General features: G+C 68.7%; 50 protein-coding genes and 1 pseudogene (1 of these 51 only partly in view). 26 read left to right on the plus strand and 25 right to left on the minus strand.

Annotated elements, in window-relative coordinates; translation table 11 throughout:
• Positions 1 to 127: 127 nt before the first annotated feature.
• The 7 genes from AC3FMM_RS08170 to AC3FMM_RS08200 form a co-directional block, all read right to left on the minus strand.
• Positions 128 to 1465: an aspartate aminotransferase family protein gene (locus AC3FMM_RS08170; RefSeq protein WP_488686411.1), complete on the minus strand. Its 1338-nt coding sequence runs from the start codon at positions 1463 to 1465 to the stop codon at positions 128 to 130.
• The gene (locus tag AC3FMM_RS08175; RefSeq protein WP_488686412.1) at positions 1462 to 2973 is read right to left on the minus strand and encodes an N-acyl-D-amino-acid deacylase family protein; all 1512 of its coding nucleotides are present in this window, start codon (positions 2971 to 2973) and stop codon (positions 1462 to 1464) included. Before AC3FMM_RS08175 ends, AC3FMM_RS08170 begins: the two co-directional genes overlap by 4 nt.
• 27 nt (positions 2974 to 3000) lie before the next feature.
• Positions 3001 to 3990 (minus strand): Bug family tripartite tricarboxylate transporter substrate binding protein, encoded by a 990-nt coding sequence (locus AC3FMM_RS08180; protein WP_488686413.1) that lies wholly within the window; start codon positions 3988 to 3990, stop codon positions 3001 to 3003.
• A gap of 174 nt (positions 3991 to 4164) precedes the next feature.
• A complete protein-coding gene (locus tag AC3FMM_RS08185) occupies positions 4165 to 5520 on the minus strand; it encodes an AtzE family amidohydrolase (protein ID WP_488686414.1) in 1356 nt (451 codons plus the stop codon).
• Positions 5517 to 5690 (minus strand): hypothetical protein, encoded by a 174-nt coding sequence (locus tag AC3FMM_RS08190; protein ID WP_172581849.1) that lies wholly within the window; start codon positions 5688 to 5690, stop codon positions 5517 to 5519. Before AC3FMM_RS08190 ends, AC3FMM_RS08185 begins: the two co-directional genes overlap by 4 nt.
• Positions 5691 to 5693: 3 nt before the next feature.
• Entirely contained in the window at positions 5694 to 7019 is a 1326-nt protein-coding gene (locus AC3FMM_RS08195; RefSeq protein ID WP_115713767.1) for an MFS transporter, read from the minus strand.
• Between the two features lie 210 nt (positions 7020 to 7229).
• Positions 7230 to 8246: a helix-turn-helix domain-containing protein gene (locus tag AC3FMM_RS08200; protein ID WP_488686415.1), complete on the minus strand. Its 1017-nt coding sequence runs from the start codon at positions 8244 to 8246 to the stop codon at positions 7230 to 7232.
• Positions 8247 to 8481: 235 nt separating this feature from the next.
• On the opposite strand from AC3FMM_RS08200, the gene AC3FMM_RS08205 reads away from it, so the two are divergent.
• From AC3FMM_RS08205 to AC3FMM_RS08235, 7 genes are all read left to right on the plus strand, one after another.
• Positions 8482 to 9603, plus strand: coding sequence for an aromatic ring-hydroxylating oxygenase subunit alpha (locus AC3FMM_RS08205; protein WP_326346512.1), 1122 nt, complete (start codon positions 8482 to 8484; stop codon positions 9601 to 9603).
• A 28-nt stretch (positions 9604 to 9631) separates the two neighbouring features.
• Positions 9632 to 11098 (plus strand): aldehyde dehydrogenase family protein, encoded by a 1467-nt coding sequence (locus AC3FMM_RS08210; protein WP_326346511.1) that lies wholly within the window; start codon positions 9632 to 9634, stop codon positions 11096 to 11098.
• An 86-nt stretch (positions 11099 to 11184) separates the two neighbouring features.
• Positions 11185 to 12915 (plus strand): choline dehydrogenase, encoded by a 1731-nt coding sequence (gene betA, locus AC3FMM_RS08215; RefSeq protein ID WP_488686416.1) that lies wholly within the window; start codon positions 11185 to 11187, stop codon positions 12913 to 12915.
• A gap of 176 nt (positions 12916 to 13091) precedes the next feature.
• On the plus strand, positions 13092 to 13979 hold the full coding sequence (locus AC3FMM_RS08220) for a TorF family putative porin (protein WP_488686417.1): 888 nt from the start codon (positions 13092 to 13094) through the stop codon (positions 13977 to 13979).
• A 46-nt stretch (positions 13980 to 14025) separates the two neighbouring features.
• Positions 14026 to 14337 (plus strand): CBU_0592 family membrane protein, encoded by a 312-nt coding sequence (locus AC3FMM_RS08225; RefSeq protein WP_326346508.1) that lies wholly within the window; start codon positions 14026 to 14028, stop codon positions 14335 to 14337.
• Between the two features lie 337 nt (positions 14338 to 14674).
• Complete coding sequence (locus AC3FMM_RS08230; protein ID WP_488686418.1) at positions 14675 to 16333, plus strand: trimethylamine N-oxide permease; 1659 nt, start codon at positions 14675 to 14677, stop codon at positions 16331 to 16333.
• 89 nt (positions 16334 to 16422) lie between these two features.
• Positions 16423 to 17376 carry a PDR/VanB family oxidoreductase gene (locus AC3FMM_RS08235; protein WP_473704821.1) on the plus strand — a complete coding sequence of 318 codons (954 nt, stop codon included), beginning with the start codon at positions 16423 to 16425 and terminating at the stop codon, positions 17374 to 17376.
• Positions 17377 to 17389: 13 nt separating this feature from the next.
• Here the strand turns inward: AC3FMM_RS08235 and AC3FMM_RS08240 are convergent.
• The 10 genes and pseudogenes from AC3FMM_RS08240 to AC3FMM_RS08285 form a co-directional block, all read right to left on the minus strand.
• A pseudogene (locus AC3FMM_RS08240) lies at positions 17390 to 18413 on the minus strand (NAD(P)H-dependent flavin oxidoreductase).
• Positions 18414 to 18417: 4 nt separating this feature from the next.
• On the minus strand, positions 18418 to 19395 hold the full coding sequence (locus tag AC3FMM_RS08245; RefSeq protein ID WP_198036034.1) for an NAD(P)H-dependent flavin oxidoreductase: 978 nt from the start codon (positions 19393 to 19395) through the stop codon (positions 18418 to 18420).
• Between the two features lie 20 nt (positions 19396 to 19415).
• Positions 19416 to 20168, minus strand: coding sequence for a TetR/AcrR family transcriptional regulator (locus tag AC3FMM_RS08250; RefSeq protein WP_326346506.1), 753 nt, complete (start codon positions 20166 to 20168; stop codon positions 19416 to 19418).
• Positions 20169 to 20204: 36 nt separating this feature from the next.
• Positions 20205 to 21206, minus strand: coding sequence for an ABC transporter ATP-binding protein (locus AC3FMM_RS08255; RefSeq protein WP_240987789.1), 1002 nt, complete (start codon positions 21204 to 21206; stop codon positions 20205 to 20207).
• Positions 21203 to 22222, minus strand: coding sequence for an ABC transporter ATP-binding protein (locus AC3FMM_RS08260; RefSeq protein ID WP_488686419.1), 1020 nt, complete (start codon positions 22220 to 22222; stop codon positions 21203 to 21205). Before AC3FMM_RS08260 ends, AC3FMM_RS08255 begins: the two co-directional genes overlap by 4 nt.
• Positions 22219 to 23034, minus strand: coding sequence for an ABC transporter permease (locus AC3FMM_RS08265; protein WP_115683506.1), 816 nt, complete (start codon positions 23032 to 23034; stop codon positions 22219 to 22221). The genes AC3FMM_RS08260 and AC3FMM_RS08265 overlap by 4 nt, the downstream gene beginning before the upstream one ends.
• A gap of 3 nt (positions 23035 to 23037) precedes the next feature.
• The gene (locus tag AC3FMM_RS08270; protein ID WP_488686420.1) at positions 23038 to 23994 is read right to left on the minus strand and encodes an ABC transporter permease; all 957 of its coding nucleotides are present in this window, start codon (positions 23992 to 23994) and stop codon (positions 23038 to 23040) included.
• A complete protein-coding gene (locus tag AC3FMM_RS08275; protein WP_115713777.1) occupies positions 23991 to 25577 on the minus strand; it encodes an ABC transporter substrate-binding protein in 1587 nt (528 codons plus the stop codon). Before AC3FMM_RS08275 ends, AC3FMM_RS08270 begins: the two co-directional genes overlap by 4 nt.
• A 119-nt stretch (positions 25578 to 25696) precedes the next feature.
• On the minus strand, positions 25697 to 26845 hold the full coding sequence (locus AC3FMM_RS08280) for a thiolase family protein (RefSeq protein WP_115713778.1): 1149 nt from the start codon (positions 26843 to 26845) through the stop codon (positions 25697 to 25699).
• Positions 26846 to 26891: 46 nt separating this feature from the next.
• Complete coding sequence (locus AC3FMM_RS08285; protein WP_115683510.1) at positions 26892 to 27290, minus strand: Zn-ribbon domain-containing OB-fold protein; 399 nt, start codon at positions 27288 to 27290, stop codon at positions 26892 to 26894.
• Positions 27291 to 27526: 236 nt separating this feature from the next.
• Between AC3FMM_RS08285 and AC3FMM_RS08290 the strand changes: the two genes are divergently transcribed.
• The 13 genes from AC3FMM_RS08290 (at position 27527) to AC3FMM_RS08350 (ending at position 41838) form a co-directional block, all read left to right on the plus strand.
• On the plus strand, positions 27527 to 28678 hold the full coding sequence (locus AC3FMM_RS08290; protein WP_115683511.1) for an acyl-CoA dehydrogenase family protein: 1152 nt from the start codon (positions 27527 to 27529) through the stop codon (positions 28676 to 28678).
• Between the two features lie 24 nt (positions 28679 to 28702).
• Positions 28703 to 30268: a class I adenylate-forming enzyme family protein gene (locus AC3FMM_RS08295; protein WP_115713780.1), complete on the plus strand. Its 1566-nt coding sequence runs from the start codon at positions 28703 to 28705 to the stop codon at positions 30266 to 30268.
• Positions 30265 to 31056 carry an SDR family NAD(P)-dependent oxidoreductase gene (locus tag AC3FMM_RS08300; protein ID WP_115683513.1) on the plus strand — a complete coding sequence of 264 codons (792 nt, stop codon included), beginning with the start codon at positions 30265 to 30267 and terminating at the stop codon, positions 31054 to 31056. Before AC3FMM_RS08295 ends, AC3FMM_RS08300 begins: the two co-directional genes overlap by 4 nt.
• 9 nt (positions 31057 to 31065) lie before the next feature.
• Positions 31066 to 31854, plus strand: coding sequence for a crotonase/enoyl-CoA hydratase family protein (locus tag AC3FMM_RS08305; RefSeq protein WP_116314071.1), 789 nt, complete (start codon positions 31066 to 31068; stop codon positions 31852 to 31854).
• Positions 31855 to 32164: 310 nt separating this feature from the next.
• Positions 32165 to 33409 carry a hypothetical protein gene (locus AC3FMM_RS08310; protein ID WP_414248638.1) on the plus strand — a complete coding sequence of 415 codons (1245 nt, stop codon included), beginning with the start codon at positions 32165 to 32167 and terminating at the stop codon, positions 33407 to 33409.
• A 187-nt stretch (positions 33410 to 33596) separates the two neighbouring features.
• Positions 33597 to 34061, plus strand: a complete 465-nt coding sequence (locus tag AC3FMM_RS08315; protein ID WP_115683515.1) for an SRPBCC family protein — start codon at positions 33597 to 33599, stop codon at positions 34059 to 34061.
• Positions 34042 to 34389 carry an ArsR/SmtB family transcription factor gene (locus AC3FMM_RS08320; RefSeq protein WP_115713783.1) on the plus strand — a complete coding sequence of 116 codons (348 nt, stop codon included), beginning with the start codon at positions 34042 to 34044 and terminating at the stop codon, positions 34387 to 34389. Before AC3FMM_RS08315 ends, AC3FMM_RS08320 begins: the two co-directional genes overlap by 20 nt.
• A 155-nt stretch (positions 34390 to 34544) precedes the next feature.
• A complete protein-coding gene (locus AC3FMM_RS08325) occupies positions 34545 to 35759 on the plus strand; it encodes an efflux RND transporter periplasmic adaptor subunit (protein ID WP_115713784.1) in 1215 nt (404 codons plus the stop codon).
• 10 nt (positions 35760 to 35769) lie between these two features.
• Positions 35770 to 36462, plus strand: coding sequence for an ABC transporter ATP-binding protein (locus AC3FMM_RS08330; protein WP_115713785.1), 693 nt, complete (start codon positions 35770 to 35772; stop codon positions 36460 to 36462).
• Between the two features lie 12 nt (positions 36463 to 36474).
• Positions 36475 to 37629, plus strand: coding sequence for an ABC transporter permease (locus tag AC3FMM_RS08335; protein WP_488686421.1), 1155 nt, complete (start codon positions 36475 to 36477; stop codon positions 37627 to 37629).
• 16 nt (positions 37630 to 37645) lie between these two features.
• Positions 37646 to 38812, plus strand: a complete 1167-nt coding sequence (locus AC3FMM_RS08340; RefSeq protein ID WP_115713786.1) for an ABC transporter permease — start codon at positions 37646 to 37648, stop codon at positions 38810 to 38812.
• 271 nt (positions 38813 to 39083) lie between these two features.
• Positions 39084 to 40274 (plus strand): sodium/glutamate symporter, encoded by a 1191-nt coding sequence (gltS, locus tag AC3FMM_RS08345; protein WP_115713787.1) that lies wholly within the window; start codon positions 39084 to 39086, stop codon positions 40272 to 40274.
• Positions 40275 to 40287: 13 nt separating this feature from the next.
• Entirely contained in the window at positions 40288 to 41838 is a 1551-nt protein-coding gene (locus AC3FMM_RS08350; protein WP_116314067.1) for a TAXI family TRAP transporter solute-binding subunit, read from the plus strand.
• Between the two features lie 18 nt (positions 41839 to 41856).
• Here AC3FMM_RS08350 and AC3FMM_RS08355 read toward each other — a convergent pair whose 3' ends face one another.
• Complete coding sequence (locus AC3FMM_RS08355; protein ID WP_115683523.1) at positions 41857 to 42090, minus strand: CDP-diacylglycerol pyrophosphatase; 234 nt, start codon at positions 42088 to 42090, stop codon at positions 41857 to 41859.
• A gap of 162 nt (positions 42091 to 42252) precedes the next feature.
• On the opposite strand from AC3FMM_RS08355, the gene AC3FMM_RS08360 reads away from it, so the two are divergent.
• Positions 42253 to 42726, plus strand: a complete 474-nt coding sequence (locus tag AC3FMM_RS08360; RefSeq protein ID WP_488686423.1) for a DM13 domain-containing protein — start codon at positions 42253 to 42255, stop codon at positions 42724 to 42726.
• A 193-nt stretch (positions 42727 to 42919) separates the two neighbouring features.
• Here AC3FMM_RS08360 and AC3FMM_RS08365 read toward each other — a convergent pair whose 3' ends face one another.
• Entirely contained in the window at positions 42920 to 43987 is a 1068-nt protein-coding gene (locus tag AC3FMM_RS08365) for a porin (RefSeq protein WP_488686424.1), read from the minus strand.
• A gap of 323 nt (positions 43988 to 44310) precedes the next feature.
• Here AC3FMM_RS08365 and AC3FMM_RS08370 point away from each other — a divergent pair, with 323 nt between their 5' ends.
• Complete coding sequence (locus tag AC3FMM_RS08370) at positions 44311 to 46887, plus strand: penicillin-binding protein 1A (protein ID WP_473704830.1); 2577 nt, start codon at positions 44311 to 44313, stop codon at positions 46885 to 46887.
• 36 nt (positions 46888 to 46923) lie between these two features.
• Here AC3FMM_RS08370 and AC3FMM_RS08375 read toward each other — a convergent pair whose 3' ends face one another.
• Both AC3FMM_RS08375 and AC3FMM_RS08380 read right to left on the minus strand, forming a co-directional pair.
• Positions 46924 to 48255, minus strand: a complete 1332-nt coding sequence (locus tag AC3FMM_RS08375; RefSeq protein ID WP_414248635.1) for a DUF1501 domain-containing protein — start codon at positions 48253 to 48255, stop codon at positions 46924 to 46926.
• A gap of 17 nt (positions 48256 to 48272) precedes the next feature.
• Positions 48273 to 49877, minus strand: coding sequence for a DUF1800 domain-containing protein (locus AC3FMM_RS08380; protein ID WP_488686425.1), 1605 nt, complete (start codon positions 49875 to 49877; stop codon positions 48273 to 48275).
• Positions 49878 to 50075: 198 nt separating this feature from the next.
• Between AC3FMM_RS08380 and AC3FMM_RS08385 the strand changes: the two genes are divergently transcribed.
• On the plus strand, positions 50076 to 50999 hold the full coding sequence (locus AC3FMM_RS08385) for a DMT family transporter (protein WP_116314063.1): 924 nt from the start codon (positions 50076 to 50078) through the stop codon (positions 50997 to 50999).
• Complete coding sequence (locus AC3FMM_RS08390; RefSeq protein WP_116314062.1) at positions 50983 to 51747, plus strand: helix-turn-helix transcriptional regulator; 765 nt, start codon at positions 50983 to 50985, stop codon at positions 51745 to 51747. The genes AC3FMM_RS08385 and AC3FMM_RS08390 overlap by 17 nt, the downstream gene beginning before the upstream one ends.
• 32 nt (positions 51748 to 51779) lie before the next feature.
• Here the strand turns inward: AC3FMM_RS08390 and AC3FMM_RS08395 are convergent, their stop codons facing one another.
• Complete coding sequence (locus AC3FMM_RS08395) at positions 51780 to 52229, minus strand: group I truncated hemoglobin (RefSeq protein WP_116314061.1); 450 nt, start codon at positions 52227 to 52229, stop codon at positions 51780 to 51782.
• A 212-nt stretch (positions 52230 to 52441) separates the two neighbouring features.
• On the opposite strand from AC3FMM_RS08395, the gene AC3FMM_RS08400 reads away from it, so the two are divergent.
• Positions 52442 to 53245, plus strand: a complete 804-nt coding sequence (locus AC3FMM_RS08400; RefSeq protein ID WP_115683530.1) for a BPL-N domain-containing protein — start codon at positions 52442 to 52444, stop codon at positions 53243 to 53245.
• Between the two features lie 12 nt (positions 53246 to 53257).
• Here AC3FMM_RS08400 and AC3FMM_RS08405 read toward each other — a convergent pair whose 3' ends face one another.
• Entirely contained in the window at positions 53258 to 54412 is a 1155-nt protein-coding gene (locus tag AC3FMM_RS08405) for a hypothetical protein (protein WP_488686426.1), read from the minus strand.
• A 186-nt stretch (positions 54413 to 54598) separates the two neighbouring features.
• Here AC3FMM_RS08405 and AC3FMM_RS08410 point away from each other — a divergent pair, with 186 nt between their 5' ends.
• On the plus strand, positions 54599 to 54913 hold the full coding sequence (locus tag AC3FMM_RS08410) for a DMT family transporter (RefSeq protein ID WP_115683531.1): 315 nt from the start codon (positions 54599 to 54601) through the stop codon (positions 54911 to 54913).
• Positions 54914 to 54937: 24 nt separating this feature from the next.
• Here the strand turns inward: AC3FMM_RS08410 and bcsS are convergent, their stop codons facing one another.
• Positions 54938 to 55609, minus strand: a complete 672-nt coding sequence (bcsS, locus tag AC3FMM_RS08415) for a cellulose biosynthesis protein BcsS (RefSeq protein ID WP_115683532.1) — start codon at positions 55607 to 55609, stop codon at positions 54938 to 54940.
• A gap of 63 nt (positions 55610 to 55672) precedes the next feature.
• Positions 55673 to 56487, minus strand: partial view of a glycosyltransferase gene (locus AC3FMM_RS08420; RefSeq protein ID WP_488686427.1) — the 3' end only. Its footprint extends 1330 nt past the window's final position; the window shows 815 of its 2145 coding nt (coding positions 1331–2145); the start codon falls outside the window, past its right edge — the gene reads right to left on this strand; its stop codon occupies positions 55673 to 55675.

Consider the following 56487-nt stretch of genomic DNA (forward strand, 5'->3'; position numbering starts at 1 on the left):
GGGGTGGGGGCGGGAGTCTCTACGAAGTCAGGCCTGCGGTATGCCACCGCCTGCCCTCACCCCCTGCCCCTCTCCCGCAAGCGGGAGAGGGGAGCAAACCACCTTCAAACTGGTCCCTTTCAGTAAATCAAGCGGTAACGCTCGCTGGCAGCACCGCCTGCACCGCCACGGCAAAGCGGTCGACGATATTGTCGATATCCCGCGGCGTGCAAATAAACGGCGGTGCGAACAGCACGTGGTCGCCCTGCACACCGTCGACGGTGCCGCCCATCGGATAAACCAGCAGCCCGTTCTGCATTGCCGCGGATTTCAGCCGCGCGTGCGTCTTCAGCGCGGGATCGAGCGTGGCCTTGCTGTCGCGGTCGGAGACGAATTCCACGCCGACGAACAGGCCGCGACCGCGCACATCGCCCAGGTTGGGGTGGTCGCCAAGTGCCTCACGCAGCCGCTGGCGCAGTTGCTCGCCGCGGGCCAGCACGTTGGCCAGCAGCTTGTCTTCGGCAATGGTCCGCTGCACCGCCAGGGCCGCGGCGCAAGCCGTGGCGTGCCCGATATAAGTGTGGCCGTGCTGGAAGAAGCCGCTGCCGCCGACGATGGCGTCGTAGATCCGGCGCGTCGACAGCATCGCGCCGATGGGCTGGTAGCCGGCGCCCAGCCCCTTGGCGATGGTGACGATATCAGGCACCACGCCGTCCTCTTCGCAGGCGAACAGGTAGCCGGTGCGGCCCATGCCTGACATCACCTCATCCAGGATCAGCAGCACGCCGTACTTGTCGCACACCGCGCGGATGCGCTTCAGGTAGTCACCCACCGGCGGTACCGCGCCGGCGGTGGCGCCGACCACGGTTTCGGCGACGAATGCGGCGACGGTTTCGGGACCGAGGTCCTGGATTTTCGCTTCCAGTTCGTCGGCCAGCCGCTGCGCGTATTGCGCATCGGTCTCGCCCGCCTGCCGCTCGCGGTAGGCATAGCAAGGCGACACGTGGTGGGCCGGCACCAGCAGCGGCAGGAACGGCTCGCGCCGCCACGCGTTGCCCCCGATCGCAAGCGCACCGAGCGTATTGCCGTGATAGCTCTGGCGGCGCGCGATGAAGTGGCGCCGCGCGGGCTGCCCGACCTCGACAAAGTACTGGCGCGCCAGCTTCAGCGCCGATTCCACTGCCTCCGAGCCACCCGAGACGAAATAGACATGATCGAGATCGCCCGGCGCGGCCCGCGCCAGGGTATCGGCCAGCGTCTCCGATACCTCGGTGGTGAAGAACGAGGTGTGCGCATAGGCGATGGTGTCGAGCTGCGCCTTGATCGCCTCGATCACGCGCGGATGGCCGTGCCCCAGGCACGACACGGCGGCGCCGCCGGAGGCGTCCAGGTAGCGCCGGCCGGTGCTGTCGATCAGTTCGATGCCCTGCCCGGCCACGGCAACGGGCAGTTGCTGGCGCGGATTGCGATGGAATACGTGGGTCATGATGGTGTGGTGATGGCAGTGTGTTCGGTGGCAAGGCGGCGCAGCACGCGGCCGGAAAATGCCGGCCGCGCGCTGCCGGCGGCATCCCCGGCCTGCGCGCCTTGTTGCCAGACCTGTGCGCCGTTGACCCAGACGCCGTCGATGCCGGTGCTGAGCTGCAGCGGGTCTTCAAAGGTGGCGCGGTCCTGCACGCGCTGCGCATCGAACAGCACCAGGTCGGCAAACGCGCCCGGCGCGATGCGCCCCCGGTTTTGCAGGCCGTATTGCTGCGCGGCCAGCCCGGACATCTTGTGGATCGCGGCTTCGAGCGTCAGCAGCTGCTCTTCGCGCACCATGCGCGCGAGGATGCGCGGGAAGGTGCCCCACTGGCGCGGATGCGGGCGCGGATCGAACGGCAGGCCGTCGGAGCCGAACATGGTCAGCGGGAACTGCGCGATGCGCGCGACGTCGCGTTCGTCCATGATGAAGTAGATCGCCGCCGCGGGACGCAGGCGGGCGAGCAGCGCTTCCTCGTCCAGCCCCAGTTCCTGCATCAGCTCATGGAAATCGCGGCCGCCCGCCGCGGGATAGCCGGTGGACCACGTGATCAGCGTGCGCGTGGACTGGCGCACGCGGTCCAGCCGCAGCATGGTCGAGGTCGCGGGATAAGGATGGCAGTCCAGGCACAACGGCTGCAGGCGCGCGGCCTCGGCCAGCAGTCCCAGCGTTTCGGCCGAGCGGCCATGGTTGCGCTTGCCCGCCACCTTGTGGTGCGAGAACACCACCGGGCAGTCCAGCGCGCGGCCGATGCGCAGCGCCTCCTCGATCGACGGCACGATGGCGTCGGTCTCGTCGCGCAGGTGGGTGGAATAGAGACCGCGATGGGTGCGGACCGGCTCGCACACGGCAATGATTTCCGCTTCAGTGGCGGCGGCAGCCGGCGGATAGAAGGTGCCGGTGGACACCCCGAAGGCGCCCGCCTCCATCGCCAGCCTGACCTCCTCGCGCATCGCGGCTATCTCCGCGTCATTGGCGGGGCGGTCCAGCTCAGGCATGGCACGCACGCGCAGCGTGGAGTGCCCCAGCAGCGGCACCACGTTGACGTTGGCCGGCGCCGCGCGCAGCGCGTCGAGCCACTGCGCGAAGGTATCGAAGCGGAACAGCGCGGGCGGGCCCAGCAGGTCCAGCGGCTGCGGCGGCGCGCCGCTGAGCAGCGGCGCCACGCTGATGCCGCAGTTGCCGGTCACCACCGTGGTGATGCCCTGCGACACCTTGGGCGTCATGTCCCGGTGCACCAGCAGGTAGCCGTCGTCGTGCGTATGCGCGTCGATAAAGCCCGGCGCCAGCACGCGGCCGCCGGCGTCGACGGTGTGGTCCGCGGCGATGCCGGCGCAGTCGCCTACGGCAACGATGCGGTCACCGCTGACCGCGACATCGGCGCTGCGGCGCGCCGCGCCCGTGCCGTCCACCACCGTGGCGTTGCGAAAGAGCAGGTCGGCGCGTTGGGGCGCCGGGGATTGCGATGCCATTGTCAGTCCTTGTCTCGTCGACGGGCCTTACTGCGGCGCGATGCCGGCCTGCCTGACCACCGCCGCCCATTTGTCGGTTTCGCGTGCGGCATAGCCGGCCAGCGCCTGCGGCGTGCCGCCGACCGGCTCGGCGCCCAGCGCGGCGAATTTCTCGCGCATGGCCGGCTCCGCCAGCGCGCGGTTGAAGGCGCCGTTGAGCCTGGCCACCACGTCGGCGGCGGTGCCCTGCGGCGCCACCAGGCCGCCCCACGCCACGCCCTCGAAACCCGGCACGCCGGATTCCGCGATGGTCGGCAGCGCCGGCAGCAGCGGCGAGCGTGCCAGGCTGGTCACGGCAAGCGGCTTGAGTTTGCCGGCCTTGATCAGCGGCAGGATGGTGGGCATGTTGTCGATCAGCACGTTGACCTGGCCGCCCACCACATCGGTTGCGGCCTGCGGACTGCCCTTGTAGCCGACATGGGTCCAGGCAAGGCCCGCCTTGTCGGCCAGCAGCTGCCCGGTGAGGTGGCCGGACGTGCCTTGTCCGGGCGAGGCGTAGGTGACCTTGTCCGGGTTGGCCTTGATGTGCGCCACCAGCTCGGCAAACGTCTTCACCGGCATGTCGGGACGGACCGCGATCACGTTCGGCACCTTGAACAGCAGCACCACCGGCACCAAGGCGTCGGGCCGGTACGGCAGCTTGCGGAAGGTGCTCTTGTTGATCGACAGCGTGACGTTGTTGGCGTAGCCGAGCGTATAGCCGTCGGGCGCGGCGCGCTCGAGCTCGGAGATGCCGATCACGCCGGAGGCGCCGGGCTTGTTGTCGATCACGAAGGACTGGCCCAGCGACTTGCCGGCCTCGGCGCCCAGCGCGCGCATCAGCACGTCAGGGCTGCCGCCGGCTGCCGACGGCACCACCAGGCGGATCGGTCGCGCCGGATAGGTATCGGCCGCCGCCGGGCCGGCCAGGAGGGCGGCGCCCAGCCACAGCAGGGTGGCCAGCGACCTTCGCTTTTGCTGCTGCCTTTGCTCTTGCATCTCGATATCCCGTTCAGTCCCTGGGGTTGGCGCCGGTCAAGGCGCTTGCAGTATAGGGGCACTTCCGCAGCCAATGCAACAGTTGTTTCCCGAGATGATTCATACGAAACAATTAGAATGGAAATTCGCGGCAACCAGCCTTTCTGTAACGCCAATTCCTTAATGAAACACTCGTTACATAGATCGGGGAACCGCCCTGCGGCACAGGCCCTCCACCTCGAGAAAGCGCCCCGCCGTCAGCGCCAGGCTTTCCCGCCACGGCGGTGCCACGATCTGCACGCCGGCGGGCAAGCCCGGGCCGGCACAAGGTGCGGCCACCACCGGCAGGCCCGCCAGCGACAACGGCCGCGTCATGTGGCCGGCATCGGCGCGCGGCCGGTAGACGCGGCCGGCAACTTCGACGGTCTCGGCGCCGATCGGCGTTGCCGCATAGGGAGTCGAGGGCGCCAGCAGCAAGTCGACCTCATCGAACAGCGCCAGCAGCCGCTGCCGCCACGCCGACTGGTACTGGCACGCGACGTCATACCAGTCCCGCGGCATGGCCAGCCCGGCGAGGATGCGCTGGCGCACGAAGGCGCTGTAGCTGCCATGGCGCACGGAGAAATCCATGGCCAGGTGGTTGCGTCCGACTTCATAGGCGGAGATCACCGACGCCGCATCGCGCGCGGCATCCGCGTCGGGCAGGTCGATGGTGCGCACCGCGCCGAAGGCCGATGCCACGCGCAGCACGGCCGCCTGCACCGAAGGCTCGGCGAAATCGGCAAAGCCCTGGCCGAGCACGCCGACGCGCAACGCCGCGACACCCCTGCCTTGCTTGTCCTCGGGCGCATCCATGCCAAGCATGGCCGCATAGGCCAACGCGAGGTCGCCGGCATTCCCTGCCATCGGTCCCACCGTATCCAGGCTCTGCGCATACGGCACGCATCCCCGCAGCGATAGCCGGCCCGTGGTCGGACGCAGTCCCCAGATGCCGCAGAACGCGGCCGGCGCGCGGATCGAGCCATTGGTGTCCGAGCCCAGCCCGAACGGCACCACGCCGGCCGCCACCAGCGCCGCGGTGCCCGCCGACGAACCGCCGGTGATGCGCGCCGGGTCGAGCGGGTTGCGCACCGGGCCGCCGATCACGTTCTCGCCGGTGGCGCCGCATGCGTATTCGTCCATCGCCGCCAGCGCGACCGGCACCGCGCCCGCGGCCACCAGCGCCTCGACCGCATCGGCATCGCGCGTCACCGGCGGCTGCTGCGCGCGCGGCGCGGCGCCGGCCAGCGTGGCGTGGCCGCGCACGTCGAGCAGGTTCTTCACCACGAAGGGTACGCCGGCAAGCGCTGGCACCGGCAGGCCGTGGGCGCGCCGGCGGTCCAGCGCCGCCGCCTGCGCCAGCGCCCCGTGCGCCAGCAGCGCCGAGCAGGCATTGAGCGGCGCCGCGGCTGCGGCGCGCTGCAAGGCGTCGCGCACCAGCTCGACGGCAGGGCGCGCGCCGCTGCGCACTTGCGCCGCCATGGCGGCAGCGGCCAGGGAGTCAGCGGTCATGCTGCCCCTCCCTCTTGCGCCAGCGCCTCGCGCAGGCGTGCCACCATCGTTGCCATGCCGGCCAGCAGCGCGGCGGCCTGCTCGCAATCCTGCGGCGCAACCGGTAATTGCAGAGGTGCCGTGGCTTGCGCTACCAGGCGGGCGGGATCATCGCCACATGCTTGCATCATGGTTCAGCTCCGCGATTGCATCAGCTGGCGCGGGATCGCCAGGATCAGCACCGCCGCGGCCAGCATCAGCCCGGCCAGCGCCAGCACGCCCAGCGAGATGCTGCCCGTGCTCTGCTTGATCCCGCCCATCAGCACCGGGCCGATCAGGCCCGCCAGGCTGGCGGCGCTGTTGATCATGGCGATTCCTCCGGCCGCGGCGGTGCCGGCCAGCACGCGGCCCGGCAGGCCCCAGAACATCGACAGGGTCGCCATCAGCCCGGAAATGCCGATGGTCAGGAACACCATCGCCACCACCGTGTTGTGCGGGAACAGCGTGCTGGCCCACATGCCCGCCGCCGCCACCAGCAGCGGCAGCGCGGCGTGCAGGCGGCGCTCGCCGGTGCGCTCGGCGTGCGCCGCGTTGACGTTCATTACCACGCAGGCCACGGCATATGGGATCGCGGTCAGCATGGCAATCTCCAGCGGCGACGACATCCCCGTCGACTGGATGATGGTCGGCAGCCAGAACACCAGTCCGTAGTTGCCGATATTGAAGAGCAGGCAGATCGCCATCAGCATCCACAGGATCGGCGACTTCAGCGCGGCGCTGAAGCGGGTGTTCTTCTTCGCGTTCTCGGTGCTGAGGGTGCGGGTGATGGTGGCGGCTTCGGCCGGCGTGAGCCAGGGCGCGGCCTCCGGCGCTTCCGGCAGCATGCGCAACAGCAGCAGGCCCAGCAGGATGGCTGGCAGCGCCTCGATCAGGAACATCCATTGCCAGCCGTCGAGCCCGTGCAGGTCATGCGTGGCCGACATCAGCGCGCCCGATATCGGCCCGCCCAGCACCATGCCCAGCGGCATTGCCAGGAACAGGATCGACATGATGCGCGACTGGCGGTCGGCCGGGTACCACTTGTTCAGGTACATCACCGCCGCCGGGAAGAAGCCGGCCTCGGTCACGCCCAGCAGGAAGCGCGCCGCGTAGAACTCCACTGGCGTGGTCACGAACATGGTGGCGGCCGATACCAGCCCCCACAGGATCATGATGGCCGCCATGCAACGGCGCATGCCGAAGCGGTAGATCAGCAGGCTGCACGGCACCTGGCACAGCATGTAGCCCCAGAAAAAGATGCCGGCGCCAAGGCCGTAGACCACGTCGCTGAGCCCCAGCGCCTGCTGCATCTGCAGCTTGGCAAAACCGACGTTGACCCGGTCGAGGTAGCTGAAGAAGTAGCACAGCACGATAAACGGCACGATGCGGCGCGTGACCTTGGCGAACGCCGTGTCGGCGGCGTCCGGCAGCGCGCCGGCGTGGGCGGGCGCCTGGGGCATGGCTGGCTTGGCCAGGGACATGATGGTTTTCTCCTCCGTGGACAGGCGCGCGGGGGCCGGCGCCAGGAGCTGCCATCATAGCCGGTCATGAAACAAACGTTCCAGCATGGTTTACACTGAAACAAACGATATTCGCGGAACCAGGTGACGGAAACCTCCCGCCCAAACAAAAAGGGCGGCAATGCCGCCCTTCAATGACCCGGCCGCTGCCCGGCCAGCCTGCTACAAGCCCTATCCGGGCGTAACGTCCTGCGACGCCCCCACCATGGTCAGCGCGTTGCCGTGCTCGTCCAGCGTGACCTCGCCTTCTTCATGGATGTCGCGCAGGCTGCCGTCCGGCAGCTGGATCCGGTAGTCGACCCGATACGGCGCCTTGTCGACGATGGCGGCGCGGATCGCGGCCTGCACGCGCGGGCGGTCGGCCTCGACGATCGATGCCAGGTAGCGCTCCATGGTCACCTTGAACGCCTGCGGGGCCCAGCCGAAGATGCGGTAGGCCTCGTCGGTCCAGGCGCAGTCGTCGGTCTGGATGTTCCAGTACCAGCCGCCCAGGTGCGCAATCTGCTGCGCCTTGGCCAGCAGCGCCTCGCTCTGGCGCAGCGCGGCCTCGGCGCGGCGACGCTCGGTAATGTCAAGGCTGACGCCGATCATCTTGACCGGGCGCTGGTCGAAATCGCGCACCAGCGTGGCCCGCGACGAAATCCAGCGCGTGTTGTCCTCATGCACCACGCGGAATTCCCACTCGTGCATCTCCTGCGCACCCAGCGTGCGGGTCAGCACTTCCTTCAGCCGCGCCACGTCGCCGGGATGCACGCAGGCCCAGAAGTCATCCATGTTGCGGATATGGCGGCCGAACAGCGAGACATCGTTGGACGAATAGGTCAGGCCATCGGTCAGCACGTTCCATTCCCAGGTGACGATGCCCGAGACCTCCTGCGCAAACTTCATCCGCGCCTCGCTTTCCATGATCTCGGCGAGGTGCTTCTGGCGCAGTTCCTTGATGTGCGGGTCGGACGCGGTGCTGGCCTCGAGGTCGGCAACGGCCTGCTCGCCGTAGCGCAGCCACAGCCAGTTGACGCCCAGGTAGCGGGCCAGCGCGAGCAGGCGCTCGTATTCGATCTCGCCGCCGCGCGTCCACTTGTGCACGGCCGACGGCGATACCGACAACGCCTCCGCCACCTGCTTGAGCATGATCCTTTTGCCTTCCAGCACCCCCTTCAGGCGCGTGGCAAAAGTGTCTTCGGTCATGGGCGCTCCTCCGCTTTTTTTCAACCGATGGTGAATTGAGTAACTCGAACCTTACACCATCCCCCGTTATTTGCGCGAACTCATAGCCATCATCAATTTATATCAGCGAAACCATCGCTTTTTTCAATTGCAACAACCGGCCTGACCTCACTAGACTCCATCTCACATTACTATTGGTGATTTAATTTACTTATAGTGAATCGACAAGGCACCGAGACCAACGAGGAGACACCCCATGCAAGAGACCGCCGCCCCCGTCTGCAGCACCACGCCGCCGCTCGCCTACACGCTGCCGGCCCACTACTACACGTCGCAGGAGGTCTTCGAGCAGGAAAAGAAGACCATCTTCGCGCGCAGCTGGGTGTGCGTGATGCACAAGAGCCAGGTGGCCGAGAACAACCAGTACGCCACCGCCCAGGTAGCGGGCGAGAACATCTTCGTGGTGCGCGGCCGCGACGGCGTGCTGCGCGCCTTCTACAACGTCTGCCCGCACCGTGCGCATGAACTGTTCGCCGACGGCGCCGGCAAGGCGAAGAACGTGATCACCTGCCCGTATCACGCCTGGTCGTTCGGCCTGGACGGCAAGCTGATCCACGTGCGCAACGCCGAAAACGTGCCGGGCTTCTGCAAGGACAACGCCGGGCTGACGCCGGTGCGCGTGGAAGAGTTCTGCGGCCTGGTGTTCGTCAACCTGGACATGGACGCGAAGCCGCTGGCCGAACTGGCAGGCAGCCTCAACGACGAGATCCGCGCGCGCTGCCCCGATGTCGACAAGCTGGTGCCGGCGCACAAGCTCACCTACGAGATGAAGGCCAACTGGAAGGTTGTAGTCGACAACTACCTGGAATGCCTGCACTGCCAGACCGCGCACCCGGCGCTGGTGGAGTCGATCAGGATGGAGACCTACAAGCATGAAGTGCGCGGCCTCTACACCAGCCAGGTCGGGCAGACCCGCTCGGGCAGCGACGCCTTCACCTATGACAGCGACGCCCCCAACACCGACTTCGCCGCGTACTGGCTGTGGCCCAACGTGACGCTGAACGTGCTGCCGGGCGATGGCAACTACGGCGTCTTCTACATGTTCCCGGTGGATGCCGACACCACCATCCAGCACTTCGAGTTCTACTTCCGCGACAGCACGCCCACGGCCGAGCAGGAACAGCTGATCGAGTACTACAAGAACGTGCTCAAGCCCGAAGACCTGAGCATCGTCGAATCGGTGCAGCGCGGCCTGAAGTCGCGCGGCTACCGCAACGGGCAGGGCCCGCTGCTGGTCACCGACGACAAGACCTCGGCCATTGGCGAGCACGGCGTGCAGCACTTCCAGCAGATGGTGCTCGACGCCCTGGCCGCCTGAAACCACCAGATCAACCGGAACCGCAGCAATGATCCAGACCCAGCTCTATATCGACGGCCAGTGGCAGTCGCCCATCGACCAAGGCACGCGCGCCATCGTCAGCCCGGCCGACGAAGCGGTGATCGCCCAGGCCGCCGAAGCCACCCGCGCCGACGCGCGCCTGGCCATCGCGGCCGCGCGCCGCGCCTTTGACGGCCCGTGGCGCCAGACCACGATCCGCGACCGCGCCAGGCTGCTGAACAAGATTGCCGAACTGATCGACCGCGATGCCGAAAAGCTCGCCCACCTCGAATCGCTCAACACCGGCAAGACCCTGACCGAAAGCCGCACCGACATGGGCGATATCGCGGCCACCTTCCGCTACTTTGCCGGGCTGGTGGCATCGGAATCGGGCGCCGTCAACGAAGCGCCGCACCACGTGATCAGCCGCACGCTGCGTGAGCCGGTCGGCGTGTGCGGCCTGATCACGCCGTGGAACTACCCGCTGCTGCAGGCCGCGTGGAAGATCGCGCCGGCGCTGGGCGCGGGCAACACCGTGGTGATCAAGCCGAGCAACCTGACGCCGCTGACCACGCACCACTTCACGCAGCTGGTGGCCGAGCTGGACCTGCCGCCGGGCGTGTTCAACCTGGTGACCGGTGGCGCGGAGGTGGGCGCGGAACTGGCCGAAAGCGTGGACGTGGACCTGGTGTCCTTCACCGGCGGCGCGTTTGCCGGCGAGAGCATCATGAAGGCCGCCACCGGCAACTTCAAGCGCATCGGCCTGGAGCTGGGCGGCAAGAACCCGAACATCGTCTTTGCCGACGCCGACCTGGATGCCGCGGTCGACTACGCGCTCAACGCCGCGTTCTTCCACGCCGGACAGGTCTGCTCCGCGGGCTCGCGCCTGATGGTCGAGGACAGCATCTATGATGCATTCATCGGCCGGCTGGCCGAACGCCTGCCGCGCATCGTGATCGGCAACGGCTTCCATGGCGAAACCCAGATGGGCCCGGTGCAGTCGGCGCAACAACACGAGAAGATCCTCGGCATGGTGCAGGCCGGCATCGCCGAGGGCGCGCGCCTGGTCCACGGCGGCAAGCGGCCGGCGGGCGACGTGTTCAAGAAGGGCTACTGGCTGGAACCGACGCTGCTGGCCGACGTGACGGCAGAGATGAAGATTGCGAAGGAGGAGATTTTCGGGCCGGTGATCACCGCCGAGCGCTTCCGCTCAGAGGAAGAAGCGCTGCGTGCCGCCAACGACACGCCGTATGGCCTGGCCGCCGCGGTCTGGACCCGCGACCTGGACAAGGCCAACCGCATGTCGCGCGCGCTGCGCTTCGGCACGGTGTGGGTCAACGACTACCACCCGTACTTCCCGGAAGCGCCGTGGGGCGGCTACAAGGCGAGCGGCATCGGCCGCGAGCTGGCCCGCATCGGCCTGGACGAGTACACCGAGCTCAAGCACAGCTATATCAACCTCGCCCCGAAGGCGATGGGCTGGTTCGGCGCCTGAGCGCAGCTGACTTCGCAATCGCGTGCGCGGTGGCACCGCCCCCGGGGCTGCCACGCACGGCGTCACGCAAACAAGGAGATTGCACCATGCAGGCAATCCATGAATACGACTACATCATCGTCGGCGCGGGCTCGGCCGGCTGCGTGCTGGCGGCGCGGCTGACCGAGGATGCCGATGTCTCGGTGCTGCTGCTGGAGGCAGGCGGCCCCGACTGGCGCCTGGACTGGCGCACGCAGATGCCGGCGGCGCTGGCGTATCCGCTGCAGGGCACCACCTACAACTGGGCCTATGTCACCGAGCCCGAGCCGCATATGAACAACCGGCGCATGACGCAGGGCCGCGGCAAGGGCCTGGGCGGCTCGTCGCTGATCAATGGCATGTGCTATATCCGCGGCAATGCGATGGACTACGACGGCTGGGCGCAGAACCCGTCGCTGCAAGACTGGAGCTACGCCGACTGCCTGCCCTACTTCCGCAAGGCCGAGACCTACGACAAGGGTGCCAACGACTACCACGGCGGCAACGGCCCGCTGCAGGTGACCACGCCCAAGGCCGGCATCAGCCCGCTGTTCGACGCCTTTATCCGGGCCGGCGAGCAGGCAGGCTACGGCCGCACCGATGACCTCAACGGCTTCCGGCAGGAAGGCTTCGGCCCGATGGACCGCACCACCACCGCGGGCGGGCGCCGCTGCAGCACCTCGCTGGCCTACCTCGACCAGGCCCGCGAACGTCCCAACCTGACCGTGCATACGCGTGCGCTGGCCGACCGCATCCTGTTCGCCGGACCGCGCGCCATCGGCGTGTCGTACCTGCAGGGCGACCACGTGCGCGAAGCCCGCGCGCGCCGCGAGGTGATCGTCAGCAACGGCGCGATCGCATCGCCGCAGCTGCTGTTGCGCTCCGGCGTTGGCAATGCCGACGAACTGCGCGCGTTCGGCATCGACACGGTAGCCGACCTGAGGGGCGTGGGCGAGAACCTGCAAGACCACCTGGAGATGTACCTGCAGTACGAATGCACCAGGCCGGTCTCGCTGTATCCGGCGCTGCAGTGGTGGAACAAGCCGGCGATCGGCATCGAGTGGTACCTGCGCGGCACCGGCACGGCGGCCTCCAACCACTTCGAGGCCGGCGGCTTTATCCGCAGCAGCGACGAGTTCGCCTGGCCCAACCTGCAGTACCACTTCATCCCGCTGGCAATGAACTACGACGGCAGCAACCCGGTGAAGTCGCACGGCTTCCAGTGCCACGTGGGCTCGATGCGCTCGCCCAGCACCGGCTTCGTCAAGCTGGCCAGCCGCGACCCGCGCGTCAAGCCGCGGCTGCTGTTCAACTACATGGCGCACGAGGTGGACTGGCGCGAGTTTCGCGCCGCGGTGCGGCTGACGCGCGAGATCATCGGCCAGCAGGCGATGGACCAGTTCCGCGGCCGCGAGATCAAGCCCGGCATGATGGTGCAGAGCGATGCCGAGATCGACGCCTTCGTGCGCGACCATGCCGAGACCGCGCTGCACCCGTCCTGCACCTGCAAGATGGGCGACGCCTCCGACCCGATGGCGGTGGTCGACCACCAGGGCCGCGTACATGGCTTGTCTGGCCTGCGCGTGGTCGATGCGTCGATCATGCCGAAGATCGTCACCGGCAACCTGAACGCGCCCACCATCATGATGGCCGAGAAGCTGGCCGACGTGATCCGCGGCCGCGCGCCACTGCAGCGCTCGACGGCGCCTTACTACAAGGCCGCGCCCGCGCGCATGCAGACGGTGGCGGAGCGCGCGCAGCCGCCTGCCACGCGCATGCCCCTGCCAATGCCCGCCTGATCCCAGCGGCGCGGCGCGCGGGCCTTGCGCCCGAAACCTGACCGCGGCACCTGTGCTGCCGGGACCAGCGTCCCGGCGGGCAGCGTGCGCCCGGTCGGACGCGTCGCGCCTCCCCATCACCAAAGCCGGCGACCCATAAACAAATCCAGACCGGCTGCAAGGAGGAGACAACTTCCATGCTGCGCAAATGCTTTCCCGCAAGACGGGCCCTGCAAGGTGCCCTGCCCCTGTTGCTGTGCCAGGCGCTGCCCGCGCTGGCGCAGGCCGATGGCGACACCACGCTGGCGGTCGCGCCGGTGCCGCAAGTCACCGCTACCATGCCGCCGGCTGAAGCCGCCACGGCGACGTCGCCATGGAGCGCCAACATGACGCTGGCCTCGCAGTACGTCTCGCGGGGCTTTCGCCAGACCTGGGGAAAACCTGCCGTGCAGGGCGGCATCGACTACGCCCACCCCAGCGGCTTTTCCGCCGGCACCTGGATGTCGAGCATTAGCGACAAGTTCATCGAGGGCGGCACGGTCGAATGGGACCTGTATGCCGGCTATACCGGCAGCGTCGGCGACTTTGTCTACGCCGGACAGGTCTACTACTACCTCTACCCGGGCGCGAAGCTGCAATACGCGCAGACCAAGTACAACTACGGCGAGGCGGTCGCGTCGCTGACGTACAAGTGGTTCAACGTCAAGTACTGGCTGACGTATACCCCCGACTACTTCGGCTACAACAGCGCCTCGCTGCTGTCCGGCAACAACCTGCACAGCCGCGGCTCCGGCTACCTGGACATCAACGGCACCTTCGACCTGGGCCACGGTGTCACGCTGCTGCTGCACTACGGCCAGGAGCGCGTGCGCAACTTTGCCGCCTACAACTTCCGCGACGTGCGCGTGGCGCTGTCCAAGGCCTTCGAGGGTGGCTGGACCGTGACCGGCGCCTATACCCGCGGCTGGGGCCGCACCGACGTCTACGACAAATACACCACCGGCGCGCTGGATTCCTCCGGCAACCCGTCCGTTTCCAATCCGCTGAAAAGCACGTTCCTGGTCTCGGTGACCAAGACGTTCTGACGGCGCTTATCCACCGCTGTACCACTGCCTTACGAAGCACACCACCATGGCCTCCCTGGGTCTTACCGACGCGACCGGTCTTGTCGGCGTTGCCGCCTACGTTACCGCGCACTTCGCCGTGCAGGTCCTGCACAAATCCCCGACCGGCCGGCTGGCCGTCGTCCTCAACGTGATCGGGCCGAGCTGCATCCTGATCTCGCTGGCCGGCGCCTTCAACCTGGCGTCGTTCCTGACCCAGTGCTTCTGGCTGGTCCTGACATTGCTGGGCTGGTGGCGCCATCGCCGGGCCGGACGCGCCGGACGCGCGATGGTGGAAACGCTGGGCGCTCCGCGCCCCGGACAGCCGGTGCAGCAGTAGCAAAAGGGACGGCCGGGCACTCTGCAACGCGATACAAAACTTCCGTTGCCTTGCTGCCGTGCCCTTCCTATACTCATCAAAACACCATAGGTAATCTAATTTACTTTTGGTAAATCAACAGACCGGGATGCCAGGCGCCCTGCGAATCGGGCAACTGGCAACCCGGGATGACAACAGGAGACAACCATGAGAAACGCCCCCAGAATCCCCGCCAGACATTCCCGACCGTCGTAATCCCGGCAGGCAGTACCGCAACGTACCCACCCAGACCGCAGACGGCAGACCGTGACGGAGCCTAGCTCCCGCAACACGGCGACCCGGGAAGCAAGGAGACATCGTGTATTCACAGAAAGACGTGCTGTCGCTCGGCGCGCAGGCGCCGCTCGCCCCCGCGCAGCAACCCCAGCAGCAAACCCAGCAACCCACCGCATCGCACGAACTGCAGCGCAGCCTGACCTGGAAGGACGCCTTCTGGGTCACCAGCGGCGTGCCGGCGGGCGTGCTCTTCACCATCGGCGGCGTGTCCGCCACCATTGGCAACCCGGCCTGGGTGATCTGGATCCTCGCCATCCTGGTCGGCTTTGCCCAGTGCTTCGTCTACGCCGAGATCTCGGGCCTGTATCCGCACAAGTCGGGCGGCGCGTCGGTGTACGGCGCGATGGGCTGGGTCCGCTACAGCAAGTTCGTCGCCCCGGTCTCGGTCTGGTGCAACTGGGTGGCGTGGTCGCCGATGCTCGCGCTAGGCACCAGCCTGGCGGCCGGCTATATGCTGAGCGCGCTGTTCCCGGCCGATTCCGTCATCAACACCTGGCAGCTGACGCTGGTGGACCTGGGCTTCGTCAGCAAGGGCCTGACGCTGCGGGTGAATTCCACCTTCCTGCTCGCCACCGCGTTCCTGCTGATCACCTTCAAGCTGCAGCACAGCGGCGCTTCCGCGGCCGCGACCACGCAGCGCATCCTGGGAATCGCCTCGCTGACGCCGTTGGTGGTGATCGCGCTGGTGCCGCTGTTCACCGGCGACATGCCTTCGACCAGCTTCTTCCCCTTGCTGCCGCTGACGCATGACGCTTCCGGCGCCGCGGTGCTGGGCGGCTGGAACGCCGCCGGCATCAGCACGGCGATGGGCGCGATGTTCCTGGCGTGCTGGTCGACCTTCGGCTTCGAGACCGCGGTGTGCTATACGCGCGAGTTCAAGGACCCGCAGAAGGACACCTTCAAGGCGATCTTCTGGTCCGGCGTGCTGTGCCTGTTCATGTTCATCGCGGTGCCGATCGCCTTCCAGGGCTCGCTCGGGCTGCAGGGCATGCTGGCGCCCGACATCATCGACGGCTCCGGCGTGGGCGCGGCAATGGCCAGGTTCGTCGGCGGCGGTGCGGTGGTGTTCAACGTGATCGTGGTGATGCTGGTGCTGGCGATCCTGCTGATCGTGATGACCTCGATGATGGGTTCGTCGCGCACGCTGTACCAGGCCTCGGTCGACGGCTGGCTGCCGCGCTACCTCTCGCACGTGAACGAGCACGGCTCGCCCACGCGCGCGATGTGGACCGACCTGCTGTTCAACCTGTTCCTGCTGCTGATGTCGAACTACATGGCAGTGCTGTCGATCTCCAACGTCTGCTACATGATCTTCGTGTTCCTGAACCTGCAGTCGGGCTGGATCCACCGCATGGACCGCCCCGACTGGCCGCGCCCGTACAAGTGCAAGAACTGGCTGCTGGCGCTGGGCGCGTTCCTGGGCTTCTTCGACCTGGCCTTCGTCGGCGCCGGCGCCAACTTCCAGGGCGAACACACGCTGCGCAACGGCCTGATCGCCGCGCTGCTGATCGTGCCGGTCTTTATCTACCGCCATTACATCCAGGACAAGGGCCGCTTCCCCGAATCGATGCGCCGCGACATGGAACTGCCCAACGCGCGCGCCGGCGTGCTGCCCTATGTGGCGCTGGTCGTCGGCGGACTGGTGGTGTGGATTGCCGGCAGGCTGACGGTCATTACCTGATCGCCCCGGGCGGGCCGGCGCCATGCCGGTCCGCCTTCCCTCCCGCATTTCCCGCGTCTCCCGCAATCCCTGAATTCCGAGGTACCGCCATGACTGACACGCTCCGCGTACGCGTCGGCCGCGTCGAGCCGCTGGCCGCCGGCATCAAGCGCTTCACCCTGCAACCCTGCGACGGCGGCGCGCTGCCCGCCTTCGACAGCGGCAGCCACGTCGTCGTCCACATGGACGGCGGCCGGCTGCGCAACGCCTATTCGCTCACCAGCACGCTCGGCGAGCCCGGCCACTACCAGATCGCCGTGCGGCTGGAAGAAGCCTCGCGCGGCGGCTCGCGCTTCATGCACGAGCAGGTGCGCGAAGGCGACGAACTGCGCATCGGCGCGCCCGGCAACCTGTTCAGCCTGGACCACGCCGCCGGCCGCCACCTGCTGATCGCCGGCGGCATCGGCATCACGCCATTCATGACGCATATCCAGGCGCTGGCCGCGCGCGGTGCCGACTTCGACCTGCACTACTGCTTCCGCAATGCCCAGTCCGCCGCCTTCCTCGACGTCCTGCCCGCCACCTTGCAGCCGGGCCAGCTGCGCCTGTATGAAAGCGACAGCGGCACCCTGCTCGACATCGCCGCGCTGATCGCCGCACAGCCGGACGACACCCACGTCTACGTGTGCGGCCCGGCCCCGCTCAACGACGCCGTGGTCAACGCCGCGCGCGCCGCCGGCTGGGACGCCGGCCGCATTCACTTCGAGCAGTTCCGCAATGAAGTGGACGCCACCGGCGGCGCCTTCGAGGCCGTGCTGAACAAGAGCGGGCTGACGCTGCAGGTGGGCGCCGACGAATCGCTGCTGCGCGCGATCGAGAAGGCCGGGATCAAGGTGGACTGCATGTGCCGCGAGGGCATCTGCGGCTCCTGCGAGACCGCCATCCTGGAGGGCGAAGCGGACCATCGTGACCAGTACTTGTCCGATGCGGAGAAGGCGGCGCAGAAGACGATGATGCTGTGCGTGTCGCGCTGCAGGGGACAGCGGCTGGTGCTGGATCTGTGACCCAGCCGCAGGCTTACGCCGGCAACGCAGTCCTGCGGTGGGCCAGCGCGTCGCAGGCGGCGCGCGCATCGGCCACCAGCCTCGCCACGATCCGGCCGGCGGGTTCGATCGCATCCGCGAAGCCCCCCGCCGGGCCGAGCGACACAATTCCCGCATCGACCTCGCCGTCCAGATAGACACGCTGCCGTGTGCGCGACGACAGGATCAGGTCGCCGAAGGCCGCGTGATTGCGCGCCCCTTGCGCCTCGAGGCGCTGCACCGCGCGGGCGCTGTCGTTGGCGAGCACGCGCCAGGTATCGCCAAGACTGCCGAGGATGGTGGTCGAGCAATGCTCGTCCGACGCGATGATGCGTTGCTTCAGCGCATCGTGCGCGGCGATTTCGCTGGCGACCATGAAGCGGCTGCCCATCACCACGCCATCGGCTCCCAATGCCAGCGCGGCGGCGATCTGCCGGCCGCTGCCGATGCCGCCGCCGATCACCAGCGGCAGCTCCAGCCGCTCCAGCGCAAAGGCGCCATTGACGAAGGCCGACAGCTGGTTGGCGCCCGGATGGCCGCCCTCCTCCAGCCCGACCAGCGCCACCGCGTCGACGCCCAGCCGCTGCGCCGTCACCGCATGGCGCACGCTCGGGCACTTGTGGACCAGGATGCCGCCGCAGTCATGGATGGGGCCGACCAGCGCCTCGGGCGAACTGCCGGCGCTCTCGAACAGGCGCACGCCCTCTTCGAAGGCGATGCGGATCCGGCACCAGCCGGTTGAAGCCCTCGCGCCGGGAAATCGTCAGGTTGACGCCGAAGGGTTGCCCGCCGGTCAGCGCGCGGCAGCGGCGCAGGTCGGCGCGGTAGTCGTCCAGCGATTCGAACGAGCGCGCCGTGATGAAGCCCATGGCGCCGGCATTGACCACCGCGGCCACCACACCGGAGGTGCCGAGGTGGTGCATGCCGCCGAGCAGGATGGGATAGCGGATGCCCAGCAGTGTGGTCAGCCGGGTCTGGAGCACGGGGTCCGGCGCCGAGCCGATTGCGCGGGTGTCCATGGCGTCAGGCCGCGGCCAGCAGGTCAGTGGTGTCGTGCTGCGCGGCCTTGTACTGTGCCGACAACTCGTCCACCAGCCCGGCCACGTCCCGCACCGCGTCGACTCCCGACACCGAATGGCCCGCGCTCCAGACATCGACCCAGCGGCGCGGCGCGCGCCCGCCGTTGTGGTGCTCGCTATACAGCTCCGCGGCCCGCTGCGGCGTGATGGGGCCGGCCAGCGCCTTGGGATCGAGGCCGGCGGCAACGACTGACGGGCGCAGCATATTGGTGTCCAGGCCGGTGAAGGCCTGCGTCAGCATGACGTCGTCGAGCGAACTGTCGACCAGCATCTGGCGATACGCATCGCTGGCCATGCTCTCGGGCGTGGCGATAAAGCGCGTGCCCATGCAGCCGAGGTCGCAGCCCAGCACGCGCGCCGCCCACAGCGCGGCGCCGTCGGAAATGCCGCCGGACAGCACCAGCGGGCCGTCGAACATCTGGCGCACCGCGCGCACGAAGGCAAAGGTATTGAGCCAGCCGGTCTGGCCGCCGGCACCGGCGGTGAGCAGCACCAGCCCGTCGGCGCCCGCCTGCAGCGCCTTCTCGGCATGGCGCAGCGTGGCCACGTCGGCCAGCACCATGCAGCCGACGTCGTGCAGCGGCTTGACCACCGCGGCCGGCGAGCCGACGCTGGCGATCACCATCTCGACCTTGTGCCGGACCAGTACCGCCACGTCCTCGGCCAGCATCTCCGGCTTGCGGCGCATGATCAGGTTCGGGCAGGCCGGCGCGGTCGGGCCATGGACCGCGGCGCAGTCCGCGGCGACCCGCGTCAGCCATGCATCCAGTTCCTCGGCCGAGCGCGCGTTGACGGTGGGGAAGGATCCGATCACGCCGCTGCGGCAGGCGGCCGAGACCAGGTCGGGACCGGAAACGCGCAGCATGGGCGCGGCGATCAGGGGCAGCCGCAAGCGGCTGGCGAGTGAGGCGGGCAAGGTCATGGCAAGGGATTCCAGGAGATTCAGTCGGGTGGCATCGGTGCCGGTGCGGCAGCATCCGGGGCATCCGGGGCATCCGGGGCATCCGGGGCAGCGGCGCCGGCAGGCGCCGCCGGCGCGGCGATGCCCTGCCGGAAGATGCGGATCAGCATTTCGCCCAGCGCGGGCAGGTCCACGTGTTCGGGATCGATCAGCGACTGCGCCGTCACGCCGCGCAGCGTGCCCAGCAGGATCAGGCCGAACATCTCCGGATCGACGTCGCTGGCGATCTCGCCGCGCGCGATGCCGATGCGCACCTGAGCGGCGAACGCCGCGACACTCTCGGCATTGATGGGCCGCGCCATCTGCTGCAGCTCGGGCATCGACGAGAACGATTCCCCCCACAGGATGTGCAGCGCCCGCGACGGCACCGGGTCCGCGCCGGCCATGCCGACATAGGCGCGCACGGTGGCCTCGAGGTTGGTCAGCCCCGGCCGCACGCGGACCGGACTGTGCTCGCGCGACCACTGCGCGAAGCGGCGCCGGAACCGGTCGACGATGAACTGGTAGACCTGTAGCAGCAGCCGCGTCTTGCTCTTGAAGTAGTAATTGGGCAGCGAGTGGCTGTAGCCGGCCTCGCGTCCCACGTCCACCAGCGACAGCCGCGACGCGCCGTTCCTGGCGATCAGCTGGATCGCGACGTTGATCATCCGGCTGATGGCGGCCTCGCGCAGCTCGGCGTTGGTCTTGCTTTCGGCATCGGCGGCGGGTGCGGCGGACTCGGACTGCAAACTCATGGCGACTCTCTGAATGACTTGCGGCGCTGCCCGGGGTCATGACAACGGCAGCGGGTGATGACAGGCAACGGCGTGCCCGGGCGCGTCCGCGCAGGCCTGCAGCGCGGGGGCCTCGCGCGCGCAGCGCTCGCTGGCGCGGGCGCAGCGCGTGCGGAAGCGGCAGCCGGACGGCACGTCCAGCGGCGACGGCGTCTCGCCGTGGGCCAGCGCCGGCCGCAGCAGGCGGCGGGCAGGGTCCGGCGACGGCACCGAGGCCAGCAGCGTGGCAGTGTACGGATGGCGCGGCGCGCGGTAAAGCGAGCCCGCCGGCGCCAGTTCGCACACCTTGCCAAGATACATCACCATGACCCGGTCGCTGACGCTGCGCACCACGCCCAGGTCATGCGAGATAAACAGCAGGGTCAGGCCATGGGCCGCCTTGGCGTCTTCCAGCAGGTTCAGCACCTGCGCCTGGACCGAGACATCGAGCGCCGAGACCGGTTCATCGCATACCAGCAGCTGCGGGCGCAGCACCAGCGCGCGCGCGATGCTGACGCGCTGGCACTGGCCGCCGGACAGCTCCCACGGCCGGCGCTTGCCGACCACGTTGGCGTCCAGCCCCACGTCCGCGAGCGCCTGCGCGGCGCGGGCGCGGCGCTCGGCGGCGCTGCCCTCGCCCGCCACCACCAGCGGCATCTGCACGATGTCGAGGATGCGTTGGCCGGGGTTGAGCGAGGACATCGGGTCCTGGAACACCATCTGCATGCGCCGCCGCAGCGCGCGCAAGGCGGCGCCGCGTGCCTGGGCCAGCGGCACGCCGTCGAAATCGACCGAGCCGGACTGCGGCGCCGGCAGTGCCATCAGCGCGCGCGCCAGCGTCGATTTGCCAGAGCCGGACTCGCCCACCACGCCGAGCGTTTCGCCGCGGCGCAGGTCGAAGGAGACGTCGGAGAGCGCCTGCACGCGGCGGCCGCCCCTGGCATGGTAGGTCTGCACCAGGTTGCGGGCGCGCAGCAGCGTGGCGGTGTCCTGCACCGGGGTAGGAAGTCGGGCGGTCACGTCAGGTTCTCCTGCACAGGATGCCAACAGGCATAGAAATGGCCACCGCCGGCGGGCATGGCGGCCGGGACGGCGCTGTCGCATTGCCCGGCGCGGGCAGCGCAGCGCGGCGCAAAGCGGCAGCCGGCCGGCGGCGCGCTCAGGTCAGGCGGCTGGCCCGGGATGGCCGGCAGGCGCGCATGCGGTTCGGCGTCGGCGCGCGGCACCGACTGCAGCAGCGCGTGCGTATAGCGCATGCGCGGGCGCTGCAGCACGTCGGCGACGCTGCCCTGCTCCACCATGCGGCCGGCGTACATCACGGCGACGTCGTCGCACATTTCGGCGACCACGCCAAGGTTGTGCGTGATCAGCAGCATCGCCATGGCGTGGCGCTCCTGCAGGCGGCGCAGCAGGTCCAGGATCTGCGCCTGCACGGTGACATCGAGCGCGGTGGTGGGCTCGTCGGCGATCAGCAGGCGCGGGGTGCAGGCCAGCGCGATCGCGATCACCACGCGCTGGCGCATGCCGCCCGACAGGCGGTGCGCGTACTCGCCGGCACGCTGGCGCGGATCGGCAATGCCGACGTCCGCCAGCAGCTCCACCGCCCGCTCGCGCGCGGCGCGCGCCGACAGGTCGGTGTGCTGGCGCAGCACCTGCTCGAGCTGGCGGCCGATGGTCAGCACCGGGTTGAGCGAGGTGAGCGGGTCCTGGAAGATCATGGCGATCTCCTTGCCGCGCACGCCGCGCATGTCGCGCTCGCCGAGCTGGCGCAGGTCGCGCCCGTTGAAATCGATGCGCCCGGCGGGGGTGCGGGCCACGCCCGCGGGCAGCAGGCCGATCAGGCTGCGCGCCAGCACCGACTTGCCCGAGCCCGATTCGCCGACCACGCCGAGGGTCTTGCCGGCGTCGAGCGTGAACGAGACCCCGTCGACGGCGCGCAGCAGGCCTTGCGGCAGCACGAATTCCGTCCTGAGGTCGGTGACCGCGAGCAGCGGCTGGCCGGCGGACTTAGTGTGAGATGCGGCGGATGTCATCATGCGGCCCTCGCCCTGCCGTCGAGACGGCGCTGGAGTTCTTCGCCCACCTGGTTCAGGGCGAAAATCGTCAGGAACAGCATGCCGGCCGGGAAAAACACCGCATGCGGCCCTTCCACCACGCGCGACTGCTCGCTCGCCATCATCGAGCCCAGCGACGGTGCCGGCGGCGGCACGCCCAGCCCGAGAAAGCTGAGCGCGGCCTCGGCCAGCGCGCCGATCGCAACCAGCAGCAGGCTGTAGGCCAGCAGCGCCGGCACCAGGTTGGGCAGCAGCTCGCGCACGATCAGCCGGGCGTGTCCCATGCCGGCCGCGCGCGCGGCGGTGACGAACTGCTGCTCGCCAAGCCGCAGCGTGTTGGCGCGCGCGATGCGGATTACCGCCGGCACGAACACGATGCCGAGCGCCACCACCACCTTCACCAGCGGCGGCCCGGGATAGGCCACCATGGCAATCACCAGCACCAGCGGCGGAAACGCCAGCATCACGTTCGACAGCATCAGGATGGCGCGCTCGACCCAGCCGCGGAAATAGCCCGCGCAGACGCCCAGCGTGCCGCCGACCAGCAGCGCCAGCGTCACCGAGCCCAGGCTGACCACCGCGGTGATGCGGAAGCCGTACAGCGTGCGCGCCAGCACGTCGCGGCCGAGCGAGTCGGCGCCGAACCAGCGGGTGGCGTCGGGCGGGGCCAGCATGTCGGCCAGGTGCAGGCGCATCGGGTCGCGCAGCGGCAGCCAGTCGGCCAGCAGCGTGGCGCCGGCCACCAGCACCAGCCAGGCCACCGAGAACAGGTAGAGCTTCGGGGATAGTCGCATGGGTCAGCCTTCGGCATCGCGAAGCAGACGGGGATCGACCAGGGCGTAGGCCAGGTCCGTCAGCAGGTTGACGAGAATGAACAGGATCGCGACGAAGAGCACGATGCCCTGCGTCATCAGGTACTCCTGCTGGTAGATCGACTCCACCAGCAATTGCCCCACGCCCGGCAGCGCGAACAGCGTCTCGATGACGATGGCGCCGCCCATCAGCCGGCCCATGTTCACGCCGACCACGGTGATCAGGTTGAGCGACGACGGCCGCAGCGCGTTCTCGAACAGGATCCGCCAGGTGGGCAGGCCCATGCCGCGCGCCAGCGCGATGTAGTTCTGCTGCAGCGTGCCGACCATCTCGCTGCGCAGCAGGCGCAGGTACACCGGCACTTCGATCAGGGCCAGCGACAGCACCGGCATCACCATGCTCTCGAGGTTGCCGGTGATGCTTTCCGACAGGCTGACGTAGCCGGTGGCCGGCAGCCATTGCAGCCGCAGCGCCAGCACGTAGACCAACCCCAGCGCCAGCACGAAGGCCGGCGTCGACAACAGCGCCAGGCAGCCGGCCAGCACGCCATGGTCCAGCTTGCTGCCGCGGCGGTAGGCGCTGAGGATGCCCAGCGGCACCGCCAGCCCGAGCGCGACCACCTGCGTCAGCAGCACCAGCTCGATCGTTACCGGCAGGCGCGACAGGATCACGTCGAGTGTCGCCTCGCCGGAATGGATGGCGTGGCCGAGGTCGCCGTGCAGCACGTCCCACAGCCAAATCAGGTAGCGCAGCGGCAGCGGCCGGTCCAGCCCCAGCTCCAGCCGCAGTGCGGCGACGCGCTCGGGCGTGGCGGCGTCGCCCAGGATGATCAGGGCGATATCGCCCGGCAGCAGCGCCACCAGGAGGAAGCTCACCATGGACACGGCAACCAGGGTGGCCGCCACCGTCAGTGCGCCGGTCAGCAAGCGTTTGAGTTTCATCGTGCATGGCCTCCCGTTTCGCGCCAGATGCCGCCGAAGCGCACCAGCCCGTCCGGCACCACGGTGATACCGTGCACGGTCTTGCGCGCGGCGATGGTGTCGCTCACGTTGTAGAGAAAGGCGTAGGGCATGACCTCGGTGGCCAGCACGCGGGCGAAGTCGCTGTAGATCGCGGCGCGGCGCGCCGGGTCGCTGGTGCGCATGCCGTCCTCCAGCAGGCGGTCGACGCGGGCGTTGCGGTAGCCGCCGTAGTTGCTGCTCGGCTTGACCGGCGCGAAGCGCGAGTGGAAGAAGATAAAGGCATTGGAATGCGGGTCGGCCCGGCCGGTGAAGCGGAAGATGCTCGCCTCGAACTGATGCGAGGTCATGTTCTGCACCAGCCGGTTCTGGTCGAACGGCACCAGCTCCACCTTGATGCCGGCCTCCTCCCACATCTGCTGCAGCGCCTGCGCCAGGTTGCGGGTGTCGGGGCTGTTGTTGAACTGCAGCGTGAACGACACCGGCTTGCCGTAGTCGGCCAGCAGCGCCCGGGCCCGCGCCAGGTCGTACTTCGGGTAGACCTCGGTCGGCTGCGTGATGCCGGCCACGCCCTTGCCGAAGGGGCTGTAGGCCAGGCTGGGCACGCCGAAGCCGAGCGTGCGCGCCAGCAACGGGCGATCGATGGCGTGGGCCACCGCCTTGCGCACGCGCAGGTCGTCCAGCGGCGGCTGGTTGAAGTTGAAGTAGATGCCCTCGGTGCCGAAGCCGTCGGGGTAGTACAGCGCCACGCGCTTGTCGGCGCGGATGGTGTAGATGAAGCGCGTGGTGGGCTGCAGGATCATGTCGGTCTGTCCCGACAGGAACGCCGATTCCCGCGTCTCCGGATTCTGCATGCCGCGGAACACGACACGATCGAGATAAGGCTCGCCCGGGCGCCAGTAGTCCGGATTGCGCGCCACCACGAAGCGGCTGTTGCGCACCCATTCGACAAAGCGGAACGGGCCGGTGCCAACCGGGCGCGTGCCGATGCCGGCCGGGTCGGCCTTGAAGGCCTTGGGCGAGACCATGATGCCCGGGGCATCGGCCAGCACCGTCGGCAGCGCGGCATTGGGCTCGCTCAGCACGAATTCCACGGTCGAGGGGTCGAGCGCGCGCACCTCGCGGATCTCGCGCATGCTGCTCAGGCAACGGCAACGGTTGGCCGGGTCGCGCGTGCGCCGCAGGTTCGCCACCACCGCCTCGGCGTCGAATGGCGTGCCGTCGTGGAAACGGATGCCCTGGCGCAGGTGGATGCGGTAGCGCAGGCCGTCGGCCGACACGGTATAGCTCTCTGCCAGCCACGGCACGGCCCGGCCCTGGGTGTCGATATCGAACAGCGATTCATAGACCGGCGTCGACAACTGCCGCTCGGTGAAGGTGCCGGTACGGATCGGGTCGACCACGGCCGGGTCCTGTGCCAGCCCGACGGTCAGCGTGCCGCCGCGGCGCGGGGCGGAGCTTTCCGCGGCCAGCGCTGTCGCCAGTCCGCCAAACCCGGTGAGCGCCGCCAACAGCGCGATACCGGCACGCGCCTGTACCCGGCGCGCGCATCTTGTCCAACGCATGTCGTCTCCTCTGTCGTAAGCCGGCGGGTCTGTGCCTGCCGTTGCCCGGGGCCGCGTCGGCGCGCGGCTTGCCGTCCCTCGATGCGTCCTGTTACGTCGCTGTCCGCTGCAACGCCTGTTCAGTCGCGCTGGAGCGTGTGCACGTAGCACACCGCGCCCACGCCCACCATGTGCGCCAGGCCCACGCGCGCGCCGGGATGCTGGCGTGCGCCGGCCTCGCCGCGCAGCTGCAGCGCGATCTCGCCGACCTGGCCGATGCCGGTCGGGCCGATGGGATGGCCCATGGCAATCAGGCCGCCCGACGGATTCACCGCGCAGCGGCCGCCGATGTCCCACGCGCCTTCCCTGAGCATCGGCACGGCGCGGCCGGGGCCGCACAAGCCCATGGCCTCGACATATTCGACTTCCTCCACGGTGAAGGCGTCGTGCAGTTCGAGCACATCGATCTGCTCCGGACGCAGACCGGCCTGCTGCAGGGCGAGACGCGTGGTCTCCTCGGTCAGGTTCGCGTCGAAGCGGGTGGCGTCCTCATACAGCCGCTGGCTGCGCGCCGCGGATGCCGTCACCCGCACCGGCTTGCCGCCGTCCACGCCGAGACGGCGGATGGCCGCTTCGGAGGCGACGATCACCGCCGCCGCGCCCTCGCCCACCGGGCAGCACTGCAGCGTGGTCAGGCTGCCGGATACCGGGCGGCCGCCCAGTACCTCTTCCAGCGTACGGGGCTGCTGCCGATGCGCGTTGGGATTGCGCGCGCCGTTGCCATGGTTCTTCACGGCGACACGGGCGAAGTCCTGCTGGTCCACGCCGTGGCGCTGGGCGTACTGGTCGGCCAGCAGCGCGAAGTGCGTAAAAGGAACGATGGCGTCCTCGGCCAGTTGCGGAATGCCCATGGCCGCTTCGCCGCGCGTCACCGGCGCGGGCTTGTCGACCCCAACGGCGAGCGCGACCTCGCACATGCCGCTGGCCACTTCCATGCACGCCTGGCGAAACGCCGCCGAGCCCGAGGCCGACGCGTTTTCGACGTGCATGACCGGAATGCCGGTGGCGCCGAGGTGGCGCAGCATCGGCCGGCCGGGCGCCATCGGCAGCAGCGCCTTGGCGAAGTAGGCGGACTCCACCGCCGCCCATTCGATGCCGGCGTCGGCCAGCGCGCCGCGCACGGCGGCAAGTCCGAGCGTGGCGTAGCTGTCTTCACTGAGCGGCTGGTAACGGTGCCAGCCGGCGCCGATCACGTAGACCGGGCGCATGTCGTTGAGGGTGCGTTGCATGGCGTTCGGGAACTCGGGATATCGGAATCGTGCAGTGAGGCGGAAATCAGCGCTGCGTGGTGAAGCGCAGGTCGAGCGCGGCGCCATCGGCACCGGCGACCTCGGCAAGCGTGGCGTAGAGCGGCTGGTCCGCGCGCAGTGGCACATCGGGGTTGCCGTCGAGCAGCGTGCGCAGCACCGGGCCGTCGTCGAGCCTGACGGTGACCACCGTGAACGGCGGCTCGCGGTCCTTGCGCGCATGCAGCATGACCCGCGCCGAGGCCACCAGCCGGCCTCGGCCCGCCAGCAGCGTCGGCGTCAGCGCATCCCCGGTCGCGCCACAAGCCTCGCAGCCGTAGGCCTGCATGGGAAAGAACACATGGCCGCAACGGCAGCGGGCGCCGTGCAGCACGGGCTCGCCGTCAGGCGACAGGGCGTAGAGCTGGGGTTTCAGCAGGGCGGTCATGGAACGGTCATCCGTGATGGAGAGTGATGGCGTTTTTTAAGTCTCGTAACTTATTAGATTCGTTGCAAGTATCCAATCAAGGAAACGCGTGAATTCACGGGTATTCACCTATCCCGACCGCTTTCAACGGCACTAGGCTAGGGTTTATCCCAAGGTTTACATAATTTCTTAGTCCACTATCTAATAAGTTAGCGCGCTGGGATATCAGCACGCCGTCCAACAAGGAGCGAACCACGATGTATGCATTCAGCGAGGAGACGCGCGCCATCCGGGAGCTGGTCCGGCGGCTGGTCGACGATTTCCAGATGCCACTGGAGGCGCGCGTCCTCCGGGGCGAAAAACTCACGCGCGCCGATTACGCGCCGGGGCGGCGCGCGGCCCGGGAGGCCGGACTGTGGCGGCTTGGCGTGCCGCAAGACCTGGGTGGCGCCGGCTTGCCGCTGGTTACGCTGCTGGCCATCACCGAAGAGAATTTCCGCTGCCTGACGCCGCTGCGCTTCGGCGGCCGGGCCCTGCCCAACCTCTACGGCCTGCAGGGCGAACAGCGCGAACGCTACCTGGAGCCCTTTCTCAACGACACCAAGGTGCTGGCCTTTGCCCAGACCGAGCCCGGCGGCGGCGCCGACCCGGCCGGCGCCATCCAGACCTTTGCCCGCCGCCAGGGGGACGGAGACCAGGACGGGGATGGCGGCGGCTGGGTGCTCAACGGCACCAAGGTGTTCATCAGCAATGTCGCCGACGCCGACGTGGTCTTCGTGGTGGCGCGCACCGACAAGGCAAAGCGCGCCGGCGGCATCTCGATGTTCGCAGTGGAGACCGGCAACCCCGGCATGGTCCGACGCGAGATTCCCATGCTCGGCGGCTTCGTCACGCATGAGCTGATCTTCGACGACTGCCGGGTGCCGGCGCATGCGCTGGTGAGCAGCGAGGGCGGCGGCTTCCGCCAGGCGCAGCAGGCGTTGTCGGCGGCGCGCTTCGATGTGGCCGCGCGCGCGCTCGGCATCGCGCAGCGCTGTCTCGAAATGATGATTGCCTACAGCAAGGAGCGGAAGGTCTTCGGCGAGCCGCTGGCCGCGCTGCAGGCGACGCAGTCGGCCATCGTCGATTCGTGGGTGGAAATCCAGCAGAACCGGCTGCTGGTCTACCGCAGCGCCGAGCGGCACGACGCCGGCGAGGACACCCGCGTCGAAGCCGGCATGGTCAAGATGACCTGCACCGAGATGGTCGATCGCGTCATCGACCGTGCCATCCAGCTCTACGGCGCCGCCGGCTGCGCGCTCGATAACCCGCTGGCGCATTGGTACAACCACCAGCGCCTGGCGCGCATCTACGAAGGGCCGACCGAACTGCACAAGTACCGCGTGCTGGCCCGCCACCTGCTGTCCTGACCCGCCAGGACCCAAGGAGACAACATGCAAGCTTCCGTAGAGACCGCGCAGGCGCCGCAGCCCGGCACCGTCGAGCACTGGGCGCGCGCGCGGCCCGATGCGCTCGCCGCCATCGAGGGCGAGCGCGCGCTGAGCTGGGCCGCGCTCGACGACCATGCCAACCGGCTCGCGCATGCCCTGTCGGCGCGCGGGCTGGGCCGCGGCGACATCGTCGTGGTCCGCACCCAGATCCGGCTCGAGTGGATGGCCATCGCCGCGGCATGCGGCAAGCTCGGCTGCTCGCTGCTGGGCATGAACTGGCGGCTCACGCCCGCCGAGGTGCGCTACGTCCTCAACAACAGCCGCGCCAACGCCATCGTCTGCGACGACGCCGACCCGGCCGCGCTGCTGCCGGCGTTCGACGGCCAGCCGCTGAAGGCCGCGGTGTCGCTGGACGTCGCCGCGGCGGGCTTCGACCATTACGCCGATCTGGTCGCCGCCCCCGCCCCCGCGCGATACTCCGCGGGCCAGCCTGGCCTGATCATCTACACCTCCGGCACCACCGGCTTGCCCAAGGGGGTGCTGATGCGCGGCAGCGCGGATATGTCGGACCCGATCGTCACCGAATATCTGGCGGATGTCGGCGCCCACCGCACCACCTCGGCCGAGGCCTGCTTCCTGCTGACCATGCCCGTGCACCATGGCTCGGGCCCCTCGCAGATATGGGCGGCGCAGAAGGCCGGCGCGCTCACCGTCATGATCCGGCGCTACGACCCGCTCGCCGTGCTCGACGCGATCCAGCGCTACCGTGTGAGCCACTGGACCGGCGTGCCGACCATGTTCAAGCGGCTGGCGGCGCTGCCGCCCGGCACGGTGGCACAGCACGACCTCACGTCACTGCAGTCGATCACGGTGGGCGCCGCGCCGGTGTCGGATGCGCTCAAGCAATGGATCATCACGCATCTCGGCGACTGCCTCTACGAAGGCTACGGCTCGACCGAGACCGGCATGGTCAGCCGCATGATGGCCGGCGACCAGCGGCGCAAGCCCGGCTCGAGCGGCCGCCCCTACCGCCACGTGCGCATCGAGATCCGCGATGCCGACGGCCAGGTGCTGCCGGCGGGCCAGTCCGGCGAGATCTGGGCCTGGACGCCGGTGGCGATCCGCAACTACCTGAACGCCCCCGCGCTCGGCACCGACACGCGCGACGAGCGCGGCTTCTTCCGCACCGGCGACGTGGGGCGGCTCGACGACGAAGGCTTCCTCTACATCAGCGACCGCGCCAAGGACATGATCATTTCCGGCGGCGTGAACATCTATCCCGCCGAAATCGAGGCGGCGCTGCAAACCCACCCTGCCGTCGCCGACGCCGCGGTCATTGGCATCCCGGACGAAGAGTTCGGCGAGAGCGTGATGGCGTTCTGCGAGATCAAGCCCGGGCTGAGCGTGGACGAACCTGCGCTGCTCGAACACTGCGTCGGCCAGCTCGCCTCGTACAAGCGCCCACGCAATATCCGCATCGTCGACGAACTGCCGCGCAATACCGTCGGCAAGCTGCTCAAGCGCGACCTGCGCGCGCCCTTCTGGAAAGACAAGGAGAAAAACGTATGAACAACCTGCTCAGCCTCAGCGAACGCGTGATGCTGGTGACCGGCGCCGGGCAAGGCGTGGGGCGCCAGATCGCGCTGCATGCCGCCGCCCACGATGCCGAAGGCGTGGTGGTCAACGACTACTTCCTAGACCGCGCCGAAGCGGTGGCCGAAGAGGTGCGCGCCGCCGGCGGCCGCGCCATCGCCGTGCAGGCGGACGTGACCAGCCATGAAAGCGTGCAGGCGATGTTCGCCACGGCACGCGAGGCCTATGGCCGTGTCGACGTGCTGGTCAACAACGCCGGCAATGCCGGCGCCACGCCCAGCGCCGATGCGCGCAAGCCGTTCTGGGAGACCGGCCCCGATGCATGGAACAGCTTTATCGGCGTCAACTTCTACGGCGTGATCCACTGCACCGCCGCCGCGATCCCGGACATGATCGCGCGCCAGTCGGGCCGCATCATCACCATCATCTCCGACGCGGGCCGCATGGGCGAAGCGAACCTGGAGGTGTATTCCGGCGCCAAGGCCGGCGCGGCCGGCTTCATGCGCGGCGTGGCGCGCGCCATGGGGCGCCACCACGTCACGGCGAACTGCGTCGCGATCTCGGCCACGGTGACCCCGGCCATCGAAGCACGGCTGAAGGCCGACCCCGAGCGCACCAAGAAGATCATGGAGAGATACGTGATCCGCCGTCCGGGCCGGCCCAACGACGTCGCCAACATGGTGACCTTCCTCGCCTCGGATGCCAGCAGCTGGATCACCGGCCAGACCTATCCGGTCAACGGCGGTTTCTCGTTCGCCCTGTAAGGAGACGCCATGTCAGATATCCGTACGGACACCCAGACGCCGCGCGTCCTGACCGAGCGCCACGGCCATGTGCTGGTCATCACCATCAACCGGCCGGAGGTGAAGAACGCCTGCGACGGCCAGACCGCGCTGCAGATGAACGCGGCCATGGACCAGCTGGACAACGATCCCAGCCTGTTCCTCGGCATCGTCACCGGCGCCGGCGGCGACTTCTCCGCCGGTGCCGACCTGAAAGCAGCGGCGCGCGGCGAACTGCGCGAGCGCCCGCCGCGCGGCGGCTTCGGCGTGTTCAAACGGCCCGCGCGCAAGCCATTGATCGCGGCGGTCGAAGGCGTAGCGGTTGGCGGTGGGCTGGAACTGTGCCTGTCGTGCGACCTGATCGTCGCCGCGAAGAACGCGCGCATGGGCCTGCCGGAAGTGCGCCACAACCTCGCAGCGATTGGCGGCGGGCTGTTCCGGCTGCCGCGGCGCATCCCCTACCACATCGCCATGGAGCTCGCACTGACGGGCGAGCTGAAGGATCCATCTTTCTTCGCACCGCTGGGGCTGGTGAACCGCGTGGTCGAGCCCGGGCAGGCGCTGGACCAAGCACTGGCCCTGGCACAAAAGCTGATGGCCAACGGCCCGACGGGTCTTGCGGCGGCCAAGGAAATCATCTTCCAGTCCGCCAACTGGACGGATGAAGAAGCCTGGGAGAAGCAGATGCCCATCGCCGCCGTGGCGATCGAATCAGAAGATCGCAAGGAGGGACTGAAGGCCTTCGTGGAGAAGCGCAAGCCGGTGTGGCGCGGGGTGTAGCGGGCGCGCATCATCGACACCCTGACTCCCCTAAAACGTAGGGTATAGCTCGGCGTCGGCTCGACGTTAAAGTGTCGGGCCGGTTCGCATTGGATTGCGGGCTATATCAATAAGAACGAAGGGAAGGGACATGCGGGTCTGGTCAATCTCTGCACTCTGTGCATGCATCGCGACGTGCGCAATTCTCATGGGCTGTGTTGGCTCACGGCCATATCAGACGGAACTCGGGCCCAGGCCCTCGGACGGCGGGCGCCTGCCGCCGGCAAAGCCCGTCGAAGTCAAGAAAGTCTGTTCGAGTCCCTCGGCATGCGTGGTTTTTGTCGAGTATGACGACTACGGCAATCTGATGAACCGTGCACAAATGCTCGGGGCGGTAGCAGCGGCGGAAGAGACCGCACGCGCGCACGGCACGGTTCTTGTCTATGTGCATGGCTGGCATAACGACGCGGCCAATGGCACACGCGACGTCGAGCGGTTCAAGGAACTGGTCCAGCGCGCCTCCGAGGTCGATCAGACCTACCGGCCCGGCCATGAAGGGCGTGGCAATATTCTGGGCGTCTACGTGGGCTGGCGCGGTGACTCGATCGCCAGCGACGGTTTGACCAAACCATTCAGCTACCTCTTCACGTTCTGGGACCGTAAGAGTGCCGCGCATGAGATCGGTAACAGCGGCGGCGTGTATGACCTGTTTTCCCGACTGTCCGAACTGCGTCGCAAGTACGGCCATTCCAAGCTGTTGATTCATGGCCATAGCTTTGGCGGCGCCGTGGTCTATTCCACCGTCTCCCAGACGCTGATGGACCAGATCCGGATGGATGCAAGCACGTCGACGTCGCCGGCGTCAGCCCTGGCGGATCTCGTGTTGATCGTCAATCCGGCGTTCGAGGCAATGAAGCTGCGCCCGCAGTTCGACTTGGCACGCCACCAAGAATACAGGTCGGACCTGCCGCCCCGGTTGGTTGTCATCACCACGGAGGCCGACCTGGCGACCAGCGTCACGTTCCCTGTCGGCCGCGCCATTGGCACCCTGTTCGAAAGTTATGCCGATCCACAGTCCAGCGCGGAGAACACAACGGCCCTGGGCCATCACATTCCGTACGTGACGCATCAACTCGCGAAGCCGCAGGACACTGCATGCAGTGATGCAACGAGTCCGGGCGGCATCCCGAAATCCCTGTCCGCTTCAGCGGGCCTCGCTGCACTGGCAGGCGTGCGCAACCTCGGCTCCCTGATAGACCAGAACAAGCCGACGTTGTGTGTGCCGGCGCTAAAGGAATTTCCTGACGCGGCACGCTTGCTCTTGCAACGCTGCGACACGCCCGGCGCGTGTTCGCTGGTGGCGGGCAATCACTATATTGTCCGGGGCGCGGCTGCCGAGGGCTATGTGCCCTTCCGGTTGCCGATCATGAACATTCGCACCACCGCGGATGTCAGTGGCGGACACACCGATATCAGGAACCCCACCCTCGAAAATTTCGTCGTCCAGTTGTGGGCCTTGGCGGTCAGAGATGCCGCAGCGGTACCCATTGCCCCATTGGGGTCGGAACCTCAGTGACAGGTCCTTCTCCTAGCGGCAAATTGCGATCCGGTACGGCGCGTTGAGCATGAGCCGTGCTGGTCGCCCGGCCGCGGGCGTTGCCTTCCATACACGGGCCAGTTTTCATGCTTCCTTGCGGTAACCGATCCCGTCGCCTAATATGCAACCACTTAGTTGCATATCGATCCTTCCAAGGAGACCGCCCATGCCTTCCGACACCGACCGCATCGAACGCAGCATCCTGATCGAAGCCCCGGTAGCGCGCGTCTGGCACGCGCTGACCGATGCCGATACCTTCGGCAGCTGGTTCGGCGTCCGCTTCGACGGCGCCACCTTCGCGCCCGGCCAGCGCGTGGTGGGCAGCATCACCTATCCGGGTTACGAGTACCTGAAATTCGACGTCCACGTCGAACGCATGGAGCCGGAACGGCTGCTGTCGTGGCGCTGGCATCCGGCGCCGCTGGAGCGCGGGCGCGATTATTCGGACGAGCCGGCCACGCTGGTGGAATTCACGCTGCGCGAGGTGGAGGGCGGCACCATGCTGACTGTGGTCGAGTCCGGCTTTGACCGGATCCCGCCGGAACGTCGCCAGGAAGCCTTCCGTATCAACAGCGGCGGCTGGGATGCGCAGGTCGACAATATCCGCAAGCATGTCGCCGGCGCTGCCTGAAGCGCCTGAACTGCGGCAATCCGCCGCGGTCTTTGCGGCGCTTGGCGACGAAACCCGGCTGCGGCTGGTGGCGGCGCTATGCGCCGGCGGCGCGATGTCGATCGCGCAGCTGACCGCGGGCAGCGCCATGACGCGGCAGGCGGTGACCAAGCACCTGCAGGTGCTGGCGCAGGCCGGGCTGGTGCACGACAGCCGCGCCGGACGCGAGCGCCTGTGGCAGTTCGAGCCCGGCCAGCTCGATGCCGCGCGCCGGTCGCTGGAAGCGATCGGGCGGCAATGGGAGTTTGCGCTGGGCAAGCTGAAGGTGGCGGTGGAGGGCGAGCATTAGCTGGCTACCTCAATTCTGCTGCCGGTTTGCTCCCCTCTCCCGCACGCCGGAGCGGGCGCAAACAAGCGGTCGCTGTCTGCCTCGCACGCGACGAAGTCCCGCCTTATCACCGCTATACTGACAGCCCCGCCCATTCCGGCAAAAGGAAGCGCGCAGTGGCTGACCACGACCTGTCCAGGCTCAAGATCGACCGGCAAGCCGCCGCGGCCGGCGTGCATCTGCGCCCGCGGCGCCGATGGCTGCGCTACGCGGCCATCGCGCTGGTGCTGCTGGCGCTGGCCGGCATTGCCATCCGGCTGGCCAGCCCGCGGCCGGTGCAGACCGCCACAGTCACCTCGGCCTACCCCACGCAGAACTTCACGCTGCTGAACGCGACCGGCTATGTCGTGCCGCAGCGCAAGGCGGCGGTTGCGTCGAAGGCGCAGGGCCGGCTGGAATGGCTGGGCGTGCTGGAAGGCTCGCGCGTGAAGAAGGACGAGGTGATCGCGCGGCTGGAAAGCAAGGACGTGGCCGCGTCGTTCGCGCAGGCCCAGGCGCAGGTGCAGGTGGCGCAGGCCAACCTGGCGCTGCAGCAGGCCGAGCTGAAGGACGCGGAGGTGAACCTGCGCCGCTCCAGGATCCTGATCGTGCCGAACGCGATCTCGCGCACGCAGTACGATGCCGACGTGGCGCGCTTCGACAAGGCGCGGGCCTCGGTGAACAGCTCGCGCGCGTCGGTGGTGTCGGCGCAGGCCAATGCGCGCGCGGCCGAGGTGGCGGTCGAGCAGACCGTGGTGCGCGCGCCGTTCGACGGCGTGGTGCTGGTCAAGCATGCCAACGTGGGCGACAACATCACGCCCTTCTCCGCCGCGGCCGACACCAAGGGCGCGATCGTCACCATCGCCGACATGGAAACGCTGGAAGTCGAAGCCGATGTCGCCGAATCGAATATCGCCCGGATCCGCGTCGACCAGCCCTGCGAGCTGCTGCTCGACGCCCTGCCCGGCCTGCGCCTGGCCGGGCAGGTTTCGCGCATCGTGCCGACGGTGGACCGCTCCAAGGCCACGGTGCTGGTCAAGGTGCGCTTTGTCGACCGCGATGCGCGCGTGCTGCCCGACATGAGCGCCAAGATTGCCTTCCTGTCGCGCGCGGCCACCGCGCAGGACCGCCAGCCGGTGGTCGCGGTGCAGCCGGCGGCAATCGCCACGCGCGACGGCCGCCAGGTGGCCTACGTGGTCCGGGACGGCAAGGCGCACGAGATGACGGTCAAGACCGGCGCCAAGCTGGGCGAACTGGTGGCCGTGCAGGGCGTCAAGCCCGGCGACGTGGTGGTGCTGTCTCCCGGCGACCAGATCGGCGACGGCAGCCGCGTCGCCACCGCCAGGCCATGAGGTGGCCAGCATGAGCGCCGCGCCGCTGGTGCAGATCGACCACGTCGCCAAGTCCTACCGGCGCGGCATGCAGACGGTGCCGGTGCTGACCGATATCTCGCTGGAGATCGGCGAAGGCGATTTCGTCGCGCTGATGGGGCCGTCCGGCTCGGGCAAGAGCACCCTGCTGAACCTGATTGCCGGCATCGACCGGCCCGACCGCGGCACGCTGCGCGTCGCGGGGCTGGACATCACCCAGTTGCCCGAAGCGGCGCTGGCCGACTGGCGCGCCGCCAATGTCGGCTTTATCTTCCAGTTCTACAACCTGATGCCGGTGCTGACCGCGTTCGAGAACGTCGAGCTGCCGCTGATGCTGACGCGCCTGCCGCGCGCGGAGCGGCGCGCGCGCGTGGAACTGGTGCTCGACATGGTCAACCTCGCCGACCGCATGAGCCATTATCCGTCGGAGCTGTCGGGCGGCCAGCAGCAGCGCGTGGCGATCGCGCGCGCGCTGATCACCGACCCCGCGCTGATCGTTGCCGACGAGCCCACCGGAGACCTCGACCGCACCTCGGCGGCCGAGATCCTGGCGATGATGCAGCGACTCAACGCCGATGCCGGCAAGACCATCATCATGGTTACGCACGATGCGCACGCCGCCGCCGCGGCCGGCTCGCTGGTCCACCTGGAAAAGGGGGAACTGATCCGTGGCGAGCCGGCCTAGCCTCGATTCACCATGTACGCGCTCAAGCTGATCGCCCGCAATACGCTGCGGCACAAGCTGCGCACCACGCTGACGGTGTTCGGGCTGGTGATCGCGGTGCTGGCGTTCGGGCTGCTGCAAACCGTGATCGATGCCTGGTATGCCGGTGCCTCGGCCGCCTCCAGCGCGCGGCTGGTCACGCGCAATGCGATCTCGCTGGTGTTTCCGCTGCCGCTCAGCTATGAAAGCCGCATCAAGGGCATCGACGGCGTGACCATGGTGGCGCGCTCCAACTGGTTCGGCGGGGTCTATCGCGATCCCAAGAACTTCTTCGCGCAGTTCGCGGTCTCCGACAACTACCTGGACCTCTACCCCGAATTCATCGTCCCGGACGCGCAGCGCGCCGACTACCAGCGCGACCGCAAGGGCGCGCTGGTGGGGCGCCAGCTGGCCGACCAGTTCGGCTTCAAGGTGGGCGACGTGATCCCCATCAAGGGCACCATCTATCCCGGCACCTGGGAGTTCGTGGTGCGCGGCATCATGGACGGGCGCGACGAGAGCACCATCACGCGGCAGATGGTGTTCCACTGGGAATACCTGAACGAGACCGTGCGCAAGCGCACCCCGCGCCAGGCCGACCAGGTCGGCGTCTATATATTGGGCGTCGGCAACCCCGACAACACCGCGGCGATCTCGCGCCAGGTCGACGGCGTGTTCCGCAATTCGCTGGCCGAAACCCTGACCGAGACCGAGCAGGCCTTCCAGCTGGGCTTTGTCGCGATGTCGAACCAGATCATCGCGGCGATCCGGGTGGTGTCGTACGTGGTGATCGTGATCATCATGGCGGTGATGGCCAACGCCATGGCCATGAGCGCGCGCGAGCGCACCGTGGAATACGCGACGCTCAAGGCGCTGGGCTTCGGCCCGGGCTTCCTGGCGCTGCTGGTGTTCGGCGAATCGCTGGCGCTGTGCGTGGCCGGCGGCGCGCTCGGCATGCTGGCCACGCCGCCGGTGGCCACTGCCTTCAAGCAGGCGGTGGGCGGCGTGTTCCCGGTGTTCACGGTATCGCCGCAGACCATGCAGTTGCAGGCGGCGTGCGCGCTGGCGGTGGGTATCTTTGCCGGCATCGTGCCGGCGCTGCAGGCGGCGCGCGTGCGCATCGTCGAGGGCCTGCGGGCCATCGGCTAGCGCCAGGGAGACTGCCGTGGCGATCCCGCTGACCTATATCGCGCGCAACCTGTGGGCCCGGCGCCTGACCACCGCGCTGACCGCGGCCGGCCTGGCGCTGGTGGTCTTTGTCTTCGCCACCATGCTGATGCTCGACGCCGGGCTGAAGAAGACCCTGGTCACCACCGGCGAGCACGACAACGTGGTGGTGATCCGCAAGGGCGCAGAGACCGAGATCCAGAGCGCTGTCAACCGCGACCAGGCCAGCATCATCGAGATGCACCCGGCCGTGGCCATGGGCCGCGACGGCCGGCCGCTGGCGTCGCGCGAGGCCGTGGTGCTGATCTCGCTGACCAAGGCCAGCACCGGCCAGCCGTCCAACGTGGTGATCCGCGGCATCTCGCCGGCGGGCATGGACCTGCGCCCGCAGGTGCGGCTGGTGGCCGGGCGCATGTTCCGGCCGGGCTCGTCCGAGATCATCGTCGGCAGCAGCATCGCCGGCGGCTTTGCCGGCGTGCAGATCGGCGGGCACTTGCGCTTTGCGCAGCGCGACTGGACGGTGGTGGGCCACTTCGACGCCGGCGGCAGCGGCTTCGACTCCGAGATCTGGGGCGACGTGGACCAGTTGATGCAATCGTTCCGGCGCAATTCGTATTCGTCGATGGTGGTCCGGCTGGCCGATTCCGCGCTGTTCGAGCGCTTGCGCGCCGATCTCGACGTCGATCCGCGCCTGGCCGACGAGGCCAAGCGCGAGCAGGCCTTCTACAGCGACCAGTCCAAGGCCCTGTCGGGCTTTATCAATATCCTGGGCTTTACGCTGTCCACCATCTTCTCGATCGCGGCAATGATCGGTGCCATGATCACCATGTACGCCTCGGTGGCCAACCGCGTGGCGGAAATCGGCACGCTGCGCGCGCTGGGCTTCCAGCGCGCCAGCGTGCTGGCCGCGTTCCTGGCCGAAGCCGCGTTGCTGGGCCTGGTCGGCGGCGCCGCGGGCCTGGCGTGCGCGGCGCTGATGCAGTTCGCCTCGTTTTCGACCACCAACTTCCAGACCTTCGCCGACCTGTCGTTCCGCTTTATCCTGACCCCGGCGATTGCGCTGCAGACGCTGGCGTTCGCGATGGCGATGGGGCTGGTGGGGGGATTCCTGCCGGCGGTGCGGGCGGCGCGGATGAATATCGTGGAGGCGTTGCGGGCGCGTTGACCTATGCGCGCTGCTGCTGGTTTGCTCCCCTCTCCCGCTTGCGGGAGAGGGGCGGGGGTGAGGGCCGGCGCCTCCACGACAGTTATGTCCTGAAAAACCACTGCCCCCGCTCGATGTGGCTCCGAGCCAGGCCACCCCTCACCCCGGCCCTCTCCCCATGAGGGGAGAGGGAGAACACCATCGCCCTGGCGCGGCCCATCCTTTCCTTGCCTTCTCCCCCGTGTCCGACTACAACCCGTAGTGATGCATGCTACGCGTCAGGACGCCCCCGATGAACCTTGACCTGCTGGCCTCATTGCTGACCGCCGTGGTGGTGCTGTTGATCGGTACGCTGGTCAACCGCAGCGTCGGCGTGCTGTCGCGCTACAACATTCCCGATCCCGTCACCGGCGGCCTGCTGTTCGCGATCGTCGCGTCGACGGCGCTGGCGGCGGTGAACTTCCGCGTGGTGATCGATCCCGGCATGAAGCCGGTGCTGCTGCTGATGTTCTTCGGCGGCGTCGGCCTCTGCGCCGACCTGCGCATGCTCCGGCGCGGCGGCAAGGCGCTGGTCATCTTCATCATCATCCTGCTGCCGTATATCGTGGTGCAGAACGTGGTCGGCGTGGCCATGGCCCGGGTGCTGGACCTGCACCCGATCTTCGGCCTGGTGAGCGGCTCCATCACGCTGGTGGGCGGGCACGGCACCGGCGCCGCCTATGCCGAGCGCTTTGCCGAGGTCAACAACCTGCAGGCGGTGATGGACCTGTCGATGACGGTGGCCACGGTCGGGCTGATCGTCGGCGGCATCATCGGCGGACCGGTGGCGCAATACCTGATCTCGCGCTACCGGCTGCGCTCGACCTCGCGCGAGGCCGGCGACACCGAGGAGGAAGCGGCGGCGGTCTCGCCCATTACCACCGTGGGCGCGCTGGCGTCGCTGGCCGGCATCCTGGCCGCGGTAATCGGCGGGCGCTGGATCGCCGCGCAGATGCCGACCGGCGCCATCACCATCCCGGGCTTCCTCTGGTGCATGATGCTCGGCATCGCCATCCGCAACCTGCTGCCCTTCGCCGGCATGCGCTTTGACGACCGCGCCACCGACCTGATCACCAATGTCTGCCTGTCGCTGTTCCTGGTGATGACGATGATGGCGCTGGACCTGGCCGACGTGGCGATGTCCGCCGGCCCGTTCCTGCTGATCATCGCCATGCAGGTGGTGTTCATCATCCTCTACGTGGTGCTGGTGTGCTTCCGCTTCATGGGGCGCGACTACGAGGCCGCCGTCACCTCGGCCGCGTTCATCGGCTTCAACATGGGCTCGACCGCCACCGCCATGGCCAATATGCGCGCCATCACCGCGCGCTACGGGCCGGCCCCGACCAGCTTCCTGATCACGCCGCTGGCCGGGGCGTTCTTCGTCGACCTGATGAACGCGTTCGTGCTGACCATGATGCTGGCGCTGCCGCTGATCGGGGGCTGAGATGGGGGCTGAGATGCGGCGCCGCGCCCTGCTGACCCTGCTGTTTGCCCTGCTGGCCAGCGCCTGGCTGGCGGGATGCGGCGCCGGCCCGGCCGCCGACGGCATCCGCGCCGGCGTCGAAGAGCGGCTGGCACTGGCGCTGCCGCCGGGCACGGTGCAGGTGGTGGGCCTTGAGCGCCGCGGCTCGCAAGCCGATACCAAGGCCCCGGCGGGCGAGACCCGCCGCATCGTCTATTTCGACGCCCAGCTGAAGCTGCTGCGCGACTATGACTTCGGCGCCTGGGATTCGCCCGGCGTGGCGGGCCTGGTGTCGGCGCTGGGTGCGGGCCCGCGCGGCATCACCGGCATCACCAGTGGGGGCAACAAGGCCGGCGACATCATCCGCGCCCACGGCACGGCGCTGTACCGGCGCGACGGCGAGCGCTGGGTCGGCGTGCTGCCGGCCGGCTACCGCCCTGCCGAGGCCCCGGCCGTCGCCACCAATGCGCCGAGCGGCCCGGCGGCGATCCTGGACGCGATGCGCAAGGTGATCGACTCGGTGCAGAAGGACGCGTCGCCGGCGCAGCGCGCGGTGATCGAGCAGGAGCTGACCACCGCGCACGCCAATATCCGCGCGCGGCTGGCGCGGGTCAATGAAGGCTATGCCATTGCCGCCGGCGCGGAGCACGGCCAGTACTTGCGCTTTGCGCAGGCGCTGGTTGCCGGCACGCGCGTGCGCGCGATCCCGCTGGTCACGCACGGCGGCGAAGAGAACCTGCGCCTGCTGCGCGCGGGCAAGGTCTCGGTGGCGCTGGCGCAGGGGGATGCCGCGCTGGACGCTTACGAGGGCAAGGACGCCTTCGCCGATGACGGCCCGCAGGCCTCGCTGCGCGCCATCGGCAGCCTCTATCCGGAACCGGTGCATGTGCTGGTGCGCGATGGCGATCCGGCGCGCTCGGTGTCGGACCTGCGTGGCAAGCGCATCGCGGTGGGCGAGCGCGGCTCGGCCTCGCGCCATACCGCGCTGCGCGTGCTGGGCGCGCATGGCCTGACGGACAAGGACTTCAAGGCCGAGGAAGTGGGGCTGGGTACCGGCCTGGTGGCGCTGCGCCAGAACCAGGTCGACGCCGTGATCCAGGTGATAGGCGTACCCGCCGACAGCATCCGCGATGCGCTCGCCGAAATGCCGCTGCGGCTGCTGCCGCTCGACGAAAAGGCCATCGTCGCGCTGGTTGGCCGCAAGGCGGGCTATTTCCGCGCATCGATCGCGCCCGGCACCTACCCCGGCCTGAGCGCGCCGGTGCGCACCATCGCCACCGCGGCCGTGCTGGTGACCGGCCCGGACCTGTCCGACAACGAAGTGGCCGACCTGACCCGGCTGGTCTACCGCAACGGGCGCGATCTGGTCGCCCGCGGCAGCGCCCAGGGCGGACAGATTTCGGTGGCCACGGCGCGCCAGGGCCTGATGATTCCGCAGCATCTGGCGGCGGCCAAGACGCTCGACGCCATGGGCGCGGCCGGCCGCGCGCCGGCGCCGGCCAGGCCGGCCAGCACGCCTGCCGCATCCGCGACGCAGGCAAGGTAGGGGGTGCGCTGGCCGGCTTCAGCGCCGGCCCGATACGCCGTAGAAGGTTCCTGCGCGTGGATTAGACACCACATAAGCGTGGCGCTGCGCCCAGAACTGTGCGGTACGGAAGGCTTCGGCCTCGCGCTCGCTCCAATCCGTTGCCAGCAACGGCAAAGCCTCGGCATCGGTGGTCAGGTAGACGCGCGCCTGATAGCGGGCGGTTTGCATGGTGCCGGTACGGATAGTGCGGATCGTGACGTGGAGGGTCATAGGCAGCTTCTCGACAGGGCAACTACCAGATCATAACCACTTCCATGTGTTGGATTGGTGAAACCGTTGCGAATGTGCCAAGGCCGTCAACCTGCCACGGCGCTGTCAGGTTCCGGCGCCGGCGCCGACATACCGGCATCCCCATCCCTTCCGGAGCCCGCCATGACCGCCAGGCCCGCCATCCTCGTGCTGACCCACCTCGCCATGCTGGCGGCCGGCTTTGCCGCGGGCATCTATGTGCTGCCGATCCTGACGGCACAGCCGGGTGCCAGTGCCGGGCAGGTGCAGGCGGTATCGCAACAGGCGCGCTATTCCGGCACCTTCCGCAAGGACCTGGCCGGCAGCGACGCGCTGCACTGGGCCAGCGGGCGGCTCCATGTCTCGGCCAATGCGCTCGCGTTCGAAGGCAGCGTGGCACCGGGGCCGGACTACCGGATCTACCTGGCGCCGGCGTTCGTCGACAACAAGGAGGCCTTCCTGCGGGTCAAGGACCAGTCGCTGCAGGTCGGCGAACTCAAGACCTTTGGCAATTTCACGGTGCCGTTGCCGCCCGGCGTGGACCCGGCGCAGTATGCCGCGGTAGTGATCTGGTGCGAGCGCTTCGGGCAGTTTATCGGGGCCGCGCGGTATAGATAGGGACCGGGTGCGGGAGCGCAGCTGGCGATGGCGTTGGCGGCGCAGCAGAGCAGCGGCGCAAGCGGAAAAAGGGGCCGGTCAAGACAACCGGCCCAACGAACCCCGCAAGACCAGCCGCAGGTGTCGATATGAGAGGTAAGCACCCGCCCGTGCTGGCATGGCAGCCGGCCGGGCAGGCATCAGGCAGTGACGCTCAGAAGCGATGACGCAGGCCGATGGTCGCGCCGGTCTGGTTCTCGCCGGCAACCACGGTGCCCACGCCGTTCAGGCCCAGCGCCGAGCCCGACTTGTTCTTCGAGTAGCCGACGTTCAGGTACACGTCGGTGCGCTTGGACAGCGAGTAGTCCGCCGACAGCACGAACATCCACGGATCCGCGTCGCTGTTGCGGGTGTCGTTGTAGTACGCCGCGCCGGTCAGCTGGAACGCCGGCGTGAAGCGGTACTGCGCGCCGGCCCAGTAGACGTTGCTGCGGGTCTCGGCCGCGGTGGCGCTGGAGACGCCGTCGTCGCGCAGCCAGCGGTAGCCCGCGAACACCTTGGCCCCGCCGAAGGCATAGGCCGCACCCACCGCCGCGCGCTTGGCGGCGCGGTCCTGCAGCGCCACCGTGCCGCCGTGGAACTGGTCGTAGGCCGCGCCGACCGAGAGGCCGCCCGCCGCATACGTCAGGCCGCCGCCGAAGTTGCGCCCGACCTTGGTCTCGCCCGGGATTTCGTTGTTGTCGCGGCCGAAGCTGTAGAAGCCGGTGGCGGTCAGGCCGCCGAACTTGCCGGTGTACTTGACGGCGTTGTCGGCGCGGCCGTTGAAGGCCGAGTCGACGCTGTTGAGCGAGTAGCGCGGGCCCACGCCCATCGGGTCGAAGGCGCCGAACAGGTCGTACAGCGCGTTCTGCTGGCGGCCCAGCGTGACCGCGCCCCAGCCGCCCTGCAGGCCGACGTAGGCCTGGCGGCCGAACAGGCGGTTGCCCTGACCCGAGGTGCCGGTGTCGACGTCGAAGCCGCTTTCCAGCACGAAGATGCCCTTCAGGCCGCCGCCCAGGTCTTCGGTGCCGCGCAGGCCCCAGCGCGAGCCCGACAGGTTGCCAGAGTTCAGGCGCACGGCCGTGCCTTCGGCGCCGCCGCTGCCCGGCACGTTGCTGATCACTTCGACGCCGGCATCGACGATGCCGTAGAGCGTCACGTTGGACGCGGATTGGGCCGACGCCACCCCGGATGCGGCCGACGCGGCCGCTGCTGCCGTCATTGCAAGGAGAGCTTTCTTCACTGTAGTTTCTCTGTGTTCTGTTTGAGGCACGACACCGCACCGGACCCAGGGCCGTGAATCGCCATGGAGAGCCATGGCGCTGCGGCCCAGCCGGGCAACCCGGCAACGGCGCATCGTCCGCACGAGTGGCGGCCCCGGCATTGTGGCGGCGCAATATGAAAGCTTTGTGACCTATGCTTCGCAGCAGGAAGTGGCGCATCACGCGCGGATGGGGGTTTTCCCTGTAACCGGCGGGAACGTTTTGGTAGGATGCAGGCTTTTCCGACGACGGTAATGCCAGTGTCCCGTGCCGCCCCGCGCCCGTGCCTTGACCGCTTCGCCTCATGAAGCTGGCTGAGATCAAGACCCGGCTTGCCCCGCTGCTTGCCTCGTTCCCGGCTTCACTGCCTGCCCCGCTCCGGCGAGGGCTGTCCCGACTGGCGGCGCGCACCGCGCGCGCCGGCCTGACCCGGCCCGGCACGCTGCGCCCTACCCGGCGCGGCCTGCTGGCCGGCCTGGCCGCGCTTCCGGCGGCGCTGCTGCTCTATGTGCTGGTGCTGATCCCGTTCACGCCGGGCATCAGCGATATCCGCAAGGCCAAGTCCGAGCAGCCGGCCCAGGTGCTGTCCGCCGACGGCAAGGAGCTGGCGGTGTTCAAGTGGGCCAACCGTGACTGGGTGCCGCTCAAGCAGATCTCGCCCAACGTGGTGGCGGCGCTGATCGCCACCGAGGACCACCGCTTCTACCAGCACCACGGCCTGGACTGGCGCCGCATCGCCTCGGCCGCGTTGCATACCTTTTCCGGCGACCGCCAGGGCGGGTCAACCATCACCCAGCAGCTGGCGCGCAACCTCTATCCCGACGAGATCGGCCGCGCCCCCACGCTGACGCGCAAGCTCAAGGAAGCCATCACCGCGCTGAAGATCGAGGCGCTCTACACCAAGGACGAGATCCTCGAGACCTATCTCAACACGGTGCCGTTCCTGTACAACGCGTTCGGCATCGAGATGGCGGCGCGCACCTACTTCGACCGCCCGGCCCGCTCGCTCGACGTGCTGCAGAGCGCCACGCTGATCGGCATGCTCAAGGGCAACAGCTACTACAACCCGGTGCTCAACCCCGAGCGCGCGCTGGACCGGCGCAATACCGTGCTGGGGCAGATGGTCAAGCGCGGCAAGCTCGACGCGGCGCGCTACGAGCAGCTGAAGAAGCGCCCGCTGCGCATCGACTTCGAGCGGCAGACCGAGCCGCCCGGGCCCGCGCCCCATTTTGCGCAGCAGCTGCGCAAATGGCTGATCGGCTGGGCCGACCGCAACGGCTACGACATCTACGCCGACGGCCTGGTGGTCCACACCACCATCGACGCGCGCCTGCAGGCCATGGCCACGCAGGCCGTGGTGCAGCAGGGCAACCGGCTGCAGGCGGTTGCCAACGCCGCCTGGGCGCCGCGCGCGGGCTGGGCCGCCAACAAGCCGCTGGTGCAGGCCTTGGTGCGCGAGACCCCGGAGTACCGCGCCGCCGTCGCCGCCGGCACCGCACCGGACGAGGCGCTGCGCCACCTGATGGCCGACAGCGCCTTCCTGCGCGCGCTGCACCAGAGCAAGACGCGGATCCAGGCCGGCTTCCTGGCCATCGATCCGCGCAACGGCGAGATCCGCGCCTGGGTCGGCAGCCGCGACTACACCCAGGACGCGTTCGACCACGTGCAGCAGGCGCGCCGCCAGCCGGGCTCGACCTTCAAGCCCTTCGTCTACGGCGCGGCCTTCGACGAGGGCAAGACGCCCGACGACACGCTGGTGGACCAGCCGGTGGAAATCGCGCTGTCCGGCGGCGAGATCTGGCGCCCCAGCGACGAAGGCCGGCCCACCGGCCGCGCCATGACGCTGCGCGACGGCCTGGTCTATTCGCGCAACACCATCACCGCGCAGCTGATGCAGGAAGTGGGCCCCGCGCGCGTGGCACGGCTGGCGCGCAACATGGGCGTGCGCGACAGCGAGCTCGACGTGGTGCCGTCGCTGGCGCTGGGCACCAGCCCGGTGACGCTGAAGGAAATGGTGGCTGCCTACGGCACCATCGCCAATGCCGGCGACTACATCGCGCCGACCATGGTGACGCGCATCGAAGACCGCCAGGGCAATGTGCTGCAGGTGTTCCGCCCCGCACGCGCCGAGCACGCGCTGCCCGCCGCCGCCACGCAAACCCTGCTCGACGTGATGCGCGACGTGATCGACCGCGGCACCGGCGCCGGCATCCGCTCGCGCTTCGGCATCCGCGCCGACGTCGCCGGCAAGACCGGCACCACCCAGGACAATGCCGACGGCTGGTTCATCCTGATGCATCCGGAACTGGTGGCCGGCGCCTGGGTCGGCTTCAACGACAGCCGCATCACGCTGCGCAGCGACTACTGGGGCCAGGGTGCGCACAGCGCGCTGCCGATGGTGGGCGACTTCTACCAGCGCGCCCTGCGCGCGCGCATCATCGACGGCCGCGCGCGCTTTGCCGAGCATGAAGAGACGCACTTGTTTGCGTCGCTGGGCACGCAGCTGCGCGGCTGGTTCAGCCAGCTGTTCACGCGCGACAAGGCCAGCGAGACCCCGGCACCGCGCCCGGCGCCGCGCCGCCCGGCATTGCCGGCACAGGAAGCCGAGGTCGCGCCGCCGGCCGCTGCGTCCGCCGCGGCGGCCGACAGCGACCATGATGAGTCCAGCCTGGCGCTGGATCGGGGAGAGACGGTGATGGCGGTGCCGCCACCGGACATCGCTGCAAGCGCGCCGCTTGCGCCGCCCCCGGCGAATGAACCGGCCCCTGCCACCATCCCGCCCCCTGCCTCCTCCACGCCAACGGCGCCGCCTGCGCCTGCGCCCGCAGCACCGATCACGCCGCTCGCACCCACCATCATCACCCCGGCCGGCCAACGCTAGCCGCCGGACCCGGCGTGCGGCCGGCCGGAACGCGGTTCACACCAGGCCGATATCCCGCCCCGCCACCCCCGGAAACACCTGCGCCAGCCGCGCCGCATCCAGCCCGTACAACCTGCGGAACATTGCGCCCAGCAGCGCCCGGTACTCGTTGCGCACCGGCCAGTCGCGATCCTGGTTGAGCGTGGCCGCTTCCACCGCAACCTGCTCGCCGGCGATGCGCCCGCCGCGCACGGCGCCGCCCAGCACCCAGTAGACCGTGCCGTGCCCGTGGTCGGTGCCGCGCGTGCCGTTCTCTCGGAAGGTGCGGCCGAACTCGGACAGCACCACCACGGTGGTCTTGCTCCATGCGGGACCCATCTCCGCGGCAAAGGCCGACAAACCGCGGCCCAGGTTGTCGAGCAGCCCGGCCAGCTGGCCCTGCGCGGCACCCTGGTTGACGTGGGTGTCCCAGCCGCCCACGTCGATAAAGCCCAGGTTGAAGCGCTCGCGCATCAGCCCTGCCATGCGCCGGGCCTCGACCTCGAAGCCGCGCGCGCTGAGCGCGCGGCGGCTGGCGGCCTGCATCTCCTGCTGGCGCGACGCCATGGTGGCCGGGCCGGCGCCAGCCATGCCGCCCTTCGGCGCTTCCGCCTGCGCCTGGCGCGCGACGGTCTCGCGCAGCTCGAAGCCCTCGTCGATCAGTGACTCGAAACGCGTGCCGCGGTACATCTGCGCCAGCAGCCGCGCCTGGCGCGCATCGAACGGGGCGCGGCCGCTGCCCTTGAGCGAGACATTGGGCACGTCGCGCGGGCCGGACAGCACCAGCGGCAGCCCGTCGGTGAACGCCACCGGCGCAGCCTGGCCACCCATGGCCTGGGCCAGCCGGTTGAGGAAGCCGCTGCCGCGCAGCGCAGCCGCGGCCTGGCGGCTTTCGTCATGGCCGGGCAGGCCGGCCTCGATGCCGTCCTGGGTCTCGAAGTGGCTGCGCGACAGGTCGTGCGTGCCGGCGAACGGCACGAAGGCCAGCTGGCCCTGCTGCCACAACGGCAGCAAGGTCGGTGCCAGCGCCGGGTGCAGGGCCCAGTCGCCGATGCCGCGCGCGGCGCTGTCGGCACCAAAGGCGGATGCCAGCGCCACCGCGGCATTGGGATCCGCGTCGGCACCCGGCGCGGGCGGGCGGCGAATGGCGATATTGGGCCGCGCCGCGTAATAGAAGTCGCTGCCGGCCGGCACCAGCACGCTGGCGGCGTCATAGCCGCCGCGCAGGAATACCAGCAGGAAGCGCGCATCGGCCTGCGCGGGCAGCGCGTAGACGCGCGAGGCGATGGCTGGCAGCGCCAGTCCGAGCGCGGCGCCACCCATCGTCTTGAGCCATTGTCGGCGTTGCATGGTGCTCTCCGTTGCCTTCAGCGCTGCATCCATTCGGGCGAAGCCAGCAGCAGGGTGTTCCATTCCGCCTGCGACTCGGCCTGGCTCAGCGCGGCGCGCGTGGCGGGGCCAAGGGTGGCTTCGATGGCATCGTAGTAGAGCTTGTTGCCGATCGTCGGGAAGCGCGCGCCGCGCGGCGTGGTGCCGTCGCCCGCGAACAATCCCGCCGGCCCCGAGCCGATCGCGCGCGCGATCTCGAAACGCCGCACCAACTGCCCCGAACTGGCCCACGCGCTTTCCGCCGACGGGTAGCCGTCGGGCGCCACGTGGCCGTACAGCGGCTCGCCCAGCTGGTTCAGCCAGTTCATCACGGGGCGCAGGTTGGCCACCTGCCGGCCTTCATAGGCCAGTCGCAGCGACGACACCACATAGACCATCGGGTCCTTGAACTTGCGCGGGGACGGGTCCGCCTGCCGGTCCAGTTCTGGCGCGAGCAACATGGTGCGCAGCACCGCGGCGATATCGCCGTCGGTGCGCGTGAAGGTCTGCGCCATGCGCTCGACCAGCGCGGGCGGCGGCTGGTCGGCGATGAAGTACGCAGCCAGCCTCGCACTGACAAAGCGCGCCGTGGCCGGCTCGCGCGCCAGCATCGATACTGCGCGCGCCACTTCGTCGAAACCGGATGGCTCGATGCGATGGCCCAGCAGCAGCTTGGCGCCGAAGTCGTGGCGCGCGGGGTTGAACTCGAACAGGCCGTCACTGCGGTACAGGCTTGCGTGCGCCGCCGGCAGCTTTGGCGGCGGCGTGCCGCGCAGGTTCACGCCCACGCCGGTCATCACGCGCGCCAGTTCCTGCACGTCCTGCTGCGTATAGCGCGAACCGCTGGGGCCGCCAGAGACGCCCAGCGTATGCAGCTCCATCAGTTCGCGCGCGTAGTTCTCGTTGACGCGGTTGGCGCTGCTTTGGGCATTGTCGAGATAGACCAGCATCGCCGGCGCGGTCACCGTGGCCATCAGCAGGTCGCGGAAACGGCCGAGCGCGTGCGGCCGGATCGCGCGCTCTTCATAGTCGGCCAGCAGCAGCCCGACCTGGCCCTTGCCCGCATAGACGTTGAAATGGTTCATCCAGAACCATGTCATCTGCTCGCGCAGCTGCGCCGGCGAATACAGCGCGCGCAGCAAGTGGCGCCGCGCCACATCGGCCACGATCTCGCGGCCCTGCAGGTTGAGCGCCTGGCGCGCCTGCTGCCGGCTCGCGTCGTCGGGCAGGGCATCGATGCGCTGGCGCGCCTCGCGCGCGGCCTGGACCTGCGCGGCGGCGCCGTCGCGCAGGTTGGGCAAGGCGTCGATGGCGGCCGCCAGCTCGGGTGGATCGGCCAGCGGCATCGCCAGCTGCTGCGCGAGGAAGCCCTTGCGGCCCAGCCGGTGCAGCGCGTCCAGCGAGGCCTGGTCGGCGCCGTAGGTGACGGTATTGAGCCAGCGCAGGTCGGCGGCGGCCGTGGCGCCACGGTCGTCGCCGTTGCCCGGTCCCGCCTGCAGCTGGGCACAGCCTGCCAGGCACGCGGCCAGCGCCAGCACGGCGGCGGCGCGCCAGGCGGTCACGCGCCCGAGGCCAGGTGGTCTTGCATGCTGCGCTGGTTCCATGTGGTTCACCTCGTCCGGTTCGATCCCCATCACCATGTTACGTGGCAAGCCCGGTCCGGTTGACGCGACGACGCCACGCGAGTGTTACCAGTGCTTTCAGTGCGAGATTGCCGGATTTGCCAAGACACCGGCGCCACGCCTGGCTAGCCTTGCCTTTTTTCTGCCTTTTCCGCTCCCGCAGCGGAAACGCCTGACCGCATGTCGCGCCCCCTGTCCACTGTCGCCTGGCTGCCCGCCATGGCCTTCGTCCTGATCTGGTCCACCGGCTTTATCGTCGGCAAGGCGATCGTGCCGCTGGCCGACACCAGCCTGTTCCTGCTGGGCCGCTTTGCCGTGGCCGGGCTGATGTTCGTGGCGTGGTCGCTGGCCGCGCGCGCGGCATGGCCGCCGCTGCGCGAAGCGCCGCGCCACCTGCTGGCCGGCGCGCTGATGCAGGGCATCTACCTGTGCGCCGGCTACGGCGCCGTCGCCCAGGGCCTGCCGCCGGCGATCATGGCGCTGCTGGGCGCGCTGCAGCCGCTGCTGACCGCGCTGCTTGCCATTCCCCTGCTGAAAGAGCTACCTTCCAGGCGGACCTGGCAAGGGCTGGCGCTGGGTGCGCTCGGCGTCGCGCTGGTGGTTGCGCCGGCGATGCAGGCCGGCCTGCACGGCGCGGCCCGCCCGGTGTCGCCGTGGATCATGCTGCTGGGCGTGCTGGCCATTGTCTCGATCACCATGGGAACCCTGTTGCAGAAAACCGCCATCGCCGCCTGTGACCTGCGCGCCAGCTCGGCGTGGCAGAACCTGGGCGCCATGCTGGTCGCCGCCGCGATGGTGACGATCCAGGCAGCCGGCGCGCCGCTGCACTGGCACGGCGGCCCAGCGCTGTGGGCCGGGCTGGCCTGGGCCGCGATCGGCCTGTCCGGCGCCGGCACCTGGCTGCTGGTCAGCCTGGTGCGGCGCGGCCAGGCCGCCAATGCCGCGGCGCTGATGTTCCTGGCGCCGCCGCTGGCGGCGCTGCAGGCGTGGCTGCTGTTCGGCGAGCGCCTCGGCGCCGTGCAGATGCTGGGCATGGCGGTGGCGGGTGCCGGCGTCTGGCTGTGCCAGACCCGTGGCAGGATGCGGCATGCGCAAGCCCGCTGAAGCGCGCGCCGCGCCGCTGGTCGAGCACCGGCGCTACCGGCCGCAGCCGGAGGGCCACCAGCACGGCTACCACCAGCTGCTGTTCGGCCTGGCCGGCGCCTCCGAGCTGGAACTCGACGGCCACCTCTACCGCGTCGACGACCGCACCGGCCTGATCGTGCCGGCCGGCAGCCATCATGACTACATGGGCTATCAGGGGAACCTGCAGCTGGTGGCGGACTTCCCCGCGCAATCGGTGGCGCTGCCGGCGAGGCTGATGGCGCGTCCGCGCGCGTTCGCGCTGGACGGCGCCCTTGGCAACCGGGTGCGGGCGCTGGCGGCCGGGCGCACGGCGTGCGCGGCACGCGCGCCGCAGGCAGACTGGCACCTTGCGGCAACCCTGGCCGCGACGCTGGCCGACAGCCTCGGCATGCCCGCCGACCGCGAGGTCTTTCCGCTGATGGCCATAGATGCCCATCTGCGCGCCAACCTGGCCGCGCCGCTGCGCGTGCCGGAACTGGCCGCGCATTTCGGCTGGAGCGTGCGGCGCTTCCAGACGCTGTTCGCCGAGGCCTTCGGCGATACCCCGCACCGCTACCAGACCAGGCTGCGGCTGGACCGCGCGCTGCAGTGGCTGTCGGACTCCCGGCTGCCGCTGGCCGAGATCGCGCTGATGTCAGGCTATCCGGACCAGACCACCTTCACGCGCAGCTTCACGCGGCGCTTCGGGCTGCCGCCGGGGGCATGGCGGGCGGCCGCGCGCGGCTGAGACCGAGAGTGCTGACCGCCCGGCTCGACCGGTTACCGCGAGACGATATCCTTGCGCATCGGCCCCAGAATCGCCAGCAATTCCTTCTGCTCGCGCGCCGGCACCTTGAACTTGTTGAGCGATTTCACCAGGTCATCGACCAGCGCATCGAACTCGTCATTGCTGATGGCCATGCCGGCATGGGCGGTTTTCATATCGCGGCCCGAATAGGTACAGGGTCCGCCAGAACCCGCGCAGATCTGCTCGACCAGCCGCGTCTTCAGGCGCGGCATATCGGCATTGGCAAACTTTGCCTTGATGCGCGGGTCGGTCGCCAGGTTGCCGACGAAGTCGTCGACCACCGCGGTAATCGCCGGCATGCCGCCAAGCCGGTCGTATAACGACGAAGTCGTGGCCGGCTTGGCACGATCCGGCGTTGCGCAACCGGCAAGCCCCAGCACCGCCGCCACAACAAAACCGCACAGAACAGGCGAGATACGCATGGCTGACTCCTTCCTTTACCCGGTAGCTGCGGGATCGGAGCCAGTGCCGCGGCGCAAATTGCATTGACCGCATGCGGGGATAGCGCCGACAGCGCCGGCTTCGGCTGTTTCAGCATAGCAGGTTGGCTCTGCCTTGCTTTCACGCCGAGGACGGCATGGCGTTTTCGATACCAACCGGCTAGAGTCGGAGACGACAAGACCCGGATGCGGCCATGCCCAAGCCACAGATCCTTACCTATGTCGACGCCGGCGCGTCGGACTGGACCGCATGCCTGATGCGCACCATCGGCCATCAGCTGCCCGCGGGGGCCTATGAAATCCGCGCGGTGATGGCCAGCGAGATCCGGCACGACGCCACCCTGTTCGACGACGCGGTGATGTTCGTCATGCCGGGCGGCGCCGACCTGCCCTATTGCGCCTTGCTGAACGGCGCGCCGAACGCGCGCATCCGGCAGTTTGTCGAACGGGGCGGCGTCTACCTCGGGATATGCGCGGGCGCCTACTACGCCTGCCGCGAACTGGCCTTCCACGCCGGCACCCGCGGCGCCATCTGCGGCCCGCGCGAACTGCGGCTGGTGGATGCGGTGGCAGTCGGCTCGCTGCCTGAACTGACCGGCGGCAAGCTCTATGACGGCACCCCGCGCACCACCGCCGCGGTGGAACTGCGGACCACGGACAAGCTGACCGAAGTCCCGCTATCGCTTTACACGCATTACCACGGCGGCTGCCGCTTCGACTTCGCCGACGCCCCCGGCCCCGGCACCGAGGTGCTGGCCGTCTATGCAGGCATCGCCGGCACACCGCCCGCCATCGTCAGCGCACAGGTCGGCAAGGGCCGCGCGCTGCTGACCGGGGTCCATCTGGAGATTTCTGAGCGGGAGTGCAAGGATGCGTTGCGCGGACACAGCGATATGTCCGAATACCTCCATGTGTGCGACCGGCTGGCGGAAACGGGCGACGCGCGGCTGGCGGTGTTTCGGCAGTTGCTGGCGCAGGGTGGGCTTGAACTGGACTGAAGGGGCGGCACCCTAGCGCGCCACCGTCCTCTCCGCCTCCTCGTTAAAGTGGTAAAGATGCGTATTGTCCGGCGCCTCGCCGATTCCCTCGCCACTCGGACGGAATTCGATATGGCGCTGGAATTTTTCGCTGTCGGCCCGGGCGTCGCGCTCGGCGGCCTGCAGCGCCTCGGCATAGGGCATCGGGTCCTTCGATTTCTCGATTTCCAGCAACAAGGTCTGTTCGTTGACCCGCACGCTGTACTTGCCGAGATTGAACAGCAGGTACATCGCCAGCAGGTTGTCATAGTCCTGGTAAGCCCCGGCCTCGCGGCGGAAGTCGAGCGACAGCACCGACGGGAAGCGATCGGGCAGGTCCTTGAAGGCGATTTTTTCTTCCTCTTGCGGATCGACATAGGCCGAGCCGCGGTACTTCTTGTACAGCACCACATCCATGCCGTAGTTGCGCTGGCCCCATTCCCGGACCAGCTTCATCGCCATCTCGGTCGGGATATTGGCGGTGGCTGCCGCGATCATGCGCTGCCCTGAAAACAGCGTGGCGCCGGTCACTGCCAGGTCGCGGTAGCCGACGCCATACTTGAAGGCGGCGCCGATGGTCTTGGCGCAGTTCAGGCGCAGGTAGTCGTAGCGGATCGGCCCGTGGTGATATTCGGTGTTGCTGCGTTGCTGGTGATAGTCGTCGTTGATGCGGCGGAAGTACGCGGCCAGCGCTGCCTTGTCCGCCGCCGGCACGCCATAGACCCGCACCCCGATGACCGAGCGCTTGTAGATCTCGCCGAAGTCGAGCCCGAACGATGCGGTCTCGGCGACCGTGGATACGGTCTTGAACAGATATTCCTGCTTGGGGATGGCGACCATCAGATCGGTGGTGTAGCGTCCGCTCGCGTGCGCGGGGTCGCGATCGGCGTAGAAGTTGGCCGAGTAGACCCGCTCTTCGCCCGCCGCGTCGTCACGCAGCGCCAGCGCGATATGGCCGGCGGATCCGCCCTTGGAGGTGCCGAAGCTGATCAGCAGTTCCAGGTCATACGGGTCCTCGCGCAGGCGTGACGCGATCTGTTGAAGGTTGGCAGGCTCCGGCCCGCCCTTGCTGCCGAATTCGCTGGACAGGGCCAACCGCGGCAAGAGCAACACCATCGCGACGAACCACAGCACCGGCCTCGTTCTCATTATTTCCCCCCCCGATCTTGGACGTCCCAGGGCATGACCATGACATGCCGACGATACCATGCGGCCCATCGCCCCGGCGCACGCCTGCCCCAGCGATCCGGTACAATGCTCCACTTTCGAGGACGACCTCGCCCGCACCGGGTATGAATGTCCGGGACGGCCCGGCTCTTGATTCAAGGAGCCATCATGGCCTGGATATATCTCGTCATCGCCGGAGTGCTCGAGGTTCTTTGGGCGTACTCCATGAAGCTGTCCGAGGGCTTTTCGCGCCCCGGCTACTCGGCCATCACCATCGTGGCCATGATTGCCAGCTTCGCCCTGCTTTCCCTGTCCATGAAAAGCCTGCCGCTCGGCACGGCATACACCATCTGGACCGGCATCGGCGCCGTGGGCGCGTTCCTGGTGGGGCTGTTCGTGCTGGGCGAACCCGCCAGCGCAGTCAGGATCCTGGCCGCCGCACTGATCGTCAGCGGGCTCGTCATGATGAAAGTGAGTTCCTGAACGGCAGTGTCGTTCCGGCCACGCTCAGAACGCCTTGCTCAGTTCCAGTCCGCCATAGAAGGAACGCGGCTCGCCCGCGGTCTTCCTGGCGCCGCCGAAGAATCCCAGGTTCACGCCCTTGCCGATGGCAATGCCGGTCACGACCAGGCCACCTTGCGTGGCATGGTAGAACGGGTCGCCGTGCTTGATGAATTCCACACCCGCCCAGGCGTCGCCGAAGACCTTGTAGAGCAGGCGCCCGCGCGCCCAGTAGGCCTTGGGTCCGAAGTTGTAGCTGGCGATGCCGTTGACCGCCCAGTTCCGGGCAAACTCCTGTTGGCCCAGCACGGTCAGCGCAAGGCCCCACTCGCCGCCGTCAGAGCGGTTGTCCGCCCCTTCCGGCGACACGCGGTTATAGCGGTAGCGGGCGCCTGCCGAGAACTCGGCCCAGCCCGTCGACCAGCCCTTCTGCACGCCGAGCGCGGCCTCGGCCGCCTGTCCGTTCACCGTCACGGTGGTGCCGTTGGTACCGTACTTGTAGTGGTAGTCGCTGACCACGAACTTCTGCACCAGCAACGGCACCGGCAGCAGCTTTCCGCTGATGCCGACGTATTCGCTGCGCTCGCCGCCGCCGGCCAGGCTGGCGCCGCCGAACACGAAGGGATCGGCCGCCGCCGGCAGCGAGGCCAGCAGCGCCAGCCCGCCGAAGAGTGTCATCGCTGCCAGCCGCCGGCACGCTGCGCCATGGCCTCCGTACGCCATCATCAATATCTTCCCGGGTTAAGCCGCGCTATGCGGTGCAATGTTGTACAGGTGGAAATCACCGGTCGGCGTGGTCACCCGGCCCGTGGGGGTGAGCCGGACCGCCTGTTCCTGGACGGCGCCCGCCTGCGCCGCCATGGTCTGGCGCAGGGTTGCGCCGGCGTTGAGGTCCAGCTCGATGCTGCTGAACAGCAGCGGTGCCGCGCCGTCGATGGTGGCGATGGCCACCGGCAGCATGCCGACGCGCAACGGCTGCATCAACAGCGCGGCGGCCCAGCTGTACGCCGCGGACGGGCTGCCCCCGTGACGCCCGAGGATCTCGGCAAGACGTGTCAGAGGCGGCGTCTCGGTCTCGCGCAGGGCTCCCATCTCGAGTTGGAGCCTGCTGCCGAACAGGAAGGTTTCCAGTGCACCGGTGTTGCCTTGCGCGCTCCAGTTGAAACGCAATCCGACCGACATGCCGTAGGCGGCGCCGGGCCGCGACGCCTTGACGAAGGTGGCGATGGCGGTGTCGTGGACGACGAGGTTGGGCAGATGCACCGCCACCTCGACCACGTCGCCCAGCGCCAGGCCGGGCATCGCTTCGCCCAGGTAGAGCGCGCCGTTCGGTGACAGGTCCGCGGTCAGTCCCAGACAGGTCTTGCCATCGACGGTCAGGGTAGCCGGAACGCGCAGCGGAAAGCGGTATTCGGCGCGGCGGTTGCGCGAGTGCTTGTATGCGTATGCGCCCACCGCGATCGCCGAGCCCAGCGACATCAGCGTCCAGAACAGCGTCACCAGGCCCGCGCCGAGCGGGATCCCGCCCGTGTAGATGCGGTACAGGCCGACCGGTA

Source organism: Cupriavidus sp. 207A1 (assembly GCF_057798955.1).

What these genes read in the sequence shown, in the direction of transcription:
- AC3FMM_RS08170 (WP_488686411.1), bottom strand. Translation starts at nt 1,465, where the DNA reads ATGACCCACGTATTCCATCGCAATCCGCGCCAGCAACTGCCCGTTGCC.
- AC3FMM_RS08175 (WP_488686412.1), bottom strand. Translation starts at nt 2,973, where the DNA reads ATGGCATCGCAATCCCCGGCGCCCCAACGCGCCGACCTGCTCTTTCGC.
- AC3FMM_RS08180 (WP_488686413.1), bottom strand. Translation starts at nt 3,990, where the DNA reads ATGCAAGAGCAAAGGCAGCAGCAAAAGCGAAGGTCGCTGGCCACCCTG.
- AC3FMM_RS08185 (WP_488686414.1), bottom strand. Translation starts at nt 5,520, where the DNA reads ATGACCGCTGACTCCCTGGCCGCTGCCGCCATGGCGGCGCAAGTGCGC.
- AC3FMM_RS08190 (WP_172581849.1), bottom strand. Translation starts at nt 5,690, where the DNA reads ATGATGCAAGCATGTGGCGATGATCCCGCCCGCCTGGTAGCGCAAGCC.
- AC3FMM_RS08195 (WP_115713767.1), bottom strand. Translation starts at nt 7,019, where the DNA reads ATGTCCCTGGCCAAGCCAGCCATGCCCCAGGCGCCCGCCCACGCCGGC.
- AC3FMM_RS08200 (WP_488686415.1), bottom strand. Translation starts at nt 8,246, where the DNA reads ATGACCGAAGACACTTTTGCCACGCGCCTGAAGGGGGTGCTGGAAGGC.
- AC3FMM_RS08205 (WP_326346512.1), top strand. Translation starts at nt 8,482, where the DNA reads ATGCAAGAGACCGCCGCCCCCGTCTGCAGCACCACGCCGCCGCTCGCC.
- AC3FMM_RS08210 (WP_326346511.1), top strand. Translation starts at nt 9,632, where the DNA reads ATGATCCAGACCCAGCTCTATATCGACGGCCAGTGGCAGTCGCCCATC.
- betA (WP_488686416.1), top strand. Translation starts at nt 11,185, where the DNA reads ATGCAGGCAATCCATGAATACGACTACATCATCGTCGGCGCGGGCTCG.
- AC3FMM_RS08220 (WP_488686417.1), top strand. Translation starts at nt 13,092, where the DNA reads ATGCTGCGCAAATGCTTTCCCGCAAGACGGGCCCTGCAAGGTGCCCTG.
- AC3FMM_RS08225 (WP_326346508.1), top strand. Translation starts at nt 14,026, where the DNA reads ATGGCCTCCCTGGGTCTTACCGACGCGACCGGTCTTGTCGGCGTTGCC.
- AC3FMM_RS08235 (WP_473704821.1), top strand. Translation starts at nt 16,423, where the DNA reads ATGACTGACACGCTCCGCGTACGCGTCGGCCGCGTCGAGCCGCTGGCC.
- AC3FMM_RS08245 (WP_198036034.1), bottom strand. Translation starts at nt 19,395, where the DNA reads ATGACCTTGCCCGCCTCACTCGCCAGCCGCTTGCGGCTGCCCCTGATC.
- AC3FMM_RS08250 (WP_326346506.1), bottom strand. Translation starts at nt 20,168, where the DNA reads ATGAGTTTGCAGTCCGAGTCCGCCGCACCCGCCGCCGATGCCGAAAGC.
- AC3FMM_RS08260 (WP_488686419.1), bottom strand. Translation starts at nt 22,222, where the DNA reads ATGATGACATCCGCCGCATCTCACACTAAGTCCGCCGGCCAGCCGCTG.
- AC3FMM_RS08265 (WP_115683506.1), bottom strand. Translation starts at nt 23,034, where the DNA reads ATGCGACTATCCCCGAAGCTCTACCTGTTCTCGGTGGCCTGGCTGGTG.
- AC3FMM_RS08270 (WP_488686420.1), bottom strand. Translation starts at nt 23,994, where the DNA reads ATGAAACTCAAACGCTTGCTGACCGGCGCACTGACGGTGGCGGCCACC.
- AC3FMM_RS08275 (WP_115713777.1), bottom strand. Translation starts at nt 25,577, where the DNA reads ATGCGTTGGACAAGATGCGCGCGCCGGGTACAGGCGCGTGCCGGTATC.
- AC3FMM_RS08280 (WP_115713778.1), bottom strand. Translation starts at nt 26,845, where the DNA reads ATGCAACGCACCCTCAACGACATGCGCCCGGTCTACGTGATCGGCGCC.
- AC3FMM_RS08285 (WP_115683510.1), bottom strand. Translation starts at nt 27,290, where the DNA reads ATGACCGCCCTGCTGAAACCCCAGCTCTACGCCCTGTCGCCTGACGGC.
- AC3FMM_RS08290 (WP_115683511.1), top strand. Translation starts at nt 27,527, where the DNA reads ATGTATGCATTCAGCGAGGAGACGCGCGCCATCCGGGAGCTGGTCCGG.
- AC3FMM_RS08295 (WP_115713780.1), top strand. Translation starts at nt 28,703, where the DNA reads ATGCAAGCTTCCGTAGAGACCGCGCAGGCGCCGCAGCCCGGCACCGTC.
- AC3FMM_RS08300 (WP_115683513.1), top strand. Translation starts at nt 30,265, where the DNA reads ATGAACAACCTGCTCAGCCTCAGCGAACGCGTGATGCTGGTGACCGGC.
- AC3FMM_RS08305 (WP_116314071.1), top strand. Translation starts at nt 31,066, where the DNA reads ATGTCAGATATCCGTACGGACACCCAGACGCCGCGCGTCCTGACCGAG.
- AC3FMM_RS08315 (WP_115683515.1), top strand. Translation starts at nt 33,597, where the DNA reads ATGCCTTCCGACACCGACCGCATCGAACGCAGCATCCTGATCGAAGCC.
- AC3FMM_RS08320 (WP_115713783.1), top strand. Translation starts at nt 34,042, where the DNA reads ATGTCGCCGGCGCTGCCTGAAGCGCCTGAACTGCGGCAATCCGCCGCG.
- AC3FMM_RS08330 (WP_115713785.1), top strand. Translation starts at nt 35,770, where the DNA reads ATGAGCGCCGCGCCGCTGGTGCAGATCGACCACGTCGCCAAGTCCTAC.
- AC3FMM_RS08335 (WP_488686421.1), top strand. Translation starts at nt 36,475, where the DNA reads ATGTACGCGCTCAAGCTGATCGCCCGCAATACGCTGCGGCACAAGCTG.
- gltS (WP_115713787.1), top strand. Translation starts at nt 39,084, where the DNA reads ATGAACCTTGACCTGCTGGCCTCATTGCTGACCGCCGTGGTGGTGCTG.
- AC3FMM_RS08350 (WP_116314067.1), top strand. Translation starts at nt 40,288, where the DNA reads ATGCGGCGCCGCGCCCTGCTGACCCTGCTGTTTGCCCTGCTGGCCAGC.
- AC3FMM_RS08355 (WP_115683523.1), bottom strand. Translation starts at nt 42,090, where the DNA reads ATGACCCTCCACGTCACGATCCGCACTATCCGTACCGGCACCATGCAA.
- AC3FMM_RS08360 (WP_488686423.1), top strand. Translation starts at nt 42,253, where the DNA reads ATGACCGCCAGGCCCGCCATCCTCGTGCTGACCCACCTCGCCATGCTG.
- AC3FMM_RS08370 (WP_473704830.1), top strand. Translation starts at nt 44,311, where the DNA reads ATGAAGCTGGCTGAGATCAAGACCCGGCTTGCCCCGCTGCTTGCCTCG.
- AC3FMM_RS08375 (WP_414248635.1), bottom strand. Translation starts at nt 48,255, where the DNA reads ATGCAACGCCGACAATGGCTCAAGACGATGGGTGGCGCCGCGCTCGGA.
- AC3FMM_RS08380 (WP_488686425.1), bottom strand. Translation starts at nt 49,877, where the DNA reads ATGGAACCAGCGCAGCATGCAAGACCACCTGGCCTCGGGCGCGTGACC.
- AC3FMM_RS08385 (WP_116314063.1), top strand. Translation starts at nt 50,076, where the DNA reads ATGTCGCGCCCCCTGTCCACTGTCGCCTGGCTGCCCGCCATGGCCTTC.
- AC3FMM_RS08390 (WP_116314062.1), top strand. Translation starts at nt 50,983, where the DNA reads ATGCGCAAGCCCGCTGAAGCGCGCGCCGCGCCGCTGGTCGAGCACCGG.
- AC3FMM_RS08395 (WP_116314061.1), bottom strand. Translation starts at nt 52,229, where the DNA reads ATGCGTATCTCGCCTGTTCTGTGCGGTTTTGTTGTGGCGGCGGTGCTG.
- AC3FMM_RS08400 (WP_115683530.1), top strand. Translation starts at nt 52,442, where the DNA reads ATGCCCAAGCCACAGATCCTTACCTATGTCGACGCCGGCGCGTCGGAC.
- AC3FMM_RS08405 (WP_488686426.1), bottom strand. Translation starts at nt 54,412, where the DNA reads ATGAGAACGAGGCCGGTGCTGTGGTTCGTCGCGATGGTGTTGCTCTTG.
- AC3FMM_RS08410 (WP_115683531.1), top strand. Translation starts at nt 54,599, where the DNA reads ATGGCCTGGATATATCTCGTCATCGCCGGAGTGCTCGAGGTTCTTTGG.
- bcsS (WP_115683532.1), bottom strand. Translation starts at nt 55,609, where the DNA reads ATGACACTCTTCGGCGGGCTGGCGCTGCTGGCCTCGCTGCCGGCGGCG.